Raw genomic sequence first — 48,206 nt, forward strand, 5'->3', positions numbered from 1 at the left:
GCGCTGCCCTACATGGCGACCCGCAGGTCAGGGTGTCCGCCGCGGTGGCGTTGCTCCGCGCGGGTCTGGACTGGCCGGCGGGCACAATCCCCGCCCTGGTGGCCGCGATCGACGACGATGCGGCCGTCACCTGGGCCTGGGCCCGCGGAGCGGAGTGGTCGGAGGAGATCGTGGCCGCGCCACCCACCCCGTTGGCTGCCACCGTCGTCGAGCACATGCTGCGGTCCGGCAATCCGAGGACCCGCGAGGCCGGGCTCTGGGCCTTGAGCGCGCACTGCGATGCCCGGCGCTCGGCGCCGCCGGTGTTCGTGCCGCTGGTGGCGCCGTTACTCAATGATCCGGATTCTGGTGTGCGCGGCAGGGTGATGGACGTGTTACGTCAGGCGGGTGCGGCAGCGGGACAGTTCGCCGATGTGGTGGCCTTGGTGGCCGGCCGGTTCCCGGAGACGGCCGGTGAGCGGGGATTCACCGTCGAGTACCGGTCGGTCGAGACTTTGCAGCGGCTCGGTGACCCACGGTGGGTCGAGCCGGTGTGCGCGGCGATGGCCCGAGGTCACCGGTTCCGGTTCAGGCCCGGCACGGTCCGCTTCACGCCGGAGGTCCGGGCTGCGATCGCGGGCCGGCTGGTCAGCCACCCGGTGTACGCCGAGGTGCTGGCTGGAATGGTCGGGCACTGGGGCAGGGATGCCGGCGTTCTCGTGCCGGACCTGCTCGCCGCCATGCCGCACGCCGGCCCGCGGGTCGCTGAGACGCTGCTCATGCAGGGTCACGACGATCATGCCGCTGTCCCGTACTGGCGAACTCGAGCATTGGAGACGGGCGACCTGCAAGCGGCCCTGGCTGTCCGGCGGCTGACCGGGGACACCGAAGTGGTGCTCGACGCCCTGCGCGCCATCCTGGCGGGAGACGCCCTGCCGCCACGGACGTCCATGTCGGACACCGACGAGCTCGGCGACGCTCTGGCACCCCTGACGTCCGTTGCATCTGCCTATCTGACCGGCACGGCCGACCGGGTCCGTCCCCAGCGGGAGAAACAAGTCCTGGCGGCGCGGGTGGTAGCGGCCGTGGCCGGGCCGGGCGGCGTACTGCCGACGGTGGAAGCCGTGCTCGTCGCCGGAGACACGCCCGCGCGTCTTGCTGCGGACCTCATCGCCGACCTGGCGCACGCCTCGCCGGCAGCGGCCGCCCACCTGCAACCACAGCTCCGCGATCGTCTGGGCGACCGCTGGAGCAGGTTGTCCGCGGCCCGAGCCCTCGCCCGACTCGGCGTACCGACAGCAGAGCTGGTTGAACCGCTCAGCCGAGGAATCACCGACTACGGCGGCCGGTTCGGCCTGGCGATCATCCTTGAACTGCAAGCGGTCGAGACAATCCCCGCTCTGGAGGACCTTCTCGACCATGACGATCGCTCCGGCGTGGGCAGTTCCGCGGATGACATCGTCTGGGCCGACGAACTGCTCCAGGAACGGATCAGAGACACGATTGCGCGCCTTCGCAGTACGTAGGCCGGCCTCCGCGACCTCAGACTCGGTATCAGCCGTGAGTTGCCCCGTTGCCGTGCCAAGGTAGGTTAAGGCTGTTGCACGAGCGCGTCTGGCTCGTGTACGCCCGGTCAGCCCAATGACTTGGCTGAGCGGCAGCAGCCGTTGCACTCAATTAGTACCAGCTCGAAACGTTCGACATCGCGTCGAAGTCGATCACACTCTTCAGCTCGTCGCAGGACCGCGACGATTCTGTCAAAATCAACCCGTCCCAAAGCTTTCCTGCTGACCCGCACATGGTTCCAAATCAGCCGCACTGGACGCCCAACATCGAAGCTGAGGCGATCCCACAAAGCATCCAGATTTTTCCCGTAGTGCGGCCCGAAGTCAAGCAACCGAGCTATCTCCGCATGAAATTCAGCAGCCGAGCTGATCCGCCGACCATCCAACTCGACCTGCATCTCACCTCCAGTTCAGAGCATTACTGATCCCACGTCCACCTCCGCGAAAGACGCACCCGCGCTGACGGCAGCAGGTTGGACGAGTTCTGGTAGACGTCGCCGCCGATCCTGCCGCAGCAACCTTTGTTCGACCTACTTCCTTCATAGCTGCCGGCAAGGGCATTCGGCGGGCCGCAGGCCTGGTCGGATAACGGAATTGCGCGCGTGCCAATTCCGGCACGCGCGCCAATCACATTGACAGAGACCATCATTGGGAGATGGTCTTGGTTGCGCCTAGCTCAGAATGCTGGATAGCCTACTCCGCACAATAACGTACCCGTGCAAGTCGTCCGATGGAAGATCTTCGTCGCCAGGCTCCGAGAGCCTTTCCCCGACAACCTTGTTGGGATCCTCGTCATCATAAAGGACCACGAAGCCACGGGCCCTAATATCACCTCTAAAAAATTCCGATGATGGCCACATCGCCCGGTTCCAGCCAGGAAGTCGGCCAACGAGGGGCCATTCGTCGCTCACCAATGGGATATCGCCGAACCTAGCAATTAGGACCGCGTTCTCTGGGCGCAGGCTCGGAGGTTCTTCTGGGATGGCATCGAGTGCTGGCCCGAAGAAGTACCCGACAGTGACCGCACTACGTCCGTGCCTGGTGACAAGAGCAAGAGCATTTGCGCCGGATCGAAGGAGAACAGCGAATACCATTCCCTCTCTTATATCGCGCCGCTTCATCATCAGCCCCCTAGAGCACCGAGCTCAACCAAATCGCGCGCCGCCCTGATGTAATCGGGACGACTGGCGTGCTTCAAATCGATCGCCCGCTGCCTGAGCCCATGTCGTAGTCGCCGGAGGACTGGTCCCACCGTTTGGCGTTGTACCGGTACGCGTTGTATGGCTCCTTGGTTGGGTCCGCCGCGTGCGGCTTGTCGATGCCCGTGAACTGTGGGTGGCCCCGGTCCCGGTCGAAGCGGTAGCCGGGTTTTGGCCAGCGAGACGAGCATCGAGCCGGGATCCTTTACGACCCCGGCTCGATGCTTTGAATCAGCGCGGCTTGTTACGCCTCGCTCTCAAGGTCCTCCAAGTGATCAAACAGAGCTTGGCAAATCAGACGATCGAACGATTCATCCCGTATCTCCAAGGGCTGCCAGGATGCAGGATCGTCAGGAGCCAGCTTCCGAAGGAGCAAAGCTTCCCATCCTAGGTTCTGCCCAGTTCCGAGGTCGCCAACCAACTTCTCCTTCAGCTTGGCCAGCAGATCGTCGCCAGAGCCCTCCTCGTACCCCTTAAGGAAGGCCACGTACATGCCGTACGAGCCGTCCAGTCCGAACATACGAGGTCGCTGCCGAAGATTCTGAATGAGTCTCCGTCGATTCACGAAACAGGTGTCCACTTCAAGATGTCGCCGCCATATTCCCAGCGGGATTCGAACTCCTCCATAGAGACACCTGCCCTGTCCGTAAACCCGTCATACACTCTGCCATCGCGAACGACGACATCGTGAGTGTACCAACCCTGCTGATGGTAGCGCCCGTTCTCCTTCTGCATGTAGCCACCCAGGCCATATTGATTACCTGATCCTCCGGGCGGGTTCTCAGCGTTGGAAAGGCGATAGATTTGCCCGCCGCCCAGCTTCTTCTGGATATCCTTCGCCACATCTTCACAACCGCTGAAGCACTTCGGGTCACCCGGATCCTGCGGCTTCCAGCTCGACCCCAGATCACCCTTGCTCGCGCCCCCGCCGCTACTGCCTGTGGATTCGAGCCGGTTGAAGTCGTCTCCCCATTTCGATAGGCCGTCAGCACCCATCGCGAGGCCCCCGACGACCAACGCTCCACCAGCCAACGCAGAAGCGGCTCCAGCCCCGCAACCCGCAGCGGTGATAGGTGCGGTAACTACCCCCGCAAGCGCCGGCACAGTAGCCGCGCATGCGGCGAGGCCGGAACCTATCAGCGAAAGGCCTCCGCCGACAGCAGCGCCTCCAAGGAGGATTTCAGCGGAATCCACTGCAAGATCGGTGAGGGTATCGGAGTTGTGGTCGACCCACTCTGCTCCTGCTTCTAGCGCATCGCATGCATCCTGGGCCCAATCCCAGCAGTGTCCGTCGAGTTCGATGGCGCTGATGGGGTTGCCGCCGCCGAAGGCGTACCGGTTGCCGGTGAAGGGATTGCTGCCGAGGTTCATGTCGGCCAGGGCGCCGTTGTAGCTGTCTCGCGAAAGGAATCTGTTCAGCCCTGGGCTGTAGTCGCGGAAGCCCATGTCGTAGTTGCCGGAGGACTGGTCCCACCGCTTGGCGTTGTACCGGTAGGCGTTGTACGGCTCCTTGGTCGGGTCGGCCGTGTCCGGCTTGTCGATACCCGTGAACTGGGTGTCGTCGTTCTTGCCGTAGGCGGTGTACCCGTAGGTGGCCTTGGTGTCACCGGTCTTGTCGGTCAGGGTCTCGACGTCGGTGTGCGGGTTGTAGCCGTAGTAGACGTCCTCGTCCGTGCCATCGGTGTTGTGGGTGACCTGCGACAGTCGCTGGCCCCACGGCGAGTACTGGTAGGACTTGGTCAGCTTGCCAGCGACCTCCTCGTCCAGGACCTCGCCCGACAGGCCGAGGTAGTTGAACGTGGTGGTCTTCGCCTTGGCACCGCCGGCATCCGTGGTCTTGGTCGTCGTCCGGTCCATCGGGTCGAAGGTGTACTTCGTGACCGACGTGGCGCTGCCCGTGTTCTTGCGGTTCTCCACGATGTGGTCGAACCCGTCGTACACGTTCCGCTCGATCACGGTGCCGGCAGCGGTGACGGTGTCCAGGCGGCCGAACGGGTCGTAGTTGTACGACGCCGTCGAACCCCCGGTCACCGCGGTCAGCAGCCGGTTCCGCTCGTAGTTGAACGTGGTCGACGTGCCCTTCACCGTCTGGCTGGTGACGTTGTTGTTCGCGTCGTGCACGTAGGTTTCCGTGCCGGCGCCGTCACCGGTCTTCGTCAGCGAGGCCAGCCGGTCCTGCGGGTCGTAGGTGAAGTCGCTGGTGGTGGTCAGATAGACGCCGTGGTTGTCGGCGTTCATCTTCTTGGTCACATCGTGTGAGCGATTGCCGTTGAGGTCGTAGTCCAGGCTCGAATCGGAAACCAGGGTCCCGTTGGGCTTCTTCTCCGTCTGGGACTTCAGCCGCCCGTCGAGGAAGTACGTGTAGTCGACGGCGTTGCCGTTGCCCTTGACCTCCTTGAGCTTCTCGCCCCGGTCGGTGTAGGTGTACGTCGTCACCTTCGGCGACGCGTCGGTGGCCGACTTGCCGTTGGTCACCTTCGACACCAGGTCGCGCTCGTCGTATGTGTAGGACGAGTACTGCTTGTCGTGGTCGGTGGTCAGCGGCGCGCTGTTCTCGTTGTAGCTGAACGACGTCGAGTTCACCTCCGAGCCGGACTTCGACTCGGTGACCTTCTCGACCTGGTTCAACCCGGTGTAGGTCACCGTGTAGGTGTCGACCCGGGTGCCCGGAGAGGCGTCCGTGATCGTGGTCAGGTTGCCGTTGGTGTCGTACCGGTAGCTGTAGTCGTGCTTCTCGTTGTCGACGTCGGCCGAGTTGTCCCGGACGAGCTTCACCGCGTCGGCGACGACAGTGCCGGTGGCCTGGTCCGACAGCGTCACCTTCTGGGCGTTGCCCTCGGCGAAGCTGTACGAGCCGAGGCTGACCCAGGTGCCGGCACCGGCGGTCTGGTTGACCGTCTTCACCGCTGGACCTGCGCTGGAGGTGACCGTGTACTTCGCGTCGGTCGCCGCCCCGGCCACCGTCGGGAAACGGGCGTACACCTGGTAGGCGCCCGACTGTGGCACGTTCAACTGCCAGGTGAACACGTTGGTGCCCGTGCCGGCCGCGTGGGTGGCGTAGGTCGAGCCGTACTTGTTGGTAGCGGTGTTGGCCGCCGGCCAGGTCCCCGTGGCGCTGGTGTTGTTGAAGTCGGAGTTGTCGGCCAGCACCACCTGCTTACCCACCGGCACCCCGTCGTCGGACCGGGCCTTCAGCTTGCCGTCCGGGAAGTAAGACCAGTTCATGGTTCGGTTGGAGGAGCCACCCGCCGACGTCAGCGTCCGGGCCGTCTGCGCGCCCAGCTCGTTGTAGTCGTACGAGGTGACGATGTCCCACGGGTCCGAGGAGGTCTTCGTCCACCCGTTGTCGTAGTAGTTGTAGGTGGTGTCGTTCCGCACCGACTGGCCCGCCGACGGCGGCGCGGACATCGTCGCCAACCGGCCCACCTCGTCGTACTCGTAGGTGGTCTTGTCCGGCGTGGTGTAGCGGGAGTCGTCCTTGTCGTACGCCGACTGGGTCTCCTTCACCCGGTTCAGCGCGTCATAGACGGTGACCTGGGCGAAGTCGTTCGGGTCGTCGGTGGTTGCCACACCCCGCGGGCTGATGACCTTGGTCGTGTTGCCCACCTGGTCGTACTCGTACTTCGTGGTCCGGTACGAGATGGTCCCGGCGTCGTTCTTGTACGGCACCCTGACCTCGGTCGGCTTGCCCCGACGATCGAGGGTCACCAGCGTGGTGTTGCCGAGCTGGTCGGTGCTCGCGGTGACCAGGCCGTCCTTGTCGTAGGTGCTGCTGGTGAACTTGCCCAGCGCGTCCGTGGTCTTCGTGACCCGGTGCGCGCGGTCGTACGCCATCGTCGACGTGTAGTCGAGGGTGTCGGTGGTCGCGTTCTTGCGCGGGTCCACCATCTTCTCCACGTTGCCCACGTTGTCGTACTGATACGTGATCTTGTCGCCCTCGGCGTTCGTCACCGAGGTCAGCTGGTAGATCTCGTCGTACGCATTGGTCGTCAGATAGTCGGTTGCGCCCGACGTGGGGAGATTGCCGTTCGGCTCTTTCGTGGTGACCAGGTTGCCGACCTTGTCGTACGTGAACGACGTCTTGCGCTCAGGGTCTCCGGCCACGTCGACCGGCGCCTTGGTCCAGGTGAGCTGGTCGGCGGCATCGTAGAAGGCCGTGGAGACGGCCCCGTTCGGCGCGGTCGACTGGGTCACGTTGTCGTTCGTGTCGTAGACCGGCGCCGGCGTGGTGATGTACACCCCGGCGGCCTGGTCCTTCGGCGTCCTGCTGTCCAACGGACGGCCGAAGGTGTCGTACGCCTGGGTGGTGTTCTTCCCCAGCGCGTCGGTGACCTTGGTGACCTGGCCGCGGACGTCGTAGACGAAGGTGGTCGCCCTGGTCAGGGAATCCGTGATCGTCTGCGGGTAGCCGTTGGCGTCGTAACGGCTGTACTTGGTGCCGTTGCCGTTGGCGTCCGTCGCGGTGTCGAGCTGTCCCCACGCGTCGTAGGTGTTGTAGGTGGTGTAGTCACCGGCCGTCGTCGTGGAGGTGCCCATCGGGTCGGTGACGCTCGCCAGGTCACCGTCGGCCTCGTAGCTGAAGATCCACTTGCGCCCCTCGGGGCTGGTCTTCTCCGTGAGGTCGGCGACGTAGCCGTTGAGCTGGCGCTGGTAGGTCAGCACCGTGCCCGGCGTGCCGTTCTTGACCGCCTCGGCGTCCTTCACCTCGGTCGGGTAGCCGGTTTTGGCGTCGTACTGCCAGGTCGAGACCGCGCCGTTGGCCTCCTCCAGCCGGGTGACGTTGTGGTCGTCGTCCCAGCCGAGCTTGGTGGTCTGGTTCTTCGCGTTGGTGGTCTCGATGGGCCGGCCGTAGCCGTCCTGGAGGTAGACGGTGGAGTGGTTCTCCGCGTCCGTGACCGTCGTGCGGATGTTGTCGGTGGCGTCCGGGTCCACGTAGGCGAACTGGGTCAGGTTGGCCTTGTCGTTCCGGTCGGTGTAGTGCTTGGTCCGCCAGTGCCACTTCGGGTCGTCGCCGGTCTGGGGGTAGTGGTAGGCCAACTCTGTGGCGTTGCCTCGCGGGTCGGTGACCTTGACCAGCTTGACGTTCTTGTTCCCCTGGGTCATGTCGTAGGCGAACTTGAACGTCTTCGGCGCGCCCATGGTGGCGGTAGAGCCGAAGCCGTCGACCAGTTCGCCGAGCAGACCCTTGTCGGTGTAGGTGAAGGTCATCTTCCGACCGGAGATGTCCGTGACCTGCCTGACGTGGTCAATGATCTTCGGGTTGGTCAGGTTGGTCGCCCCGGACACCCGGGCCCAGGTGGTGTCGTTGATGTAGTCGTAGGTCTGACCCTTGGCGTAGTAGTCGATCGTCAGGGTCTTCCGGCCGGCCGCGTCGGTGATGTACCGGAGGAACTTGGTCGGCTTGTTGTTCGACTTCCGCTCCTCGTAGGTGAACGTCATCGTGTTGCCGTTCTTGTCCACCGTGCTGGTGAGGAAGCCCTCGCAGTCGTACCAGAACTGCGTGCGGTCCGGCTTGGTCAGCCGCCAGGCCTTCGGCTCCTGCGTGTTGGGCCGGCAGTCCGTGGTGGTGACCTTCTCCAGGTAGAGGTGCACGCCCTTCGGGCTCTTCCACGTCGAGGTGGCCGAGTCCCAGGTGAACCAGTGGCTGGTGCCGTCGCCATCGGTCATGGTGATCTTGGTGGGGTTCGGGTTCGGGTGGAAGTCCAGCGGGCTGCCCAGCCGCATCAGCGACGAGGCCTGCAGGGACCAGCCGTACCCGGCGACGGTGTCGGAGGTATCCAACGAGTTGTAGGACATCCGGACGAACGTCGACAGGCCCCGCGACGGGTTGCTCAACGCGTCGTACGACCACACCGTGTTGCCGGAGTGCAGGTTGTTCATCAGGGTGCCGCCGGCACCGGTGTTCTTCCCCGCGTACGAGTAGAACTTCTCCAGACCGAGCTGGTCTGAGGTCGGCTCCACCACCGCGACGTTCTGCGGCAGGGCCGCGATCGGCGCAAGGTCCGACAGCCACTGCTGGGTCAGTTTGTTGCGTAGCTGCCAGCGCAGCACGTAGTCGGTGCGCTGGTTGCCCTCCGTGGTGCTGGCCGGCGTCTTCACCTGCGCGGTCAGGTCCACGGTGCCGCCGGCCGGGATGTCCGCCGGCAGCGGGGTGGCGACCGTCGCGTTGGCGTCGTTCACCGGCTCGCCGTTGGCCCGGGTCCACTGGTACGCCAGCTCCCAGTCCGTCGTCTTCCAGGTCGCCTGGGTCGGGTTCGACACCGACACCGGGGCGGTGTAGGTCGACGCCGGGGCCACGTTCGTCGGCGTCTTGGCGGCGTAGTAGGTCGACTCTGGCGTCTGCTCCAGGTAGGTGACCTCCAGCGTCGGCTCGAACATCGAGTCCTCGGCCTCGGAGGCGAGCATCATCATGCGGGCGTTCTGGTTGACCTCGTCGCGCATCCGCAGCAGCAGCCCGTTGTTGGTGCTGGGCGTGGCGACCCAGCCCTTCACCGGGCTGGTGACGTCCCAGGTCTCCCACTCGGGGTCGTTGGTGAAGCCGTTGAAGCCCGCCTTCCACGAGGTGTCGTAGTCACCGCCGGCGGTCCACGCGTTGGTGCCGTCGTAGGTGTTCCAGGTGGCGGACCCCTCGGTGAAGCTCCGGTTCAGCTTGTAGACGTCGACGTACTGGCTCTGGTCGAGGCCCGGCTGGAGGGAGATGTTCCACATCCGCAGCTGGGCAACGGTGACCTGGGCGTTGGTCGGGATGGCCCCGGCCAGGCTGGACCACTTCACCACGCCACGGGTGACGCCGTAGGTCAGCGAGTTGTTGCCCACGCCGACGTACGGGTCGCCGTCGTAGACGTTGACGTTGCTGGTGGACAGCTTCTTCGACAGCGTGGTGTCCGTGACGCCGGTCCGGAAGATCTTGGTGATCTGGCCGGCCTTGGGCAGCATGGCGGGCACCGTCGGGCCGGCCACGAGCTGCCCGTCGGCCGTCTTGGCCACGACCATGTAGTAGTAGAACTGCCGGTCCATCGGGTTGGTCTTGTCCGCCGGTGTCGGCGTGGCCGTGGTGTCCTGGAAGGACAGCGTGCTCGTCGAGACCGGCGCGATCAGCGTCGCCGCCGTCGGGGTGTAGGTCTGGTTCGGGCTGCGGTGCACCTGGTACTCGACGACATCGTCGGCGGTACCGGCCTGCCCGTCCGGGTCCTTGTACTTCGGCCAGTCCAGCACGGCGCCGGTCGACGTGATCGTGGTCGGTGGGTTCACCGTCACGCCGGGCCGGCCGTACGTGACGACGAGCTTCGGCAGGTTGTAGTCCCGCCGGTCGTTCATGTAGAAGTACTCGGAGGCCTCGAAGATGGCGCCGCCCTGCTTCGCCAGCGACTCGTTCTTGGCCTTCAGCATCACGCCGTAGTTGGGCTGCGTGCCGCTCGCCCACTGCTGCACGAGGCCGCGGACGGGGAACGACAGCCAGGTGCTGGAGTGCGACGCCTCCTTGAGCGCGCCGTTCTTGCTGAACCGCACGGCGTCGGCGATGACGGCCTTGTTGGCCTGGTCGCCGAGCACGACCTTGCCCGTGGTGCCCGCGTCGAACGGGTAGAAGCCCAGGGTGACCCATCCGCCCGTACCGGTCGGCGTCCGCTGGTCGACCGGCACCGTCTTACTGCCGCCCTTGTGGTACACGGTGTACGGCGCGACATCCGCGCGGTCGGAGGCTCCTACGTAGTGGGCCTCGACCTTGTACTCGCCCGCCTCGGTGATGTTCGGCGTGTACGTGTACGTGTCCCCGGTGATCGCGTCACTGTTGACCCGGTAGTCGTCGTCCACCGCGTAGGCGGTGAGGTTGCTGGTGGAGGCGTTCCACGTGCCCTTGGCCGTGGCGTTGGTGTCGCCGTCGTCGACGGTGACGATGGTGCCGGGCAGCGACGTGTCGCCGGCCGCGTTCATGGTGGTCCAGGTGGCGGAGTTCTCGGTCCAGCTCGTCTTGACCCGCTGGACCTCCATCGGCACGTCGTTGGCGTAGATGCCGTCCAGGCTCTGGTCGTAGTAGACCATCACCTCGGCGTCGTCGATCGGCGTGTTCGCCGGGATCTGGCTCACGTCGAACTTCAGCAGGGAACGCCAGGTCGCGTCCGTGCCGGTGCCCACCTTCAGCTGGTAGGTGCTGTTGAAGTTGGCGGCGGGGGCGCCCGACGAGATCTGCACGTCCTGGCCGTCGATCGGCACTGGCTGGATCTTGATGGTCGGGTCGATCACCACCGGGTACGTCCGCGCCTTGTCGCGCAGCCACGAGGCGTCCGCCGAGACGGTCACCGTGGTCTGCCCGTACATCTGCTGGACCCGTTGGCTGACCGCCGTGCTGGTGGCCGGGGTCTTGGCGCTGTCGTACATGTACGCCGGCGGCATGACCAGCACCGGGTCACCGCCGTCGGGCCGGACGAACGCGATCGAGCCGTCCGCCCGCGGCTGCGCCACCAGGCCCTCGGTGTCGAGGGTGAAGGTGTACGAGACCGGGCCCTCCGGGGCCTGGCGCAGCACGATCTTCTCTTTCAGCGCGGCGGCGGTGACGTCGTAGACCAGGTCGGCGCCACCGGCCAGACCGGGATAGGTCACCGTGGAGCCGTCGACCTTCGGTGCGGCGGTCCGTTCGCCACCGGCGAGACCCAGCTGAACCGCGCGGCCGTCCCGCTCGAAGCGCACCAGGTTGTCGGTACGCCCCCCGAAGAGGCTGGTGAAGCTGTTGGTGGAGTTCTGCTGGACGTACCCGTTCCGGGTGGCCGGCCGCACCCGCGTGTCGATCGGCTGCCAGTGACCCTTGGCGTCCCGGTAGTTCATCGGCAGCGCCGAGAGCTCGGCCTGAAGCCGTCCGTCGGAGAGCTGGAAGACCCGCCCGTTGGCGGTCCGCCTTTCCGGGACCTCCCGGACCCGCTTCGGCGTGGGCAACTTCTTCGCCGCCGGTGGTTGCTCGCTCAGCGACAGCCCGGCGCTGACCACCTCCGGCTCGGCGCCGCGCGGACCGCCGTTCACCAACTGCCGGGCCGCGCCGCCCAGCCGGGAGAGCAGGCCCTCATCGTCCTTGGCCTCGGCCACCTGGTCGGTGCGCTGGGGAGTGCGGTCCGGGAGGACCTCCATCCCGCCCAGCGTGGCCACCATCGCCAGCGCAAGTCCCCCGATCAGGGGACCTCGTGATCGTCTTTTCACCCGTAACCCTCCGACCGTTCGTATGCACAACGGGTGAAGGCTAGAAACGAGGAATACTCAGCCGGCTATCTCCCAGATACCTTCCAGGTTTGATCGCGATCAGTGCGCCGAGCAGCGGAAATGCCCTAGCCGGCCGGCCGGCATACCGCGCGCATACTCCTCAGGAGCACGTCCGTCGGTGACGACGATGAGGCCGGGACGGCGGAGAGCACGGCCGGTCAGGCAGCGACCGGAGGGTGGGCCCGTCGGCCGGTCAGTGGGCGCGTCGGCGTGGACGTCAGGACGGCCAGTTCGGCGGCGTAGTCGCGGACCAGGGCGGGCAGCGTGTAGCGACCGGCGGCGCCCCGATGGACGAGGTGCGCGTCGACCAGTCCCTCCAGGGCGCGGCGTAACCGCTGGGTGGAGACCCCGAGCTGCGTCGCGGCCCGGTCCAGCAGGGCCGGATGGTCCGGTTGAATGGCGAGCAGTTCCAGGAGTCGCCCGGCCACCTCGTCGTCGGAACGAACCGCGGCGACACCGACGGCGAGGCTCGCCCGCACCGAGAGGTCCTCATAGGCCAGCAGGTCCAACCGGTCCGGCCCGTGGCGCAGATCGCTGACCAGGCCGGCCACCGGCATCGCCGGGCACCCGGCCAGACGGCTCCCCGCGATCCGCAGCGCCAGCACCGAACCGGCGCAGAGTCGCGCCAGTTCCGCCGCGGCCGCCGGATCGGCGACCAGCCGCTCCGGACCCGCGAAGGCGGCCAGCAAATCATGCGCCGGGACTCCGTCCAGCGGGCGCAGCGTTACCCGGCGTACGCCGTCCAGGCTGCCGAGGTGCCGCTGACCGACGACGATGAGGGCCGGCCCGGGACCGGCGGGGAGCAGCGGTCGCACCTGGGCGGCTCGGGTGACCCCGTCGACGACGAGCAGCAGCCGCCGCCTCGCCACGAGGGAGCGGAACCAGCCGGCCCGCTCGTCGGTGTTGGCGGGGACGTCCGCTGGGGCGACACCGAGTGCGCGCAGCACCCGGGCCAGCACCTCGCCCGGCGTCACCGCGTTTTCGTAGCCGAGGTCGACGAAGACCTGCCCGTCCGGAAAGTCACCGGCCACGATGTGCGCGGCGCGTACCACCAGGGCGCTCTTGCCACTGCCCGCCGCGCCGGCGACGACCACGGCGGCCGGCGTCGCACCGGCGAGGGCGGCCACCACCTCGGCGGCTTCCCCGGTACGGCCCACGAACGTCGCCGGGGTGGCGGGCAGTTCCCGGGGCACTGTCCAGCCGGGAGCGGGTCGTGTCTGCGCGGGCGGCGTGGTGACGATCGGCGCTGCCGCCGGGATGTACGCGAGCTCCGGCGCCCGGCCGAGCATCGCACGGTGCAGGCCGACCAGTTCCTTGCCCGGTTCGATGCCAAGCTGCTCGTGCAGGGTCGCACGGGCGTCCCGGAAGACGGTGAGCGCGGCCGGCACGTCCCCGCAGCGGTAGAGCGCCAACATCAACTGCCCCCAGGCCCGCTCCCGCAACGGGTGGGCGGCGAGGTGTCCCCGCAGTTCGGGCAGCAGGTGGCCGTGCTGCCCGGCGGCCAGCCGCGCTTCGGCCAGTTCCTCGAACACCTGGAGCCGCTGCTCGTCGAGGGTGGTCCAGCGGTTGTCCAGCGCGGTGCCCCGTGGCAGGCCGTCGCCGGACAGACCGCGCCACTGAGCCAACGCGGCACTGAGGGTGGCGATGGCACCGGCGGGCTCGGCCGCGGCCAGAGCACGCCCCTCCCCCGCCAGCCGCTGGAACTCGGCGACATCCAGCTCGCCCGGCGCCAGCCGCAGCTCGTACGCGTTGGGGCGCGCGACCAGGCGGTCCCCCAGCACGCGGCGCAGCGCTGCGGCGTGGGTCCGCAGATTCGCCACGGCGGACGTCGGCGGGGTCTCCGGCCAGACCATCTCCGCCAACCGGGGCAGCGAGACGACATGGTTCGCCTCCATGGCCAGGCCGGCGAGAACAGCGCGCCGCTTCGCCGCGCCGGGTGTGACGGTCCGACCGTCGACGCACAGCTCCACACTGCCCAGAAGCCGAATCTGCAGTTTCATCTCGCCGCTCCCCCGTTGAACTCGAGCGGGCCTCACGCTAGGTGGACGTTACGCACGTAACAAGCCATACGGGCAGTGCATGAGCGTGACGAATATCAATGCCTTGAGTCGGGGTGTCCCCGTAACGAAGAGACGACCGGAAGCGCTCCCGGCACGGCCGGTCGGTCAACGACGCAGGGTGAGGATCAGGTCGGCGACCAGGGCCGTCCAGCCGGTCTGGTGCCAGGCACCCAGCCCGGCCCCGTTGTCGCCGTGGAAGTACTCGGGGAAGGCGATCAGGTCCCGCCAGTCGGGGTGGGTCTGAAAGATCCGGCACGCGCCGTAGATGGGTCGTCGACCCCAGTCGTCCTGTGTGAAGAGCGAGATCAGCCGCGCGGAGAGGTCGTCGGCGATCTCGTCCAGCGTTCGCTTCACCCCGGAGCGGGTCGGGTACTCCACCTGGAGGTCGTCGCCGAAGAACGAGGCGTAGTCGCGCAGCGCGCTGATGAGCAGGAAGTTCGTCGGCATCCAGATCGGACCGCGCCAGTTCGAGTTGCCGCCGAACAGCCCGCTGGTCGACTCCGCCGGCTCGTAGCCGACGGAGAAGTCCTGCCCGCCGAGCGTGACCGAGAACGGCTTGTCCAGGTGCGCGCGGGACAACGTCCGCAGGCCGAAATCGGAGAGGAACTCGTCGGGATCGAGCATCCGAGCGAGGAGCCGGACCACCTGCTCCGGGCCGACCATGGACAGCAACCTCTGCTGGCGACCGTCCGGGCCCAGCCGGCGGGTGCCGATCACCTCGGCGTACTCGGGGCGGTTGGTGAGGAACCAGCGCAGCCGGGCACCCAGCTCCGGCAGCCGGTGCAGGGTCTTCGCGCTCAGCCGGGTGGTGGCGGCCAGCGGCAGCAGCCCGACCACCGAGCGGACCTTCAACGGCACCTTCGTGCCGTCGGCGAGCCGCAGCACGTCGTAGAAGAAGGCATCCTCGTCGTCCCACAGCCCCTGCTCGTACGCGGCGGCGGCGATGTACGCGAAGTGCTCGAAGAACTTGGTGGCGGTGTCCACCCAGGTCCGGTCGTGCTCGGCCAGCACGATCGCCATGTCCAGCAGGTTGAGCGCGTACATGGCCATCCAGCCGGTGCCGTCGGACTGCTCCAGCACCCCGGCCACCGGCAGCGCCGCCGACCGGTCGAACGGCCCCACGTTGTCCAGCCCGAGGAAGCCACCCTCGAAGACGTTGTTGCCGCCGGTGTCCTTGCGGTTGACCCACCAGGTGAAGTTGATCAGCAGCTTGTGCATCACCCGGGCCAGGAACTCGTAGTCCCGGCCGCCGTCGATCTCGAACACCTTGAGCGCCGCCCAGGCGTGCACCGGCGGGTTCACGTCACCGAACGCCCACTCGTACGCCGGGATCTGCCCGTTGGGGTGCAGGTACCACTCGCGCAGCAGGAGCAGCAACTGCTCCTTGGCGAAGCTGGGATCGACGCGGGCGATGCTCACACAGTGGAAGGCCAGGTCCCAGGCCGCGTACCAGGGGTACTCCCACGGGTCGGGCATCGAGATGACGTCGAAGCTGGTCATGTGCCACCAGGCGCTGTTGCGCCCGTGCCGCCGCCCCGCCGGCGGCGGCGACGAGCCCGGGTCACCTTCCAGCCAGCGTTTGACGTCGAAGTGGTAGAACTGCTTGCCCCACATCAGCCCGGCGATGGCCTGCCGGGCCACCAGCGCCTCGTCCGGGGTCGCGGCCTCCGGGATCACGCCGGCGAAGAAGCGGTTCGCCTCGGCCCGCCGCGCCCACACCACCGCCTCGAAACCGTCGCCCAGGTCCGCGCGGGGCGGCGGGGCGGCGGCCGGCGGCGACGCGGTGCGCGTCAGGCGCAGCCGGATCTGGCGCTGACCGCCGGCCGGCACGTCGAGGACGTAGTGCAGCGCGCCCTTGGTGCCCTCCTCCGCCGGGTTGACCGTGGCAGCGCCGTTGACCACGTGGTCGTTGATGCCGTCCTTCGGGTAGGGGGACCGGCCGGGCAGGCCCCACAGCCGTTCGGCGTTGGTGTCGTTGTCGCAGAGCAGCGGCACCGGATCACCGTCACCCTCCAGCAGCAGTTGACCGAGTACCCAGTGCTCGCCGACCAGCCGGGCGCCCTCGCCGGTCAGCCGGGGGATCCGGTCACCGCCGGGCAGCCCCCAGGCCCAGGTGTTGCGGAACCACAGGCTGGGCAGCACGTGCAGGGTGGCCGCCCGGTCGCCCCGGTTGGCGACGGTCACCACCATGCACAGGTCCGTCGGGGACGCCTTGGCGTAGTCGACGGTCACCGCCCAGTACCGGTCGTCGTCGAAGATGCCGGTGTCCACCAGCTCGTACTCGGTGTCGTCCCGGCCGCGCAACGCGTTCACCGCGACCAGTTCGTCGTACGGGAAGGCGGCCTGCGGGTAGTGGTAGCGCCAGCGCATCCAGGAGTGGGTGGGCGTGGAGTCCTCGTACCACCAGTACTCCTTGACGTCCTCGCCGTGGTTGCCGCCGTCGCCGCCGAGGCCGAACATCCGCTCCTTGAGGATCGGGTCCTTGCCGTTCCACAGCGCGAGGGCGAACGCGAACGTCTGCCGGTCGTCGCAGACGCCGGCCATCCCGTCTTCGTTCCACCGGTAGGCTCTGGACCGCGCGTGGTCATGCGGGAAGTAGTCCCAGGCCGTACCGTGCTCGCTGTAGTCCTCCCGTACCGTCCCCCACGCCCGTTCGGACAGATAGGGACCCCATGCGCGCCAGTCCTGCTCCCCCGAGTCGGCCTGAGCGAGTCGGAGTCGCTCGGCGTCTGGTGGCGAGGCGTCGGAGGACGATCGGTCAGTGATCACGTGCATATCTTTGACGTCGCCGCGGTACTTGACCACAGCGGCCATTCTCGTCGTGGCGTGTTACACCCCGCCGCCGGTGGAGGAAAGTTGATCGACATTCACTTCGGCCCGCAGGTCTGTGGCGACCTGACCAGCGCGGCGAGCCGGGAGTGGCTGGTGCCCGACGGGCTCGGCGGGTACGCGATGGGCACGGTCGGCGGGTTGCGGACCCGCCGCTACCACGGTCTGCTGGTGGTGCCGGGTGAGACCCCGGCGTCCCGCCGGGTGGGACTGGTCAGCCTGGACCCGGCGGTCACCCTGCCGTCCGGCGCACGGGTCCGGCTCGGCGCGCACGAGTGGTCCTCCGGCGACGTCGACCCGCGCGGCTTCGAGCTGCTGGAACGCTTCGACCTGGTCGACGGGCTGCCCCGGTGGCGGTGGCGGATCGGCGCGGTGGTGATCGAGCGGGAGCTGGCCATGCTGCCCGGCCGCTCCTGCGTGGCGGTGGTGCACCGGCTGGTCGCCGGCGGGCCGGTCCGCCTGGAACTCTCCGCCGCCTGCACGTGGCGTGACGCGCACGGCGAGCGGCGCGCCGACGGCCCGACGCCGCAGGTCGAGCCGGTCACCGACGGCGCGGTGGTCGAGGGGGCGTACCGGCTCGCCGGCCCCGGGTGGGAGCCCGAGGGGCAGTGGTGGCTGGGCGTGCACCACCGCGAGGAGGCCAGCCGCGGCCTGCACCCGGAAGAGGATCTCTGGTACGCGGGACGCTTCGCCGGCGAGCTGGAGCGCCCCGGCGACACGGTGTCGGTGCGGGCCTGGGCCGGTCGACTCGACGAGGAGCCGCCGCCGGCCGCGGAGATCGTGGCGACGGCCCGACGGCGCAACCGGCAGGTGGTGGCGGCGGCGAAGCCGGCCGACCCGGTGGAGGCGACGCTCGCGTTGGCCGCGGACGCGTTCGTGGTGCGGACGGGCGGCACGGCGGTCGACGTGGTGGCCGGCTACCCGTGGTTCGGCGCCTGGTCGCGGGACACGATGATCTCGTACGAGGGGCTGTTCCTCTGCACCGGCCGTGCCGAGGAGGGTCGGGAGCTGCTGCGGGCGTACGCGGCGACGTTGTCCGAGGGGATGCTCGCCAACACGGCCGACACCGGGCGGGTGGAGTACAACACCGTCGACGGGACCCTGTGGTTCCTGCACGCGGTGAGTCGCCACGTCACGGTCACCGGCGACACCGACCTCGGCGACGAGCTGCTGCCCGCGCTGCGCACGGTCGTCGAGGCCCACGTGGTGGGCACCCGCTACGGCATCGGGGTCGACCCGGCCGACGGGCTGCTCGCCCAGGGCGCCCCGGGCACCGCGCTGACCTGGATGGACGCCCGCGTGTACGGGGTGCCGGTCACCCCGCGTACCGGCAAGCCCGTCGAGGTCAACGCGTTGTGGATCAACGGGCTGGCCGGGCTCGCCGAGCTGTCCGAGCTGGCCGGGCAGGACGCGGACGAGCTGTGGCGACGGCATGCGCAGGCGACCGCCTCGTTCCGGGACCGTTACCCCGCCCCGACGGGCTGGCTGCACGACGTGCTGGACGCGCCCGCGCCGGCGTACCCGCTGGGCGGGGCGGCCCTGCACGATGACGACGCGCTGCGCCCCAACCAGTTGCTGGCCTGGTCGCTGCCGTTCGCGCCGCTGGAGCCGGACGAGCCGACGCTGCGGCGGGTCGCGACCGGGCTGTTGACGCCCCTCGGGCCGCGCAGCCTCGCGCCGGATTCGCCGGAGTTCGTGGGCCGGCACCGGGGTGGCCCGGCCGAGCGGGACGGCGGCTACCACCAGGGCACGGTGTGGCCGTGGCTGATCGGCCCGTACGTGGACGCGTGCCGTCGGGGCAAGATGTCGGTCGATGACGCATTCATCGGTATTGAGGCCCATCTGACCGAATATGGGTTAGGCTCGGTGAGCGAGACGGCCGACGGCCTCGCGCCGCACGCCGCGACCGGCTGCCCGTTCCAGGCATGGTCGGTGGCCGAGCTGCTGCGGGTGCGCCGAAAGGGCCAGTAGCGCTTTACACGACCGCAACGGCGGTGTCTCCGCTGGTTATCTCGACCCCGGCAGGATGGTCGGAGATCCAGACGCGACGGTAGGCACCGGCTCCGGTGCCGGTCGGCGCGCGCCCGGGGACAACTCAAAGGGGGCTGCAATGTCACCCGACGCCCACGTGATCGACATCCACCCCGCCCGGCACCTGCGGGTGCTGATGCTCTCCTGGGAGTACCCGCCGGTGCTCGTCGGCGGCCTCGGCCGACACGTCCACGCCCTCTCCGTCGCCCTCGCCGCCGCCGGCCACGACGTCACCGTCATCACCCGCCACGCCGACGGCGCACCCCTGGAGGAGTACGCCGACGGCGTCCGCATCCTCCGCGCCCCCGAAGACCCCGTCACCTTCCCCCTCGCCACCGGATCCCTCCTGGCCTGGACCATGGCCTTCAACCACACCCTCACCCGCACCGCGCTGCGCGCCACCGAAGCCGGCACCTACGACGTCATCCACGCCCACGACTGGCTCGTCGCCCACACCGCCATCACCCTCGCCGAGCACCTGGACCTGCCCCTGGTCACCACCATCCACGCCACCGAGGCGGGACGGCACCAGGGCTGGCTGCCCGAGGAGATGAACCGCACCATCCACGGCGTCGAGCACTGGCTCAGCGGCTCCTCCACCCGCGTCATCACCTGTTCGGGGTACATGCGCGAGCAGGTCACCGCGCTGTTCGACCTGCCGACCGCGCAGGTCGACGTCGTGCCCAACGGGGTCGACGACCGGGCCTGGCGGGCCCGGCCACGCGCGGTCGCCTCGGCCCGGGCCCGCTTCGCCGGAAAGGGGCCGCTGGTCGGGTACGCCGGACGGCTGGTCTACGAGAAGGGCGTGCAGCACCTGGTGCACGCCGTACCCCGGCTGCGCGAGCAGCACCCCGGACTGCGCGTGGTGATCGCCGGCGACGGCCCGTACCGCGCCGAACTGGAGGAGGAGGCCCGCCGCCTCGCGCTCTGCTCGACGGTCCGCTTCACCGGCTTCCTCGACGCCACCCACCTGCCCGCGGTGCTCGGTGCCACCGACGCGACCGTGGTGCCCAGCCTCTACGAGCCCTTCGGCATGGTGGCGCTGGAGGCGGCCGCCGCCGGGGCGCCGCTGGCGGTGGCCCGGACCGGTGGCCTCGCCGAGATCGTCGAACCCGGCGTGACCGGCGTGACGTTCCCGCACAGCGATCCGGACGCGCTGGCCGGCGCCGTCGGTCAACTGCTCGGCGACGAGGTCTTCGCCCGGCGGGTGGCCCGACGCGCCCGCACGATGGTCGGCGAGCGGTACGGCTGGGCCACCATCGCGGCCCGCACCGCCGCCAGCTACACCACCGCCCGGCGGGAACACGGCCCGCTCCAGGCCCGACGGGCCGCCGCCCAACTGGCGGGTGGACGTACCCGGATCGCCATCCCGGAGGGCAATCTGCTCGCCAGGGCCGGCCACGCCGCCTGCTGAGGTGGGGCGGACGACCGATAGGTGACTTCCGATCCGCTGGCTAGGGTGTAGCCCGGACAGCGGCTGAGGAGGAGCGTGCGCAGGTGCTGATCGCCGGTCGGTACCGGCTGCTCGACCTGGTGGGTCGCGGGGGCATGGGCCGGGTGTGGCGTGCCCGCGACGAGATGCTGCACCGCGAGGTCGCGGTCAAGGAGGTCGTGCCGCCGAGCTGGCTGGCCGACCACGAGCGGGCCGAGCTGCGCTCGCGCACCCTGCGGGAGGCGCGCGCGGCGGCCCGGCTCAACCACCCCGCCGTGGTCCGGCTCTACGACGTCGTCCCGGTCGAGGACAGCCCGTGGATCGTGATGGAGTACGTCCCGTCGCACACCCTCCAGGACGTGCTGGACGACGAGGGGCCACTGGATCCGGTCCGGGCGGCCCGGATCGGCCTGGCCCTGCTCGACGCGCTGCACGCCGCACACACGGCCGGGGTGCTGCACCGCGACGTGAAGCCGCAGAACGTGCTCATGGCACACGACGGGCGGGTGCTGCTCGCCGACTTCGGGCTGGCCACCTTCGACGGCGGCGACGGGGCGACGACCCGCCCCGGCATGGTGCTCGGCTCCCCGCAGTACGTCTCCCCGGAACGGGCCGCCGAGGGGGTGTCCACGGTGGCCGCCGACCTGTGGTCGCTCGGCGCCACCCTGCACGCCGCCGTGGAGGGCCGCTCCCCGTACGCCCGCAGCACCGCGATGGCGACGCTGACCGCCCTGGCAGCCGGGCCGCCGGACCCGGCCCCGCACGCCGGGCCGCTCGCGCCAGTCCTCGCCGGGCTGTTGCGCCGCGACCCGCTCCACCGCCTCGACCACGACGAGGCCCGCCGACTGCTGACCGCCGCCGCGAACGGAGTCACCGGCCCACCTCCGATGGCCGACGCGGCAGCCTCGGCAAGGGACCAGGACGACCGGCCCGGCGGGCCCACCGACGCGCCCGTCCCGGCGGTCGGCCGGTCGGTCCGGCGACGGGCGGCGTTGATCGTCACGGCGCTGCTGGTGGCGGCCGCCGCCGGAGTCGGCACCGCGCTGGCCGTCACCGGTGACGAGCCGACGGGGACCGCCGGCCGGTCGACCACCGCGCCACCGCTGGACCGCCCACGCGACGGTGGCGGCCAGGACGGACCCTTCGGTCCCGGTGGCCCCGGCCCCGGCCGACCCGGCCCACCGCCGGGCGCGCGTGTGCCACCACCACCCTTCCCGTGCGTCCGCCCCGACATCGGCGGCGCACCGGTACCGGCCGGCTCACCGGCTGCCGGCGAGAGGTTCCGCCCGCCGGCCGGTTGGGTCTGGCACGCCGACACCACCGGCTTCCGGGTCTCCGTGCCGGCGAGTTGGCGCTACTCCCGCGAGGGAGCGGTGGCGTGCTTCCAGGACCCGGCGACCGGCCGGACGTTCAGCGTCGCCGAGGGCGGCACCAACGATCCGCTGGCCCGGCTGCGCGCGGCCCGCGACGCGGCGGACGGTTACGGGGCGTTGCCCGGCTACGACGAGGTCCGACTCGCGGCGAGCGGCGGCGGCGCGGAGTGGGAGTGCCGGTGGGACGCGCCGTACGGCGCCCGGCTGCACGCCCGGCAACAGGTCCTCGGCAGGCCGGGCGGGGCCAGCCGCTGGATGCTCGGTTGGATCACCGACGACCGGGACTGGGCGGCCGCGCAGGCGGACTGGACGCAGGTGCGAAACAGCTTCCGATCACCCCTCTGACCTGCTCCGTCCGGTCGTGCTCCGGACCGCCGTCCGGCGTGGATCGAGGCCGCTCGACGGATGAGAAAAGCAGTTCCGGTGGCTATCGTGTAACACGGGGTCACCGAGGGGGAGCGATCGTGCGGCAGTTGCTGATCGCGGGTCGGTACCAGCTGCTCGACCTGGTCGGCACCGGCGGGATGGGCCGGGTGTGGCTGGCCCGCGACGAGATGCTGCACCGTGACGTCGCGGTGAAGGAGGTCGTGCCTCCGTCCTGGCTGGCCGAGACCGAGCGCGCCGAGCTGCGGCTGCGGACGCTGCGCGAGGCACGCACCGCCGCCCGGCTCAACCACCCCAACGTGGTCCGCATCTACGACGTCGTGCACGACAGGGACAGCCCCTGGATCGTGATGGAGTACGTGCAGTCCCGCTCGGTGCAGCAGATCATCGGCGACGAGGGGCCGCTGAGCCCACAACGCACCGCCCGGATCGGCCTGGCCGTGCTTGCCGCGTTGCGGGCGGCGCACAGCGCCGGCGTGCTGCACCGCGACGTGAAGCCGCACAACGTGCTGGTCGCCGACGACGGGCGGGTGGTGCTCACCGACTTCGGGCTGGCCACCTTCGACGGCGGCGACGGGGCGATGACCGGGCCGGGCACGGTCCTCGGTTCGCCGCAGTTCGTCGCCCCGGAACGGGCGCGTGAAGGGGTGTCGAACCCGCGGACCGACCTGTGGTCGCTGGGGGCGACGCTCTACGCGATGGTCGAGGGCCGCTCACCGTACGCCCGGTCGAGCGCGATGGCGACGCTCAGCGCGTTGGCCACCGAGCCTCCCGACCCGATGCGCCGTGCCGGGCCGTTGCGTCCCGCGCTCACCGGGCTGCTGCAACGCGACCCCTGGCGGCGGTTGACCGCCGGCGAGGCGGAGCCGCTGCTGCGCAGCGCGGCGGCGGGGCACGACGGGCCGGTCGAGCCGGCCCGGTCGTCGGCGGTGGCGGCGGTACGCAGCGCGGGCCGCGCCGCCGCGCCCGACCCGATCGACCCGCTGTCCCCGCCCGACGACCCGGCGACGGGCGGGCCGGCCACCCTCCCCCGCAGCCGCCGGCGTCGGCGGCTGCTCGCCCTGGGCGGCACGGCCACCGTCACGACGCTGCTCGCCGCCGTGGGCGTCACGCTGGCGCTGGTGAACCGCGGTGACGATCGGCCGCCGCCCTCCGGCACCGGGGGCGGCTCGACCACGGCCCGGCCGGCCGCGTTCGCCTGTGCGACGCCCCCGCCGCCGGCGGCCACCCCGGTGCCGTCGGTGCCGCCACCGGCCGGCGCCCGGTACCGGCTGGTGGCGGGCTGGACCTGGCACGATGACCCGGCGGGCTTCCGGATCGCCGTGCCGGTGGCCTGGCTGCGCTGGACCGAGGGGGCGGTGACCTGCTTCCGGGAGGCCGACGGCCCTCGGGTGCTCAGCGTCGAGGCGGGGCCGGCCCGACCCGACCCGGTGGCGTACTGGCGGGCCGAGGAGGCCCGGCTCACCGGCGGCGAGGCGCTGCCGGGCTACCGCAGGGTGGACATCTCCGCGCTGGACATCTTCGAGGGCGGCGCGATCTGGGAGTGCGGCTGGGAGAACGCCGCCGGCGAGCGGGTGCACAGCTTCCGCCTGCTGGCCAACACCTCGCCCGGGCGCGCCTACACCGTCTCGTGGTTGACAAAAGAGTTCGACTGGCAGGTCAACGCGACATACTTGCCGATGATCCGGCAGAGCTTCACCCCCGCACTCTGAGACTGTCTGTTGTGGACCGTCTGGGTGATGCCCCTGCGACGCGGGTGCTGACTACAGTGGCGTAGTTTTGGCGCTCAAGATCCCTGGGGAGGGTGAGCCGAGATGATGGGACCGTCGCACGCGCTGTCCGGCGCGGCGGTATGGCTGGCCGGGTCCTGGGCGCTGGACCAGTTCGCCGACTACCAGCAGTCGCCACTCGCGTTGGCGGTGGGCACCGCGGTGTGCGCCGGTGGCGCGCTCTTTCCCGACCTCGACCTGTCGGGCAAGGTGACCCGCAACCAGGGCGGCGCCACCGTCGCGCGCACCTTCGGGGTCTTCTCGCTCTTCGTCGCCGAGGTGATGGAGAAGATCTCCCTCGGGGTCTACTACGCGACGAAGCTCAGCAAGGATCCCCGGCGCAACAACGGGCACCGCACGCTGACGCACACCATCCCGTTCACTCTGCTGGTCGGCTGGGGCACCACCGCGCTCTGCGCCGCGTACGGCAAGTGGGCGGTGATCACGATCCTGTTCTTCATGTTCGGCCTGGCCCTGCGAGGGCTGTTCGACGGTTGGGCAGAGCGGGCCGGCTGGGTGATCGTGACCCTCGCCTCGGCCGGTGCGGCCTGGTTCACCTTCGTCAACCTCCCGGGTGGGCGCGGCTATCCGCTGATCGGCACGGCTGTGGGGGTGGGCTGCTTCGTGCACATCCTCGGTGACATGATCACCCGGGCCGGGGTGCCGATCCTCTGGCCGATCCCGATCAAACGGCGGATGTGGACGATGGTCGGCCTGCCGAACAGCATCGCGCTGCGCACCGGCAGCAAGACCGAGGTGGTCGTGCTGCGCGCCGTCCTGACCGTGATCGCGGTGCTCTCCACCGCCGGCCTCATCGCCCCGTCGGTGCTGCAACGGTTCAACATCGACATATGACCGACCCGGTGCCGCCGCAGTCCCCACCGGCCGCGGATGAGCAGGTGCCGCGGTTCTGGCGTGCGCTCGGTCTGCCCGGGCTGGCGGACGTGCACGTGCACTTCCTGCCGCCGAGGCTGCTGCGCCGCGTGTGGGCGTACTTCGACGCGGCGGGGCCGCTGGTCGGCACCGAGTGGCCGATCCGCTACCGCTGGAGCGACGCCGACCGGGTCGCGCACCTGCGGAGACTCGGGGTGCGGGCGTTCAGCGCGCTGGCGTACCCGCACCGACCGGGCATGGCGGCGGAGCTGAACCGCTGGACGCTGGAGTTCGCCCGCGCCACTCCCGGTTGCCTGCCCTCGGCCACGTTCTTTCCGGAGCCGGAGGCCCCCGGGTACGTCGAGGCGGCGCTGACCGGCGGGGCCCGGCTGTTCAAGGTGCACGTGCAGGTCGGCGGCTTCCCGCCCACCGACCCCGCGTTGGACCGGGTGTGGGGGATGCTCGCCGACGCGGGTGTGCCGGTGGTCGTGCACGCCGGGCACGCCCCGGTGGGCACCACGCACACCGGGCCGGAGCCGTTCGCCGCCCTGCTCGCCCGCCACCCCGGGTTGACCGCCGTGGTGGCGCACCTCGGCGCCCCGGACTATCGGGCCTTCCTGGACCTCGCCGAGACGTACGAGCGCGTCCGGCTGGACACCACGATGGCGTTCACCCCGTTCTTCGACCGCTTCGTGCCCTTTCCCGCCGACGAACTGCCCCGGCTGCGCGAGTTGGGGTTGGCCGGCAAGGTGCTGCTGGGCAGCGACTTCCCGAACATCCCCTACCCGTACGCCGACCAGTTGACCGGGCTGGCCCGGCTGGACCTGGGCGACGACTGGCTACGCGCGGTCTGCTGGGACAGCGCCGCCGCTCTGTTCGACCTCTCCTGATCCACGGCCCCCCACCCCGCGCCCGCCGGCCTCATGATCACGCTCGATCCTTGATGTAGTGGCCTCCGCTGCGGCACGAGGGGACTACTTCCTGGATCGAGCACGATCATGGCGTTTCACCCGCCGGGTGCGGGCAGGGCGCCAGGCGCGGGAAGCGGCGGTGGGGCCGCAGAGCAGCCCGACTTCTTTTCGACATCGGCTATTGACGTCGTCGTAACAGGTGCCCTAGCGTCTGTCGAAACGCTTCGTCGAAACGCTTCGACGATCACTCGGGAGCGATCCCACGCCCGGCCGGAGGAGGCGCGCGGTGGCCACCATGCACGACGTCGCCCGCCTCGCCCGGGTCTCGGTCAGCACCGTCTCGTACGTGCTCACCGGCACCCGGCCGATCTCCCAGGCCACCCGCGACAAGGTGCTCGCCGCGATGGCCGAGCTGGACTACCAGCCCAACGCGATGGCCCGTGGCCTGGCCAGCCGGCGCAGCCGGATCCTCGGCCTGCTGATGCCGATGGACGAGCGCGGCCTCGGCGCGACCGAGACCGCCTTCGTCACCGGCGCCGCCGCCGCTGCCAGCGCCGCCGGCTACCACCTCGTGCTTTCCCCCGTCGGCGGCGGCGACCTCGACGACCTGCGGCGGCTGGCCAGCCAGCGGATGCTCGACGGTGTCGTGCTCATGGAGGTGCAGCTCGCCGACGAGCGGGTCACCGTGCTCCAGGAGGCCGGCGTACCGCTGGTGCTGATCGGCCGCACCGGCGACACCACCGCGCTCTCCTACGTCGACATCGACTTCGAGCAGACCGTGCGGGAGGCCGTCGCCCACCTGGTCGGGCTCGGCCACCGGAGCATCGTCTACGTCAACCACTCGGCCGCCACCCTGGCCAGCGGCTACGGCCCGGCACTACGTACCCGGGACGCGTTCGTCTCGGCGATGGCCGGGCACGGCCTGGAGCCCTTGATGATCCCCGCGGAGGACAGCGCCGCGGGCGGGCGGGCCGCCCTGGCCGCCGCGTTCGCGCGGGCCCCCGAGCTGACCGCCGTGCTGGCGATGAACGAGACCGCGATCTTCGGCATCCTCGGTGAGCTGACCGGCCGAGGGCTCTCGGTGCCCGACGACGTCTCGGTCGTCTCGATGGTCACCTCACCGCAGGTCGCCGAGCTGGCCACCCCGGCGCTCACCGCGATGACGTCACCCGGGTCGGCAATGGGCCGGATCGCGATCGAGGCGCTGCTGCGCCACCTGGACGGGACCGGCGACGAGCGTCACCAGCAACTGCTGCCGTGCGCGCTGGAGATCCGGGGATCGACCGCCGTGCCACGACGGCCGACGACGGACGCACCCGGGCGGCCACCGGACGACGGGGGCTGACCAGCTGAAACGGCCCGCCGCCGCGCTGCAACGCGACGACGGGCCCAGTGAAGTACCGGCTAGATACTCAACGAGGAGGATAGCAATGCAGCGATTCCGCCGGATCGTCGCCGCGATCGCCCTGGCGGCGACCGCGACGACCACCGTGGCCGCGTGCGGCGGTGGGGACAGCGGGGGCGACAGCGGGGCCAAGACCCTCAAGCTGTGGCACTACGAGAGCGCCAACAGTGCCATGGGGGTCGCCTGGGACCGGGCGATCGAGATCTTCAAGGCCGAGCACCCGGGCGTCGAGGTGCGCTTCGAGCGCAAGGCGTTCGAGCAGATCCAGCAGAACGCCGGCATGATCATCAACTCGTCCGAGGGCCCGGACATCATGGAGTACAACAAGGGCAACGCGACGGCCGGCCTGCTCTCCTCCCAGGGCCTGCTCACCGACCTGAGCGCCGAGGCCGACAAGCGTGGCTGGGCCGGCAAGCTCAGCCCCAGCCTGCAGACCACCGCCCGCTACAGCGACAAGGGCGTGATGGGCTCGGGCAACTGCTTCGGCGTGCCGAACTACGGCGAGTACGTGACGGTCTACTACAACAAGGACCTCTTCCAGCAGCACGGCGTCCCGGTGCCGACCACCATGGCCGAGATGACCGCCGCGATGGACACCTTCGTCGGCAAGGGCGTCACCCCGCTGGGCATGGCCGGCGCCGAGTACCCCGCCGGTCAGCTCTTCTACCAGCTGGCGCTGGCCAAGGCGGACCGGCAGTTCGTCGACAACTACCAGCTCTACAAGAACCCGGTGGACTTCACGGCCGACCCGCTGAAGTCCGGCGCGGTCACCTTCGCCGACTGGGTGCGGAAGGGCTACGTCGCCAAGGACTCGGCGAGCCTCAAGGCCGAGGACATGGGCACCGCGTTCATCGGCGGAAAGACCCCGATGATCGTCTCCGGCAGTTGGTGGTACGGCCGGTTCAAGGCCGAGATGAAGGCCAACTGGGACACCTTCCTCTTCCCCGGCAACACCCTGCAGGCCGGCTCGTCGGGCAACCTCTGGGTGGTCCCGGCGACCAGCAAGGCCAAGGGCCTGGCGTACGACTTCATCGACATCACCCTGCGTCCGGAGATCCAGGACCTGATCGGCAACAACGGTGGTGTCCCGGTCGCCGGTGACCCGGCCAAGATCAGCGACCCGAAGGACCGCAAGCTGATCGAGGACTTCAACACGGTCAGCAAGCAGGACGGCCTGGCCTTCTACCCGGACTGGCCGGTCCCCGGCTACTACGACGTGCTGGTCTCCGGCTTCCAGGGCCTCATCAACGGCTCCAAGTCACCCGACCAGGTCCTCGACTCGATCGCCAAGCCGTACGCGGACGGCGTCAAGGAGATCACCGGCAAGTGACGCGGCGAGCGGCGGGCGCGACCGGCACGACCGGCGCGTCCGCCCGCTCCGTCCGGGAAGGAACTTCCATGGCAGTCTCCGAGACCGTCGCCGCCGCACGCCCGGCGGACACCCCGACCCAACCCCCACCCGGGAAGAAGCGTCGCGGCCGCAACGCCGCGTACTGGCTCTATCTGCTGCCCGGAGCGGTGCTCTTCGTCCTGGTCATCGGCGCACCGCTGGTCGGCACCGTCTATCTGTCGCTGACCAAATGGTCCGGGATCGGCGACCCCACCTGGGTCGGCCTGGACAACTACCAGCAGTTGCTGCACGACGAGGTCTTCTGGGCGTCGTTCCGGAACACCGTCGCGATGATCGTCGCGATGGTGGTGGTGCCCACCCTGCTCGGGCTGCTGCTCGCCTCGGTGCTCTTCGACATCATCGGCCGCCGGTTCCGGCCGCGCACCGCCGCCGCGCTGCGGGCCGCGTTCTACCTGCCGCAGGTGCTGCCCGTCGTGGTGGCCGGCATCGTCTGGGGCTGGATCCTGCGCCCCGACGGCGCGTTCAACAGCCTGCTCGACTCGGTCGGTCTCGGCGCGCTGCGCCACGACTGGCTCGGCGACCCGGGCACCGCGCTTCCCGCCGTGATGGCGGTGATGATCTGGGTGCAGATCGGCTACCCGGTGGTCGTCTTCATGGCGGCGTTGCAGCGGGTCGACCCGGAGTTGTACGAGGCGGCCGAGGTCGACGGCGCGAACTGGCTCCACCGGTTCCGGGCGATCACCCTTCCGCAGATCCGGCCGGAGACCTTCGTGGTGGCCCTGACCTGCACCATCGCCGCGTTGAAGGTGTTCGGGCCGATCTTCGCCCTGACCCGGGGCGGCCCGGAGAACGCCACCAACGTGCCGTCGTACTTCGCGTACTACACGTTCTTCAAGAAGCTCCAGGTCGGCTACGGCTCCGCGATCTCCACCGTGCTCACCTTGATCATCGTGGTGGTGGCCGTGCTGTTCATCGGGATGCAGTACCGCAGCGAGCGCCGGGACCGGGGGATCTGACATGGCCGTGACGCTCACTCCCGTCGACCGCGCCCCCGCCACGAGCCGCGCCACACCGGTCCGCGACCGGCACCACCGCGGTGCCGGCCGCTGGCTGGTGCTCGCCCTGGTCACACTGGGCGCCCTGGTGATGCTGGTGCCGTTCGCGTTCATGCTGCTCAACGCGTTCAAGTCGCCCAGCGACTACTCCAACGGCGGCCCGCTGAGCTGGCCGACGGAGTTCTACACCACGGGCCTGCGGACGTACTGGACCACGGTCAACTTCCCGCTGAAGCTCTGGAACTCGACCCTCATCGCCGGTTCCGTGGCGGTGCTCGGCGTCGCCGTCTCACTGCTCAACGCGTACGCCCTGGGCATCGGCCGGGTGCGCGGGCGCCTCTGGATCGTCGGGCTCTTCCTGCTGGCCAACATGCTGCCGCAGGAGGCGCTGATCTACCCGCTCTACTACGTCGCCAAGCAGGTCGGTCTCTACAACACCCAACTGTCGGTGATCATCATCTTCACCGTCATCCAGAGCGCGTTCGGCACCTACCTGCTCGCCTCGGTCATGGGCACGTTCCCGCGCTCGCTGCTGGAGGCGGCCGCGCTGGACGGCGCCGGCAAGTGGACCATCCTGTGGCGGGTGGTCTTTCCCAACCTGCGGCCCACCCTCGCGGTGCTGCTCATCTTCTTCTTCATCTGGACCTGGAACGAGTTCCTGATCCCGCTGGTCATGCTGATCGACAACCAGACGCAGACCATTCCGGTCGCGCTGGCGTCGTTGCAGGGCGACCGCCTGATGGACGCCCCGACCACCAACGCCGGCGCGCTGATCAGCCTCGTGCCGGCCATCCTCTTCTTCCTCATCTTCCAGCGCACTCTGGCGCGCGGCATCACGGCAGGAGCCGAGAAGTGAAGTTCACCGACGGGTACTGGCAACTGCGCCCGGGGGTCAGCGTGCTGCGCCCCGGCACCGTCGAATCGGTCGAGCCGGACGAGCGCGGCTTCACCGTCTTCGCGCCGGCCGGTCAGATCACCGGGCGCGGCGACACCCTCAACCGGCCGGTGGTCACCGTCCGATTCTTCTCCCCCGCCCCCGGCGTCGTCGGGGTGACCATCGGCCACCACAGCGGCGGGCTGCCCCAGGAGCCCCGCTTCGGGCTGACCACCGACGACGAGCACCCGGTCACCATCGACGTCACCGGCATCACCGCCTCGCTGACCACCGGCGAGCTGACCGCCCGGGTCGCGCTCATCGACGGGTGGCGGGTCGACTTCCTGCACGGCGACCGGCTGGTCACCGCCTCCACCGAACGCAGCGTCGGCATCGTCACCGACGGCGAGGGCCGCCGGCACGTGCACGAGCGGCTCGCCCTCGGTGTCGGCGAGACGGTGTACGGGCTGGGCGAACGGTTCGGCCCGTTCGTGAAGAACGGCCAGACCGTCGACATCTGGAACGCCGACGGCGGCACCGCCAGCGAGCAGGCGTACAAGAACGTGCCGTTCTACCTCAGCAGTGCCGGCTACGGGGTGTTCGTGGACCACCCGGAGCACGTCTCCTTCGAGGTCGGCTCCGAGGTGGTCACGCAGACCCAGTTCAGCGTCGAAGGCCAGTCGCTCACCTACTACGTCATCGACGGTCCCACCCCGAAGGACGTACTGCGCCACTACACCGCTCTCACCGGCCGGCCCGCGCGGGTCCCCGCCTGGTCGTACGGCCTGTGGCTGTCCACGTCGTTCACCACCTCGTACGACGAGAAGACGGTGACCGAGTTCGTCGACGGGATGGCCGAGCGGGACCTGCCGCTGTCGGTGTTCCACTTCGACTGCTTCTGGATGCGCCAGTTCCACTGGGTCGACTTCGTCTGGGACCCGGCGACCTTCCCCGACCCGGAGGGGATGCTGCGCCGGCTGCACGAGCGCGACCTGAAGGTGTGCGTCTGGATCAACCCGTACATCGCGCAGCGCTCGTACCTGTTCGAGGAGGGACGCGAGGCCGGCTACCTGGTCCGCAACCCCGACGGGTCGGTCTGGCAGTGGGACAAGTGGCAGGCCGGCATGGCGCTCGTCGACTTCACCAACCCGGACGCGGTCCGCTGGTTCACCGGGAAGCTCAAGGCCCTGCTGGACATGGGCGTCGACTGCTTCAAGACCGACTTCGGTGAGCGCATCCCGACCGACGTGGTGTGGCACGACGGCTCGGACCCGCAGCGGATGCACAACTACTACTCCTACCTCTACAACAAGGCGGTCTTCGAGCTGCTGGAGGCCGAGCGTGGGGAGGGTGAGGCGGTGCTGTTCGCCCGCTCGGCCACCGCCGGCGGCCAGCAGTTCCCGGTGCACTGGGGCGGCGACTGCGAGTCGACGTTCGTCGCGATGGCCGAGTCGCTGCGCGGCGGGCTGTCCCTGGCCGCGTCCGGTTTCGGCTACTGGAGCCACGACATCGGCGGCTTCGAGGGCACCCCCGACGCGGCCGTGTTCAAGCGGTGGATCGCCTTCGGCCTGCTCTCCTCGCACTCCCGACTGCACGGCTCCGGCTCGTACCGGGTCCCGTGGGCGTACGACGAGGAGGCCGTGGACGTGCTGCGGCACTTCACCCGGCTCAAGCTCAGCCTGATGCCGTACCTGGCGGGCGCGGCGCAGGAGGCGCACCGCGACGGGGTGCCGATGATGCGGCCGATGATCCTGGAGTTCCCGGACGACCCGGCCGCGGCGCACCTGGACCGGCAGTACATGCTCGGCTCCGACGTGCTGGTCGCGCCGGTGCTCAGCGCCGACGGGGAGGTCACCTTCTACGTCCCCGCCGGCACGTGGACCCACCTGGTCACCGGCGCGCAGCTCACCGGCCCGGCCTGGGTCACCGAGAAACACGAGTTCGACAGCCTGCCGGTGCTCGCCCGGCCGGGCGCGATCATCCCGTTCGGAGCACGCTCCGACCGGCCGGACTACGAATGGGCGGACGACGTGCACCTGCGGCTCTACACACCGGCGGAGGGGCAACGCCGACGGGTACGGATCCCGTCGCCCGGGAACGGGCCGGGCGCGGAGTTCGAGGTCAGCTTCCGCGACGGCGTCGCCACCGCCGAACTGGTGGCGGGTGCCTCGTCGGCGTACCACTGCGTGGTGTCCGGGTCGGAGGTGGCGGCGCGATGACGTCCCGAACCTTCCCGGAGAGCTTCGTCTGGGGCTCGGCCACGGCGGCGTACCAGATCGAGGGCGCCGCCACCGAGGACGGCCGCGGCCCGTCCATCTGGGACACCTACAGCCACACCCCCGGTCGGACGTACAACGGCGACACCGGTGACGTGGCCGCCGACCACTACCACCGCTGGCCGCAGGACCTGGACCACATCGCCCGGCTGGGCCTGGGCGCGTACCGGTTCTCCATCTCCTGGCCCCGCGTGCAGCCGGGTGGCGCCGGCCGTTTCAACCAGGCCGGCCTGGACTTCTACTCCCGTTTGGTCGACGGCCTGCTGGAGCGCGGGGTACGCCCGGTGGCCACGATGTACCACTGGGACCTGCCGCAGGAGCTGGAGGACGCGGGCGGGTGGCCGGCGCGGGAGACCGCACTGCGCTTCGAGGAGTACGCGGCCGGGATCGTCGCCGCGCTCGGCGACCGGGTGCACACCTGGACCACGCTGAACGAGCCGTGGTGCTCGGCGTACCTGGGGTACGCCTCCGGGGTGCACGCGCCGGGGCGTACCGAACCGGCCGCCGCACTGGCGGCGGTGCACCACCTCAACCTGGCGCACGGCCTGGCCGGACGGGTGGTGCGGGAGTTGGCACCGACGGCCGAGCTGTCGGTGACGCTCAACCTGCACGTGATCCGCCCGGCGTCGGACTCGACGGCGGACGCGGACGCGGTACGGCGCATCGACGCGCTGGCCAACCGGTCGTTCCTCGGGCCGATGCTGAGCGGGGCGTACCCGGCCGACCTGCTGGCCGACACGGCGAGCGTCACCGACTGGTCGTTCGTCCGCGACGGCGACGAGAAGGTGGCCGCCGTGCCGCTGGACGTGCTCGGCGTCAACTACTACTCGAGCACCCTGGTCCGCGCCTGGGACGGGCACTCGGCCCGCTCGGACGCCGACGGTCACGGCGCTTCGGCGCACTCACCGTGGGTCGGTGCCGACGACGTCGACTTCCTGCCCCAGCCCGGCCCGCACACGGCGATGGGCTGGAACATCGACCCGGCCGCGCTGACCGAGCTGCTGCTGCGATTGCGACGGGAGTACCCGGGCCAGCCCTTGATGATCACCGAGAACGGCGCGGCGTTCGACGACGTGGTGTCGGGCGACGGCACGGTGCACGACGAGCGGCGTGTCGACTACCTGCGCCGGCACATCGCCGCCGTCGCCGACGCCCGCGAGCAGGGCGCGGACGTCCGCGGCTACTTCGTCTGGTCGCTGCTGGACAACTTCGAGTGGGGCTACGGCTACGACCGGCGGTTCGGCATCATCCGGGTCGACTACGACACCCAGGAGCGCACCTGGAAGGACAGCGCGCACTGGTACCGGCGCCTGGCCGAGACCGGCACGCCCGACCAGCCGACGGACTGACGGCGACCGCCGTGACGCGGCGGCCGACCCGACGGGCATCTGCCCGCCAGGTCGGCCGGCCGGGTCACGGCCGGCGCTCAGACGCCGACGCGCTGCGGCGGAACGGTCAGCCCGTAGAGCGCCATCAGTTCCGGGGTGTCGACCCGGCTGCCGTCTGCCACCGAGTCGCAGGCGATGTCGACGATCTGGTCCTTGTGGGCGAGCAGGTACGGCCGGGCGCCCACGTCGGCGCTGGCGAGGGTGGCTATCCCGGGCCAGTGCCGGCGGCCGAAGAGCATGGGGTAACCGCGCAGCCCGTCGTACGTGGCGCAGACCAGCACGTCCGGGTACGGCAGCGCGGCCACCCGCCGGACCGCGACGGCGGTCAGGCCCGGCATGTCGACCGGGACGACCACCACCGCCTCGATCCCCTCGTCGTCCATGGCGGCCAGGCCGGCCCGGATGGACGAGCCGACCCCGGTGCCCCACGCCTTGTTGATCACTACCGTGGCCCTGCCCAGGTCGGCGGTCTCCCGCACCTGGTCAGCGGCGGCACCCAGCACGACCACGATCTGCTCGCAGCCCGCCTGAGTCATCGTGTCGATCATCTGGTTGACCAGGGGCTTCTCACCCTGGTGCAGCAGCGCCTCGGGACCACCGATGCGGCGACCCCCACCCGCGGCGATGATCATTCCTGCGATCCGGTTCAGCTGCGCCCCCTCCACCGTGGAGCGGACCGGGCACGGCGGTGCCCGGTCCGTCCCGTCCTACGGACACCGGATGCAACGAGTACGGCCGGCCCCGGGTAGCGGGGCAAATAGGAAAATCGTGCGCTATGCCGCGTCGGCGTAGCAGTCGACGATGGACAGATCCAGCGGAAACCGCACCGGAGTCTCGCCGAACAGCAGGTTTGTGGCCCGCTCACCGCTGCGGCCCACCGCCGCCGCCACCGCCTCGGCCTGCACCGCCGGACAGTGCACGATCACCTCGTCGTGCTGGAAGAAGACCAGCTCGGCGTCGGCGCCGGCCAGCTCGGTGCGCAACGTCGCCAGCAGGGTGGAGGCCCACTCCGCGGCGGTGGCCTGGATGACGAAGTTCCGGGTGAAACGCCCCCGCGACCGGGCGGCTCGAGCCCGGGGACCCTGCGGGTCGGCCGCGCCGTCCGGGTCGGTGGGCGTGTCGTCGGGGTCGCCGAACCCGGCCGAGCCGGGCGGGCAGGTGCGCCCCAGCCACGAGCGCACCAGGCCGCCCGCCTCACCGGTGCGCGCCGCCGCCTCGACATAGCCGAACGCCGTCGGGTAGCTGCGTTTGAGCACCGCCAACGCGGGCACCGCGGCCCCGCCCGTCTGCCCGTACATCGCGCCGAGCAGGGCCACCTTGGCCTTGGCCCGGTCACCGGCGAAGGAGTCCCGGGCCAGGGCGGCATACAGATCGCCGGCCCCGCCCGCCGCCGCCAACCGGGCGTCACCCGAGACCGCGGCCAGCACCCGGGGCTCCAACTGACCGGCGTCGGCGACCACCAACCGCCAGCCCGGATCGGCCACCACCGCCCGGCGGATCACCTTGGGGATCTGCAACGCGCCACCGCCCCGCGTGGCCCAGCGGCCGGAGACGACCCCGCCGGGGACGTACTCCGGCTGGAACCGCCCGTCACGCACCCACTGCTCCCGCCAGGACCAGCCGTGCGCCGTCCAGATCCGGTAGAGCTCCTTGTATTCCAGAACCAGCGGCACCGCCGGATGGTCCACCCCCCGCAGCACCCAGGCCCGGGTGTTGGGCAGCTCCACCCCCGCCCGCGCGAACGCCTTCAGCAGCTCAGCCGGGGAGTCGGCGTGCAGCCGGCGGACGCCGAACGCGTCGGCGATCCGGGAGGCCAGCTCGGCCAGCCGGCGCGGCGGGCCGCCGACCGGGGACGGCTCACCCAGCAGCTCACCGAGGATGGCGTCGTGCACCTCGGCCCGCCAGGGCAGCCCGGCGACGCCCATCTCCACCGCGATCAGCGCACCGGCCGACTCGGCGGCCACCAGCAACCGGAACCGGCCCGGGTGCTCGGTGGCGGCGACCCGGACGAGCTGGTCGGCGTACACCTGGATCAGGGCGTCGATGCCCGGACCCGCCGGCCCCGGCAGCGCGTCGAAGAGCGCGCCCTGACCGTGCCCGGGCGGAGCGGCGGGGCGCGGCGGCGGATCGAGCGGCACCGGCGCGCCGCTTAGCCGGGCCCAGGCGGCGGCGAACGAGCGTGGCTCGCCCCAGCGGCCGGCGTGACCGAGCAGCAGCGCCTCGGTCAGCTCCACATCGTGGCAGCGCTCGACGCGCACCCCGGCCCGCAGCAGAGCCGGGTAGACAGCGCCAGCGGTCGGCCAGACCCAGCGGGGATGCTCGGCGGCCTCCCACCTGGCCACGGCGGCGGTCAGGTCGGTGACGGACTCCGTCCGGCCGGTCGGCCGGCCAGCGGCATCCAGCGGGCGCAGCTCTCCCCCGCCGCGCTCGTCGGACACCACCGCCACCAGCACGGATGCGATTCTGCCTCGCCCCTGTGACATCGGCCGGGCGCCTCCACAGCGAACCGGCCCGACACACGGGGCCGGGCGCGCGTAAACGGGTCGGTGGGTCGTGGAAGAGATCGGTAGCGTGGCGAGATGCCCCCGCAGATCCCACACCCCGATCCCGGCGTTCCGGACACCAGGGGGCCGATGCGCTACCTCTGGTGGCTGGTCCGCCGCCAGCCGTGGCGGGTGCTTCGCGGCAGCCTGATCGGAACGGCCTGGATGGTCGGGCTGTCGCTGCGGCCCTACCTGATCGCCCGCGCCGTCGACGACGGGCTGCGCGGCCGCGACACCCGGGCCCTGGCGCTCTGGGTCGGGGCGATCGTCGTCGCGGGTGCCGGGTTGTCGTACCTGGGCATCATGCGCCACCGCACGATGACCTTCATCCGGGAGGACGCCAAGGCCCGCTCGGCGGCCGTCGTGCTCCGCCAGGTCTCCCGCGTCGGCGCCGTGCTGCCACGGCGGGCCGCCGCCGGCGAGGTGGCCACCATCGGCGGCTCCGACATCGACTGGTCGGCGCAGGTGCTGACGCTGACCGGCCCGGGGGTCGGCGCGGTCGTCGCGTACGCGATCATCGCCGTGCTGCTCTGGTCGATCTCCCCGATGCTCGCGCTCTGCGTGCTGGTCGGAGTGCCGGCGGTCGCGCTGGTCGTCGGGCCTCTGCTGCGCCGCCTCGAACGCGCGGAGTCGGTCTACCGCAAGCAGCAGGGCGCGCTCACCGCCCGGTCCGGCGACATCGTGGCCGGGCTGCGCGTGCTCGCCGGGGTCGGCGGCCGGGACCTCTTCGCCCGCCGGTACGCGGCCAGATCCCAAGACCTGCTCGCCGAGGGGTACCGCGTCGGCGCGGTCAACAGCTGGATCGACGCGGCGACGGTCGCCATCCCCGGGCTGTTCCTGGCGGCGGTGGTGTGGCTCACGGCCCGGATGGCGGTCACCGGCGACGTCACGATCGGCGAACTGGTCGCCGTCTACGGCTACGTGGCGACCCTGATCGTGCCGGTCTGGTTCCTGTTGGAGGGCAGCTACCAGTTGATCCGTGGCCGGGTCGCCGCCCGGCGGATCGTCGCCCTGCTCAACCTGAGCCCGGACGACGTCGGCGGCCCGGGTCGGCGAGGCCCGAACGCCGTACCCGACGCGCGCAGGCCGGATGTCGGGGCCGCGCCGGACGGCCCCGCCGACCTGCACGACCCGGCGACCGGGCTGACCGTCCGCGCCGGCCGGCTGACCGGCGTGGCCGCCGACGACCCGGCGGCGGCGCTGGCACTGGCCGACCGGCTCGGTCGGTACGTGGCCAGCGACTGCACCTGGGGCGGCACTCCGCTGACCGGGATCGCCCTGGACGAGATCCGGGCCCGGATCCTGGTCGCCGACCACGACTCGTACCTCTTCGCCGGGACGCTGCGCGACATCCTGCTCCCCCGGCCCGAGGCCCACGACGACGCACGGCCGGAGGCCCACGACGACCGGATCCACGCGGCGTTGCGGGCCGCATCGGCCGAGGACGTCGTCGATGCGCTGCCGGCCGGCCTGGACACGGTGATCGACGCCCGCGCCCGTTCGCTCTCCGGCGGTCAACGCCAGCGGGTACGCCTGGCCCGGGCGCTGCTCGCCGAGCCGCAGGTGCTGATCCTCGTGGACCCGACATCGGCGGTGGACGCGCACACCGAGGCGCGGATCGCCGAACGGCTGCGTGCCGCGCGGGCCGGGCTGACCACGGTCGTGCTCGCCACGTCGCCGCTGCTGCTCAGCCGGGCCGACGTCGTCGCCCACCTGGCGGAGGGCCGGATCGTCGCCACCGGCACCCACCCGGACCTGCTCGACGAGGATCCCGGTTACCGGCACCTCGTGGCCCGCGACAGCGACCCCGCCGTCGAGCGGTCCGCGGTCGCCGAAGGAGTCCACCCGTGAGCCGGCTGCCGGTGGCCGAGCGCCACACCGTCCGCCGGGCGCTGCGCGACCTGATCGGCCGGCACCGGCGCGCGGTCGGCGTCGTGCTGGTGCTGCACAGCGCCGCCGCGGTCGCCGGGCTCGCCCCGCCCTGGCTGCTGGGCACCATCGTCGACCGGGTCACGGCCGGCGCGAGCGTGGCCACAGTGGACCGGCTGGCGCTGGCGATCGGTGGTTGCGTGCTGGTGAGCGCGCTGCTCTCCCGGTACGCCCAGTACGCCGGCCACCGCTTCGGTGAGCGTGCCGTCGCCGAACTGCGCGAGGAGTTCGTCGCCAGGACACTCGGGCTGCCCGTCTCGGTCGTCGAGCGCGCCGGGTCCGGGGACCTGGCCACCCGCAGCTCGGTCGACGTCTCGACGGTCGGCACCACCGTCCGGGACGTGGTGCCCACCATCGTCATCGCCTCGGTGCAGCTCACGTTGCTGTTCGGGGCGGTCTTCCTGCTCCACCCGCTGCTCGGGCTGGCGGCGCTGGCCGGGCTGCCGTCGATCCTGGCGGTGACCCGCTGGTACCTGCGGCGGGCCAGCTCCGCCTACCTCACCGAGGGGGCGGCGGCGGCCGAACTGACCGAGACGCTGACCACCACCGCCGAGGGTGCCCGGACGGTGGAGGCGCTGCGGCTGGCCGACGACCGGATCCAGCACGGCACCACCCGCATCGCGCGCGTCTGGCGCGCCCGGCGAGCGACCCTCGCGCTGCGGACCGTGTTCTTCTCGGTGGTGGAGGCCAGCTATCCGCTGCCGATCGCCATCGTTCTGCTCGTCGGGGGGTACCTGCTCTCCCGGGACATGGTCTCGCTCGGCGCGGTGATCGCCGCCGCGCTCTACCTCCAGCAGGCGATCGAGCCGCTGGACCGGCTGCTGCAGTGGACCGAGCAGGCCCAGCGCGGGCTGGCGTCCTTCGCCCGGGTGCTCGGCGTCGGCCTGGTCCCGCCGGAGCCGCCCGGCACGACGGCGGAGTCGCGAGGTGAGCGACTCGTCGTGCGCCAGGCGCGGTTCGCGTACGCCGGCGGGCACGACGTGCTGCACGGCATCGACCTGGAGGTACGCCCCGGCGAGCGGCTGGCCGTCGTCGGCCCGTCCGGGGCCGGCAAGTCCACCCTGGCCCGGCTGCTGGCCGGGATCGACGCACCGCGCCGCGGTGTCGTCAGCATCGGTGGCTGCCCGGTGACCGACCTCGACCCGGCCGAGCGTCGTCGCCGGATCGCCCTGGTCACCCAGGAACACCACGTCTTCATCGGCTCGGTACGCGACAACCTGGCCTTCGCCGCCCCGGACGCCACCGACGAGCAGATGCGCTCCGCGCTGGCCACCGTGGGCGCCGACTGGTACGCCGACCTGCCCGACGGCCTGGACACCGCGCTCGGGGACGGTGCCCGGCAGCTCGGCGCGGCCGAGGCGCAGCAACTGGCGCTCGCCCGGTTGGTGCTCGCCGACCCGCACACGCTGATCCTGGACGAGGCAACGGCCGCGCTCGATCCGACCACCGCCCGGCGTACCGAGCGGGCGTTGGCCGCCGTGCTCGTCGGGCGGACCGTCATCGCGATCGCGCACCGGCTCAACACCGCGCACGACGCCGACCGGGTCGCCGTCCTGGCGGACGGCCGGATCACCGAGATCGGCAGCCACGACGACCTCGTCGCGGCCGGCGGGGCGTACGCCGCGCTGTGGCACTCCTGGCACGCCCACGCCCACGCCGACGAGCGCCCGAGATGACGGAAGGACACCTTGTCGCCGTACTCGCCGACGGGCGGACGAGTCCGGCCGACGGCACGAAGCCGGTCAGGCCATGAGTCACGCCCACCGCCGCCAGCCGTGCCTCACTGCTGAGTCGCCCCCGCCAGGCTCACGGTCAGGACCGGTTGCCGGCACCGAGGGCCCGGTAGATGGCGGTGACGTAGGCCGCGGCTCGCGGTGAGCCGAGGATGTCGGCTCCCATGTTGTTCATGACGTAGCTGATCGTCATGTGCCGGTCGAGGTCCATGATCGCCATCGAGCCGCCCCAGCCGCCCCAGAACGCGATGCGGCCGTCAGGGATCCAGGACAGGGTGCGCCGGTCGGGCAGCGCGTATCCGATACCCCATCGCAGATGCAGTCCATTGACGAGGTCCGTGCCGTTGGACTGCTCGTCGAAGATGAGTCCGATGGTGCCGGGCTTGAGGAGCTGACCGTGGGCCGAGGCTCCAGCGCGGGCGACGGGGGCGAGGATCTCGGCGACCGCCCGGGCGTTCCCGTGCCCATTGGCCGCGCCCAGGTCGGCTGCTCGCCAGGCCGGGGTGTTGGCGGCACCGCCGCTGAACGAGGGACCGGTGAAGGTTTTGTAGGCGGCGGTGTCGTGATCCAGTGCAGTGGGATCGACGTCGAGCGTCGGCGCGACGACGTCGGCGACCCGTTCGACGTCGGCGTCACGCAGCCCGATCTGGAAGTCGGGGCCGAGAGGCTGGACGATGTGCTGGTGCACGAAGTCGCGCAGCGGCAGGCCGGTCAGACGGTGAACCAACTCGCCGACCAGGTGGCCGTAGTTGAGGACGTGGTAGCCGGAAGCCGTGCCGGGCTCCCACCAGGGCCTCTGGGAAGCCATTCGGGCGGCCGCCGCGCGTACGTCGTACAGGTCCTCAAGCCGTGCGGGGTGAGCAAGGCCAGACACACCCGAGGTATGTGACAGCAGATGCCGCACCTCGACATCCTGCTTGCCGTTCGCGGCGAACTCGGGCCAGTAGCGGGCGACTGGTGCGTGGACGTCCAGTTCGCCGGCGTCGACGAGCAGCAAGGCGGCCAGGCTGGTCACGGTCTTCGTGATCGACCATACGTTGGTGATGGTGTCGCGCTGCCAGGGCTGTGTGCGTGCCACATCGCGATGGCCGCCCCACAGGTCCACCACCTGCTGGCCGTCCACATCGACCACCAGCGACAGGCCCACCTCGGCACCGCTGCGCAGTTGGGCCTCCACGGCGTCGCGGACAGGTTCGAAGGTTGGGCTGACGGTTCCGTTCAGTTCGGTCATGCCGACATGGTTAAACCTTGACGCTGGTGTCAAGGTCAAGCGGTAGTGTGCGGACGTGCGTATTGGCGATCTGGCTGCTCAAGCGGGTGCGTCTCCGCGACAGGTGCGGTTCTACGAGGCAAAGGGCTTGATCACCTCGATCCGTGGGCCCAACAACTATCGCGACTACAGCGAAGCGACCCTGGGCCGCGTCCAGCAGATCCGCGAACTGCTGAACGCCGGCCTGTCGACGCAGGCGATCCGCGCGATCCTGCCCTGCTTGGAATCACCGCGCGACCCGATCGTCTTCGAAGGCGTCACACCCGAGACCGTGGCGGCCCTCGAACGCGAGCGGGACAGGCTGACCGAGCGCATTGACGTCCTGGCCCGCAACCGTGACGCCATCGCCGATTACCTCACCGAACTCCGAGGTCGCGCGACCTGGTCCGCCGCGAACCGATGACCCACCCTGCGCCGCCGGTGCTCAGGCCCGAATGGTTCTGGCACGCCGACGAGCACGCGAGATGAAGGAAGGGCACCGGGTCGACGACCCGGTGCCCTTCCTTCCGTCACACCCCTACTTCACGGCGCCGGAGGTGAGCCCGGCCTGGATCTGACGCTGGAAGACCGCGTACACGATGATCATCGGAAGGATGGCGATGGTCAGCGCGGCGAACAACCCGGACCAGTCCGCCTCGTAGCCGGCGTTGACCGAGATGTCGGCGATGCCCTGGGTGAGCACCCACTTGTCCTTGGCGTTGGAGAGCAGCACCAGGGGAAGTTGGTACTGCGCCCACTGACCGATGATGTTGAAGATCGCCACGCTGATCAGGCCCGGCTTCGCCATCGGCATCATCACCTGGAAGAACAGCCGGGTGTGCCCGCAACCGTCGATCAACCCGGCCTCGGCGACCGACGACGGCAGCGTCTTGAAGAAAGCGGCCAGGAAGAACACCGTGAACGGCAACGAGTACGCGGTGTAGACCAGCACCAGGCCGGTGTGGGTGTCCAGCAGGCCCAGGTTCTTCACCACGAAGAAGAGCGGCACCAGGGCCAGGAAGACCGGGAAGGCCAAGCCGGAGACGAAGAGGTAGTAGATCGCCCGGTTGCCCCAGAACCTGTAGCGGGCCAGCACGTACGCGGCCATCGAGCCGAGCAGCATGGTCAGGAACGTGCTGCACGACACCACGATCACGCTGTTCAGGAAGTACCGGCCGACGTTCGCCTTGGTCCAGGCCCGGCCGAAGTTCTCCCAGCGCAACTCCGCCGGGAGCGTCCACGGGCTGCTGAAGATCTCGCTGGTGTTCTTGAACGCGGCGAGGAACGTCCAGAGGATCGGCACGATCACGATCACCGCCCACACGGCGAGCGCGACGTGCCCCAGGCCGGCGAAGAGCCGTACCTCCGACCGGGGGCCCTTCCGGCCCCGTCCGGTGGAGGCGCCCGGGTCTCCGGTCTTCGGCGGTAGCGCCGCCGGCGTCGGCGGCAGCGTCGACTGCGGGTTCATCAGTACTCCACGCTTTCCCGCTTGCTGAGCCGCAGCGTCAGCGCCGCGAACGTGAGGGTCAGGAAGAACAGGGCCACACCCATGGCGGAGGCGTAGCCGTATTTCGAGTACACGAACGCGTTGCGGTAGATCTCCATGGCGAGGACCGTGGTGGCGCCGTCCGGGCCGCCACTGTCCACCGAGAGCACCGCGACGATGGCGAACGCGTCGAACGCCGCGATGCCAAGGTAGACCCAGGCCACCTGGAGGGTGTCCCAGAGCAGCGGCAGGGTGACCCGGAAGAACAGCGTCACCTTGGTCGCGCCGTCCATCTCGGCGGCCTCGTAGATCTCACCCGGGATGGACGCCATGCCGGCCGAGAAGAGCACCACGTAGAAACCGACCGCCTGCCAGATCAGCACCGCGATGATCGACCAGAGGGCCAGGTTCGGCCGGATCAGGAAGAGCACCGGATCGAAGCCGAGCTTCATCAGCACGCCGTTGATCAGGCCCGACTCGTTGGGCCGGTAGACCATCTGGAACAGCACCGCGATGATGGCCACCGCCAGGACCTGGGGGAAGAAGAACACCACCCGGTAGAACTTCGACCCCCAGACCCCCTGGCGTTGCCCGCCGCTGCTTCGCCCGCCCACGTTGAGCAGGAAGGCGAAGAACAGCGCGATGGCGATGGTGATCAGCGGCAGGGCAAGCAGCAGTACGCCGTGGTGCTGGACCGCCTTCCAGAAGCTGCCGTCGTCGAGGAGCCTCCGGTAGTTGTCGAAGCCCACCCACTGCGGGGCGGACAGCCCCCGCCAGTTGGTCATCGAGATCTGGAACGCCTGTGCGTACGGCGCGATCACGAAGGTCACGTACAGCGCGACCGGGACGAACAGGAACCCGATCACGAACGGATACTTGCCGTGCCGCATGACCCCTACGCTCCGATCAGCGCTTGAACTTGGTGACGGAGGTGTCCTTCTTGATCGCGTCGGCGCGCTTCTGGATCCGCTCCACGAAGGCGTCCGCCTTGATCCGGCCGAACATCAGCTCGTTGGTGGCGGTCCGCGCCTCCGTGTCGAGCTCCTTGTACCAGTTGTCGAAGAGCATGTTGAACACGTCCTTGCCGGCTGCCTTCAGGGCCGCCTGCGCGCTGGCAACACCCGGCGGGAACTGGAAGCCCTCGCTGCCGGCCGGCACGACCGTAGCCGCACCGACGGTCTCGGTGAAGCCCCGGGCGCCCGCCTTCGACAGCATCTGGCGCATGTACTCCATGCCGCCACGCGGGTTCTTGCTCTTGGACGAGACGAAGTAGCCCTCGCCACCGGCCGCCCGGATGGCGGTCGCCGGCAGCTTGTCCGACGCGGTGAGGCTGGGCACCGGCATGAGCTGGTAGGTGAAGCCCGCCGGCGTGTCCTTCTTCTGCTCGTTCTCCAGCCAGTCGCCGGACGGGTAGAAGGCGACCTTGCCCTGGTTCTGCCGCAGCTGCACGTCGGTGTGCTTGAGCCCCTCGAAGCTCTTGTCCGAGTACTTCGCGCCGATCTCGGCCCAGGCCTCCGCGGCCTGCTTGACGGCGTCCTGCTGCCAGGCGCCGTCCTCCAGGTTGTCGATGTTCTTCAGCACGTCCGGGCCGCCGATCTTCGCGGCCTGGCTCAGGATCACGTTCCACTGGTAGTAGGCCGCGTTCGCCCCGGCGTAGCCGTACGGGGTGATGCCCTTGGCCTTGATCTGCTCGCAGAGCGCCTTGAACTGGTCGAAGGTGGTGGGCGCGGTCCAGCCGTTGTCCTTGAACAGCTTGCCCGAGTACCAGATGCCGTAGACCGTCGAGACGTAGTACAGGACGAACGGCTTGCGCTGCCCGTCGGCGGTGCTGAACATGCCCTGCTCGACGACGCCCGGGATGATCGTGTCGCGGACCTTCTTGCTCGGGTCGTCGACCGACGGCGCGTCCCACAGCTCGGTGAGGTCCTGCAGCTGGCCGTCGTTGACGAGCGCACCGAAGTCGAGGAACTTCTCACCCGAGTTGTTGACGAACTCCGGCGGGTTGCCGCTGGCGAACCGCGGCTGGAGCACGGTGGAGACCGCCTGGGTCGCCTGGTGCTTGACCTCGGACTTGGGGAACGCCTTCTTGTAGAGCGGCTCGTGCACGTCGGTGGCGTACTTCTCGCCGTAGCCACCGTTGAAGATGACCACCTCGATGGGGGCGTCCTCCTTGACGCCCAGCGGGTTGGTGGCGCTCTTGGTGCCGCCGGAGGCCTGCTCGTTGTTACCGTCGTCGCCACTGGTGGCGCAGGCGCTGAGCAGGCCGATGGCCGGAGTGGCGAGCATGCCCACGGCGGCGGCGCGACGCAGCACCGTGCGACGGTCGAGTGCTGCCGGGTGCTCGGGGGTAATCGACATCGTCGTCTCTCCTTGTGGAATTTCGGGTCAGGCGGTGCGCCGGAGGCGCCCGGCGTACCGCGACTCGAGGGCGATGTTGTGCTCGTCCCCGCCGGGGACGTTGGCGGAGAGGTAGATAGGGGGTACCTCTCCGGCCTGGTGGAACCGTCGTACGACCTCCGCGGTCAGCAACTGCGCCAACAGCGCCGTGGTGACCGAGGAGACCGCACAGACCGCGCCGCCGCCCTCGAGCGGCAGCAGTGCATCGCCGTACGGCGCGCCATTGTCCAGCACGACGTCGGCGAGGTCGGCGAGCCGTTGACCGGACGGGTGTCGCGGGGCGACCCGTGCCGTGTGCTCGACGGAGGTGACCGCGATCAACGGGTGACCGCGCTCGGTGACCAGCGCCGCCAGCTCGACCACCGAGCCGTTGATGCCGGACTGGGACGCCACCACGAACACGTCGCGCGGCTGCGGCGCCGCGAGCGCGTAGATCTGGTGGGCGATGGAGGGGTCGCGTTCCAGTTTCGGGTCGGCGAGCACGCCCGGCGGGGCGTCGCCGTGCACGACCAGGTCACGCACCGAGAGCCGGTTGGTGGGGACCAGCCCGCCCGCCCGGGCGACCAGTTCGGCGGCGAACGCCTCGGAGTGCCCGGCGCCGAACGCCTGGAGCACACCGCCGGCGCGCAGGCTCTCGGCGATCAGGTCGGCGGCCCGGGTGATCCCGTCGGCCTCGGAGTCGAGCAGCCGGTCGAGCACCGGGCGGACCGCGTCCACGTACCCCTGGGCGCTGATCATGAGACGGCTCCCTTCGCGGCCTTGTGCCCGTCGACGGCCTGCGCGGTACGCCGGAAGGCCGCGTGCGCCCGGTCGTGGGTGCGCTGCGCGACGGCGATGTAGAGCAGGTCGAGCACCACCAGTTGGGGGTGCCGGGCGGAGAGCGCGTCCGGCCGGAAGGTGGTCGCCTGGCTGGCGGTGAGCAGCACGATGTCGGCCAGTTCGGCCAACGGCGAGCGGGGGAAGCCGGTCAGCGCGATGGTCGTGGCGCCCCGGCTGCCCGCCTCGGCGAGCATCTCGATGGTCTCCCGGGTCTGCCCGGTGTGCGAGATGCCCAGCGCCACGTCGCCGGCGCGCAGCAGCGCGGCGCTGGCCAGCCCCTCGTGCACGTCGTTCCAGGCCCACGCGGCCACGCCGATGCGGTGCAGGCTGAACTGCATCTCCTCGCCGACGAGGGCGCTGCCGCTGGCACCGAAGATGTTCACCCGACTGGCGCCGGCGATCGCCACCGCGGCCCGCTCCACCTCGGCGAGGTCGAGCAGCGTGGCGGTGTCGTGCATGGCCCGGGTGTCGGCGGCCATGATCTGGTCGAGCACCCGGGCCAGCGGGTCGCTCGGCTGGATCTCGCGGCCGATGTCGACGGTCCAGCCGGCCGAGCGTGCCCGGCCGGTCTCGGAGGCGATGCCCAGCCGCAGGTCGGCGTAGCCCTCGAAGCCCATCGCCCGGCAGAAGCGGGTGATGGTCGCCGGTGAGGTGCCGCTGCGTTCGGCCAGTTCCACGATGGTGGATCGGGCGGCGGCCTCCGGGTCGCTGAGCACGTGCTCGGCGACCCGGCGCAGCGCGCCGGTCAGGTCGGCGAGCCCGTTGCGGACGCGGGCCAGCACCCCGTCGGAGGCCGATCCGAGTGTGCTCCGCCGGTCGAACGCGTCGGCGTCGACCACCGCGGTCCCCGCGGCGGTGTCCACCTCGTGATCAACCATGCGACGCCTCACCTTTCCGAAAAGACTGTTAACTGTTAGTGGTAAAAGTTCTTACTGAAGGCCCCTCTGTGTCAAGACTGTGGGCGAAGTTTTCAAACTGTTACCTGGCGCACTGCTCGCCGAGCCCGTCGGATCTTGCCGTGTGGGACGGCACCGACCAGCATGAATGAGCCCGTCGCCGCCCACCGCAAGGAGGCCCGTGCCGATGTCCGACACCGTCGTGGTCGGTCTCGACGTCGGGGGTACGTCCACCCGGGCGACCGCCCTGACCCTGACCGGCGAACGCCTCGGCACCGGCCGCGCCGGCGGCGGCAACCCCACCAGTCACGGCGCCGAACGGGCCGCCGCCGAACTGCTGACCGCCCTGCGCGGGGCACTCGCCGACGTCGACCCCGACCGGGTGGCGGCCGGCACCATCGGGCTGGCCGGAGCGGCCCGGCTGCTCGCCGACCCGGCCGGACGAGCCGCCTTCGACCGGGCCTGGCACGACGCCGGCCTGCGCTGCCCGTACGCCGTGCACGGCGACGCCCTGGTCGCCTACGCCTCCGGCACCGCCGACCCGGACGGCACGGTCCTCATCGCCGGCACCGGCGCGATCACCGCCCAGGTCCGCGACCTGCGGCTGGACCGGGTCGCCGACGGCCACGGCTGGCTGCTCGGTGACGCCGGGTCCGGCTTCTGGCTGGGCCGCGAATCGGTCCGCCGGCTGCTCGCCGACCTGGACGCCGGCCGCACCCCCGGCACGCTGACCACGGCGGTGCTCACCGAGCTGATGGGCAGCGCCGAGATCGCCCCCCGCCCCCGCGACACCGTGGACGCCACCATCCAGGCGGTGACCCGCCGTCCCCCGGTCGAGCTGGCCCGGCTGGCGCCGCTGGTCGTCACCGCCGCCGACGACGGCGAACCCGTCGCCGCCGCGCTGGTGGCCGAGGCCGCCGCGCACCTCGCCGAGAGCGTGGACCGCATCCGTCCGCCCGCCGCGGTGACGCCGGTCGTCCTCGGGGGCGGGCTGCTCACCGGGGACACCCCGCTCGCCGCCGCCGTCCGGGCCGAGGTCGGCCGGCGCTGGCCGCAGGCCCCGCTGCGCACCGCCGGCGACGGGGCCGCCGCCGCGGCCTGGCTCGCCGCCCGCGAACTACCCGAGGTCACCAACCCGGCCGCCCTGCACGCCC

General features: G+C 70.4%; 30 protein-coding genes (1 of these 30 cut by a window edge). 17 read left to right on the forward strand and 13 right to left on the reverse strand.

Going from position 1 to position 48,206, the window contains the following annotated elements:
* Positions 1-1,505, forward strand: partial view of a HEAT repeat domain-containing protein gene (locus M8C17_RS21400; protein ID WP_252418296.1) — the 3' portion only. It extends 523 nt beyond the left edge of the window; only the last 1,505 of its 2,028 coding nucleotides appear in the window; the start codon falls outside the window, past its left edge; its stop codon occupies positions 1,503-1,505.
* Between the two features lie 107 nt (positions 1,506-1,612).
* Here the strand turns inward: M8C17_RS21400 and M8C17_RS21405 are convergent, their stop codons facing one another.
* The 5 genes from M8C17_RS21405 to M8C17_RS21425 all read right to left on the reverse strand — a co-directional run bounded on the left by M8C17_RS21405 (position 1,613) and on the right by M8C17_RS21425 (position 16,824).
* A complete protein-coding gene (locus M8C17_RS21405; RefSeq protein ID WP_252418297.1) occupies positions 1,613-1,942 on the reverse strand; it encodes a barstar family protein in 330 nt (109 codons plus the stop codon).
* Between the two features lie 1,045 nt (positions 1,943-2,987).
* Positions 2,988-3,263, reverse strand: coding sequence for a hypothetical protein (locus tag M8C17_RS21410; protein WP_252418298.1), 276 nt, complete (start codon positions 3,261-3,263; stop codon positions 2,988-2,990).
* A 41-nt stretch (positions 3,264-3,304) separates the two neighbouring features.
* Positions 3,305-11,860: a DNRLRE domain-containing protein gene (locus M8C17_RS21415; RefSeq protein WP_252418299.1), complete on the reverse strand. Its 8,556-nt coding sequence runs from the start codon at positions 11,858-11,860 to the stop codon at positions 3,305-3,307.
* 287 nt (positions 11,861-12,147) lie between these two features.
* The gene (locus M8C17_RS21420) at positions 12,148-13,989 is read right to left on the reverse strand and encodes an AfsR/SARP family transcriptional regulator (protein ID WP_252418300.1); all 1,842 of its coding nucleotides are present in this window, start codon (positions 13,987-13,989) and stop codon (positions 12,148-12,150) included.
* A 165-nt stretch (positions 13,990-14,154) separates the two neighbouring features.
* Complete coding sequence (locus M8C17_RS21425) at positions 14,155-16,824, reverse strand: glucosidase (protein ID WP_252418339.1); 2,670 nt, start codon at positions 16,822-16,824, stop codon at positions 14,155-14,157.
* An 81-nt stretch (positions 16,825-16,905) separates the two neighbouring features.
* Between M8C17_RS21425 and M8C17_RS21430 the strand changes: the two genes are divergently transcribed.
* The 12 genes from M8C17_RS21430 to M8C17_RS21485 all read left to right on the forward strand — a co-directional run bounded on the left by M8C17_RS21430 (position 16,906) and on the right by M8C17_RS21485 (position 33,961).
* The gene (locus tag M8C17_RS21430; RefSeq protein ID WP_252418301.1) at positions 16,906-18,849 is read left to right on the forward strand and encodes an amylo-alpha-1,6-glucosidase; all 1,944 of its coding nucleotides are present in this window, start codon (positions 16,906-16,908) and stop codon (positions 18,847-18,849) included.
* A gap of 139 nt (positions 18,850-18,988) precedes the next feature.
* Entirely contained in the window at positions 18,989-20,323 is a 1,335-nt protein-coding gene (locus M8C17_RS21435) for a glycosyltransferase family 4 protein (RefSeq protein ID WP_252418302.1), read from the forward strand.
* 83 nt (positions 20,324-20,406) lie between these two features.
* Entirely contained in the window at positions 20,407-22,059 is a 1,653-nt protein-coding gene (locus M8C17_RS21440) for a serine/threonine-protein kinase (RefSeq protein WP_252418303.1), read from the forward strand.
* A 119-nt stretch (positions 22,060-22,178) separates the two neighbouring features.
* A complete protein-coding gene (locus M8C17_RS21445) occupies positions 22,179-23,810 on the forward strand; it encodes a serine/threonine-protein kinase (RefSeq protein ID WP_252418304.1) in 1,632 nt (543 codons plus the stop codon).
* 102 nt (positions 23,811-23,912) lie between these two features.
* A complete protein-coding gene (locus M8C17_RS21450) occupies positions 23,913-24,722 on the forward strand; it encodes a metal-dependent hydrolase (protein ID WP_252418305.1) in 810 nt (269 codons plus the stop codon).
* Positions 24,719-25,630, forward strand: coding sequence for an amidohydrolase family protein (locus M8C17_RS21455; protein ID WP_252418306.1), 912 nt, complete (start codon positions 24,719-24,721; stop codon positions 25,628-25,630). The genes M8C17_RS21450 and M8C17_RS21455 overlap by 4 nt, the downstream gene beginning before the upstream one ends.
* A 316-nt stretch (positions 25,631-25,946) precedes the next feature.
* On the forward strand, positions 25,947-26,996 hold the full coding sequence (locus M8C17_RS21460) for a LacI family DNA-binding transcriptional regulator (protein ID WP_252418340.1): 1,050 nt from the start codon (positions 25,947-25,949) through the stop codon (positions 26,994-26,996).
* Between the two features lie 85 nt (positions 26,997-27,081).
* Complete coding sequence (locus M8C17_RS21465) at positions 27,082-28,386, forward strand: ABC transporter substrate-binding protein (RefSeq protein ID WP_252418307.1); 1,305 nt, start codon at positions 27,082-27,084, stop codon at positions 28,384-28,386.
* A gap of 68 nt (positions 28,387-28,454) precedes the next feature.
* Positions 28,455-29,423, forward strand: a complete 969-nt coding sequence (locus M8C17_RS21470; RefSeq protein ID WP_252418308.1) for a carbohydrate ABC transporter permease — start codon at positions 28,455-28,457, stop codon at positions 29,421-29,423.
* Between the two features lies 1 nt (position 29,424).
* Positions 29,425-30,318, forward strand: coding sequence for a carbohydrate ABC transporter permease (locus M8C17_RS21475; protein WP_252418309.1), 894 nt, complete (start codon positions 29,425-29,427; stop codon positions 30,316-30,318).
* Positions 30,315-32,555, forward strand: coding sequence for an alpha-xylosidase (gene yicI, locus M8C17_RS21480; RefSeq protein ID WP_252418310.1), 2,241 nt, complete (start codon positions 30,315-30,317; stop codon positions 32,553-32,555). The genes M8C17_RS21475 and yicI overlap by 4 nt, the downstream gene beginning before the upstream one ends.
* A complete protein-coding gene (locus tag M8C17_RS21485; RefSeq protein WP_252418311.1) occupies positions 32,552-33,961 on the forward strand; it encodes a GH1 family beta-glucosidase in 1,410 nt (469 codons plus the stop codon). The genes yicI and M8C17_RS21485 overlap by 4 nt, the downstream gene beginning before the upstream one ends.
* Positions 33,962-34,038: 77 nt before the next feature.
* Here M8C17_RS21485 and M8C17_RS21490 read toward each other — a convergent pair whose 3' ends face one another.
* Complete coding sequence (locus M8C17_RS21490; protein WP_252418312.1) at positions 34,039-34,632, reverse strand: NTP transferase domain-containing protein; 594 nt, start codon at positions 34,630-34,632, stop codon at positions 34,039-34,041.
* Between the two features lie 141 nt (positions 34,633-34,773).
* Positions 34,774-36,483: a bifunctional 3'-5' exonuclease/DNA polymerase gene (locus M8C17_RS21495; protein ID WP_252418313.1), complete on the reverse strand. Its 1,710-nt coding sequence runs from the start codon at positions 36,481-36,483 to the stop codon at positions 34,774-34,776.
* Between the two features lie 96 nt (positions 36,484-36,579).
* Between M8C17_RS21495 and M8C17_RS21500 the strand changes: the two genes are divergently transcribed.
* Together M8C17_RS21500 and M8C17_RS21505 are read left to right on the forward strand one after the other, a co-directional pair.
* Entirely contained in the window at positions 36,580-38,394 is a 1,815-nt protein-coding gene (locus M8C17_RS21500) for an ABC transporter ATP-binding protein (protein ID WP_252418314.1), read from the forward strand.
* Positions 38,391-40,148, forward strand: a complete 1,758-nt coding sequence (locus M8C17_RS21505; protein ID WP_252418315.1) for an ABC transporter ATP-binding protein — start codon at positions 38,391-38,393, stop codon at positions 40,146-40,148. Before M8C17_RS21500 ends, M8C17_RS21505 begins: the two co-directional genes overlap by 4 nt.
* Positions 40,149-40,284: 136 nt before the next feature.
* Here the strand turns inward: M8C17_RS21505 and M8C17_RS21510 are convergent, their stop codons facing one another.
* Positions 40,285-41,436, reverse strand: coding sequence for a serine hydrolase (locus tag M8C17_RS21510; RefSeq protein ID WP_252418316.1), 1,152 nt, complete (start codon positions 41,434-41,436; stop codon positions 40,285-40,287).
* Positions 41,437-41,491: 55 nt separating this feature from the next.
* On the opposite strand from M8C17_RS21510, the gene M8C17_RS21515 reads away from it, so the two are divergent.
* A complete protein-coding gene (locus M8C17_RS21515) occupies positions 41,492-41,878 on the forward strand; it encodes a MerR family transcriptional regulator (RefSeq protein ID WP_252418317.1) in 387 nt (128 codons plus the stop codon).
* A gap of 114 nt (positions 41,879-41,992) precedes the next feature.
* On the opposite strand, the gene M8C17_RS21520 is transcribed toward M8C17_RS21515, so the two are convergent.
* From M8C17_RS21520 to M8C17_RS21540, 5 genes are read right to left on the reverse strand one after another with little or no spacing between them, the layout of a single operon-like run.
* On the reverse strand, positions 41,993-42,922 hold the full coding sequence (locus M8C17_RS21520; RefSeq protein ID WP_252418318.1) for a carbohydrate ABC transporter permease: 930 nt from the start codon (positions 42,920-42,922) through the stop codon (positions 41,993-41,995).
* Positions 42,922-43,830, reverse strand: a complete 909-nt coding sequence (locus M8C17_RS21525; RefSeq protein ID WP_252418319.1) for a carbohydrate ABC transporter permease — start codon at positions 43,828-43,830, stop codon at positions 42,922-42,924. Before M8C17_RS21525 ends, M8C17_RS21520 begins: the two co-directional genes overlap by 1 nt.
* Before the next feature lie 16 nt (positions 43,831-43,846).
* Positions 43,847-45,298 carry an N-acetylglucosamine/diacetylchitobiose ABC transporter substrate-binding protein gene (ngcE, locus tag M8C17_RS21530; RefSeq protein ID WP_252418320.1) on the reverse strand — a complete coding sequence of 484 codons (1,452 nt, stop codon included), beginning with the start codon at positions 45,296-45,298 and terminating at the stop codon, positions 43,847-43,849.
* A 27-nt stretch (positions 45,299-45,325) separates the two neighbouring features.
* Positions 45,326-46,075, reverse strand: coding sequence for a sugar isomerase domain-containing protein (locus tag M8C17_RS21535; RefSeq protein ID WP_252418321.1), 750 nt, complete (start codon positions 46,073-46,075; stop codon positions 45,326-45,328).
* Positions 46,072-47,034: a MurR/RpiR family transcriptional regulator gene (locus M8C17_RS21540; RefSeq protein WP_252418322.1), complete on the reverse strand. Its 963-nt coding sequence runs from the start codon at positions 47,032-47,034 to the stop codon at positions 46,072-46,074. The genes M8C17_RS21535 and M8C17_RS21540 overlap by 4 nt, the downstream gene beginning before the upstream one ends.
* A 205-nt stretch (positions 47,035-47,239) precedes the next feature.
* On the opposite strand from M8C17_RS21540, the gene M8C17_RS21545 reads away from it, so the two are divergent.
* Positions 47,240-48,206, forward strand: a 967-nt coding sequence (locus M8C17_RS21545; RefSeq protein ID WP_252418323.1) for an N-acetylglucosamine kinase, incomplete at its 3' end; no start/stop codon positions are given.

Source organism: Micromonospora sp. RHAY321 (assembly GCF_023896955.1).
Lineage (GTDB): Bacteria > Actinomycetota > Actinomycetes > Mycobacteriales > Micromonosporaceae > Micromonospora.

Excerpts from the sequence above, each read along its gene's own strand:
- M8C17_RS21465 (WP_252418307.1), top strand. The coding sequence starts at position 27,082 with ATGCAGCGATTCCGCCGGATCGTCGCCGCGATCGCCCTGGCGGCGACC.
- M8C17_RS21455 (WP_252418306.1), top strand. The coding sequence starts at position 24,719 with ATGACCGACCCGGTGCCGCCGCAGTCCCCACCGGCCGCGGATGAGCAG.
- M8C17_RS21405 (WP_252418297.1), bottom strand. The coding sequence starts at position 1,942 with ATGCAGGTCGAGTTGGATGGTCGGCGGATCAGCTCGGCTGCTGAATTT.
- M8C17_RS21490 (WP_252418312.1), bottom strand. The coding sequence starts at position 34,632 with ATGATCATCGCCGCGGGTGGGGGTCGCCGCATCGGTGGTCCCGAGGCG.
- M8C17_RS21485 (WP_252418311.1), top strand. The coding sequence starts at position 32,552 with ATGACGTCCCGAACCTTCCCGGAGAGCTTCGTCTGGGGCTCGGCCACG.
- M8C17_RS21425 (WP_252418339.1), bottom strand. The coding sequence starts at position 16,824 with ATGCACGTGATCACTGACCGATCGTCCTCCGACGCCTCGCCACCAGAC.
- M8C17_RS21415 (WP_252418299.1), bottom strand. The coding sequence starts at position 11,860 with ATGGAGGTCCTCCCGGACCGCACTCCCCAGCGCACCGACCAGGTGGCC.
- M8C17_RS21420 (WP_252418300.1), bottom strand. The coding sequence starts at position 13,989 with ATGAAACTGCAGATTCGGCTTCTGGGCAGTGTGGAGCTGTGCGTCGAC.
- ngcE (WP_252418320.1), bottom strand. The coding sequence starts at position 45,298 with ATGTCGATTACCCCCGAGCACCCGGCAGCACTCGACCGTCGCACGGTG.
- M8C17_RS21435 (WP_252418302.1), top strand. The coding sequence starts at position 18,989 with ATGTCACCCGACGCCCACGTGATCGACATCCACCCCGCCCGGCACCTG.
- M8C17_RS21510 (WP_252418316.1), bottom strand. The coding sequence starts at position 41,436 with ATGACCGAACTGAACGGAACCGTCAGCCCAACCTTCGAACCTGTCCGC.
- M8C17_RS21525 (WP_252418319.1), bottom strand. The coding sequence starts at position 43,830 with ATGCGGCACGGCAAGTATCCGTTCGTGATCGGGTTCCTGTTCGTCCCG.
- M8C17_RS21475 (WP_252418309.1), top strand. The coding sequence starts at position 29,425 with ATGGCCGTGACGCTCACTCCCGTCGACCGCGCCCCCGCCACGAGCCGC.
- M8C17_RS21460 (WP_252418340.1), top strand. The coding sequence starts at position 25,947 with ATGCACGACGTCGCCCGCCTCGCCCGGGTCTCGGTCAGCACCGTCTCG.
- M8C17_RS21410 (WP_252418298.1), bottom strand. The coding sequence starts at position 3,263 with ATGTTCGGACTGGACGGCTCGTACGGCATGTACGTGGCCTTCCTTAAG.
- M8C17_RS21450 (WP_252418305.1), top strand. The coding sequence starts at position 23,913 with ATGATGGGACCGTCGCACGCGCTGTCCGGCGCGGCGGTATGGCTGGCC.
- M8C17_RS21500 (WP_252418314.1), top strand. The coding sequence starts at position 36,580 with ATGCCCCCGCAGATCCCACACCCCGATCCCGGCGTTCCGGACACCAGG.
- M8C17_RS21495 (WP_252418313.1), bottom strand. The coding sequence starts at position 36,483 with ATGTCACAGGGGCGAGGCAGAATCGCATCCGTGCTGGTGGCGGTGGTG.
- M8C17_RS21535 (WP_252418321.1), bottom strand. The coding sequence starts at position 46,075 with ATGATCAGCGCCCAGGGGTACGTGGACGCGGTCCGCCCGGTGCTCGAC.
- M8C17_RS21470 (WP_252418308.1), top strand. The coding sequence starts at position 28,455 with ATGGCAGTCTCCGAGACCGTCGCCGCCGCACGCCCGGCGGACACCCCG.
- M8C17_RS21520 (WP_252418318.1), bottom strand. The coding sequence starts at position 42,922 with ATGAACCCGCAGTCGACGCTGCCGCCGACGCCGGCGGCGCTACCGCCG.
- M8C17_RS21540 (WP_252418322.1), bottom strand. The coding sequence starts at position 47,034 with ATGGTTGATCACGAGGTGGACACCGCCGCGGGGACCGCGGTGGTCGAC.